Genomic DNA, 57,671 nt, shown 5'->3' with positions numbered 1-57,671 from the left:
GGCTTGCAACACCTTGCATATGACCAAATTTACGTGCAATTTTGATTGCACCTTCATTTGATTCTGCACCACTATTTGAGAAGAAAACTTCTTCCATACCCGCAACTTCAGCTAATTTTTGCGCAGCAGCCGTTTGCCAAGGCACTTCAAATAAGTTACTGGTATGAATGAGGGTCGCTGCCTGTTCAGCAATTGCAGCTGTAATTGCAGGATGTGAGTGACCTAAACCACAAACAGCGATCCCTGTCAGTGCGTCTAAGTATTCTGTGCCATCTGCGGTATACAGGTGAGCACCTTGACCTCGGACAAAGCTGATCGGTTGGCGGCCAAATACTGGCATCAAGTGCGATGGTTGATCAGTTTGTACTGGGGCAAGGGTAATGTTATTCATGACTAACTCTAATTTGTCAGGTGATTGAAATAATATAGAGGAGACGCCATATATATATGAGCATCAAGAGATCTATATAAGCAAAATATGACTCACTTGAAAAGCTGAAATGTAAATAAAACGTGAAATATTGCTTTAGTCATATTGTTTTACTCAGTTTTGGGTATAATGCGAAGCAGATTTATTGAGGATATATCAATGACTGAACAAGCACGCGATACAGAAGCGTTAATTCGTGACCAAATTGCTAAACACGCAGTTCTACTTTACATGAAAGGCACTCCACAGTTTCCACAGTGTGGTTTCTCTGCGCGTGCAGTAGAAGCGCTCAGTCAAATTGGTCGTCCGTTTGCTTATGTAAATATTCTTGAAAATCAAGATATTCGCGCAACTCTTCCACAAATTGCAAACTGGCCGACTTTCCCACAATTATGGATCAATGGTGAGTTGATCGGTGGTAGCGACATTATGCTTGATATGTTCCAAAAAGGTGAATTACAACCTTTAGTTGAACAATATAGCCCAGCTCCTGAAGCTTAATTGGATGTGTATTTGATGATTTTGATCATTGGATACAGATAAAAAATAGCGCCTTTAAGGCGCTTTTTTTATGACTTAATTATCTAAAAAGTCTGGGGTTATGCGTTTTTCCACCATTTCAAAGGCATTTAAAGTGCAATGAATGGTGGAAAAATCAACAAATGAATAAACTCATCGAAGATTTATGACGGATTGTCTTCAGTCGGACTTTCTTCAACACGTTGCTCGTTTTCAGCAGTCCCATTTTTAGCAGTACTGTCTTGAGCTTCAGACTTCTTTGCCTTTTTATCTTTGTCCTTTTTTGACTTCTTCTTTTTTTTCTTTTTCTTTGGCTCTTCTTCCTCAAATTCAGCACCATCTTCAATCGCTTGCCAGTATTCAAGTTGCTCCATGACAGCAGCATAGATTGAGCCTTTGCTATAACGACCTTTTTTATCAAGAGTACCTACTGGGCGCGCCATCAAAATTTCTAAAGCTTGGTCAATGGTATCAATGGCATGAATATGGAATTGACCTTGTTGCACAGCTTCAATCACATCTTTACGTAACATTAAGTGCTGCATATTTTGGCGTGGAATAATCACACCTTGCTTGCCTGTTAGCCCTTGTAATTTACATGCATCATAGAAGCCTTCAATCTTGGCATTTACACCACCAATCGGTTGAACTTGACCCAATTGGTTCATTGAGCCAGTGATTGCCCATGATTGATCGATCGGTAATTGGCTAATAGCGGAAATCAGTGCTGAAAGCTCTGCAACAGTTGCGCTGTCGCCATCTACTTGGCCATAGCTTTGCTCAAAGGCAAGGGCAGCAGAAAAATGTAAAATTTGTTCACGACCAAAGTGTGCCTTTAAGAAACTCGACATCAGCAGGACGCCTTTGGCATGTAAAGAACCACCGAGTTCTACACTACGCTCGATATCTAAAATATCGCCACCGCCTTGATAAACCGAAGCCGTTAAACGTGACGGTAAACCAAATTCAACATCAGCATATTGAATCACAGAGAGGGCGTTAATCTGCCCGAATCGATGACCTTTGGTTTCGATTAACTGTGTACCGCGAGTAAGATCTTGCCAATATAATTCACGTAAGTAGCCTAGACGGTATTTACGATGATCAAGAGCGGTGTTGATATGTGTTTCTGTCACCATTTTATCGCCAGCAAGTGCTGCATGATGATGTGCTTCACGAATCAAATCACCTAAGGTGAGGGCATGTAATGACAAAGAGCTTTGATCTTCAGCTTGACGACTTGAATCAGTTAACAGTGCTGCGAGAGCCGTACGGTCAAACGGCAGAAGTTTATCTGTTTGCACATAGTCAGCAATCAGCTGCATATATGCCTGCTCATTAATGTCATTACGTTGTAATGTATCGGTAAAATCGGCACGAATTTTAAAGACACTGCCCAGCTCAGGTTCGAGTTCTAAAATATCGTAATAAATATCAGGTTCAGCAAGCAGGATCACTTTGATATTTAAATCAATAGCTTCAGGCTCAATCGAAATACTGCCTGTCAATGTAAGTATATGTTCAAGTGAAGACAGCTTTAAATGTCCTGACTTTAATGCACGTTTTAGACCTTGCCATGCATAAGGCTGCTCTAAAAGTTGTTCTGCTTCCAAGATGAGGAATCCACCATTGGCCTTATGCAATGCACCAGGACGGATTAACGTAAAGTCTGTGGTGATGGTGCCATTTTGGGTCAGTTGTTCGACATGACCTAGCAAATTGTAATGGGTTGGGAAATCTTCAAAAATAACTGGCGCACCAGCATTTGGTTTGTGTGTGGCGATAATGTTAGCTTGGTAGCGAGATGGCACGCGGTTAAATAGGCCAGGTGTAAAGTCATCTTCTTCTTGCTCAAGCACAAACTCAACATTTTGAATGATGTCATCTGCATATTGCTTCAGATAATCTTCCAAGCCTTCAACCATGCTGAATTTATTTTGAATTACATCAATACGCGGCATGACGACTTGTTTAGCAATTTCACGGTTTAAAACCTGAACTTTATCGCGTGCGTCATCTTCAAGATCACCAAGATGTAGACCAAGGCGTTCAAGTTTTTTATCCATATAACGGACGTTTGACGCAATTTCAGCTCGTTGTTTACTGCTTAGTGCATTGATGTCTTCTTTGGACATTTCTTGGTATTTGTTATCGACCAAATGCACGGGAACGAAACAATGATCATCATCCTGAGAAATCAGTTTAAGATCGAGCTCTTCACCTTCTCGGGTTAATTCAACTAAAGCAAGATGTTGTTCATCACCAGCATGTTGGCGAATCATTTCAATGCGATTGTGATAGGTTTCTGCGGTGAAGCGACGTTCAAGCTGTTTTAATATAGTTTGCCAACTTTGATGTAATAACGCTTGGAATTTTGTCGCTTGACCAGAAGGAAGTTTTAGCGCAATCGGTTCACGCGGAAACTTAAAATTATTGACATAGACCCAGTCTGAAGGCGTTGGCATATTTTTAGCGTGTTGTTGTAATAAGCGCTTAATCATGGTGCGCTTACCTAAGCCTGCGGTACCTACAGCAAAAATGTTATAGCCTGAATAGGGTAATGCAATGCCAGCCTCGACCGAAGCTCGGGCACGATCTTGTCCTAAAAAGTCATTAAGTGGTTTGATCCGCTTGGTAGACGTTGGTATTTTTTTTAGCTCAGGTGTATGCGTCAGCTGAAGTGGCTGCAACTGGGTTTTAGTTAAAGTATTCTGTATTTCGGGTTGATCAAAAGCGCTCTTTAGTGTCGTTACTGTTTCTGCTAAGTTTTTTGTGTTGGCTTCATTAATGGTAGTTGATAAAGAAGAGTGAATTTGTTCAAGTCGCTGGGTCACTGTTGAATCCAAAAAACTAAAGAATAGAGATATGTAATTAAGGTATACAGGTTTAATGCCAAAGATCAAGCAACAGCATGCGAAATATCGATAAAATAAAACAATGATTTCATAAATGTTGTTGAAACCGATGTCATTAAGCGCTTGAATAGCATCATTCGATTTTGACAAAAATAACTGAGTCATGACAACACAAGCTTCAGGATGGAAATCTGCTTTTACTGCATTTTTAGACCGACGTGCGCTGATTATGCTTTTTCTTGGCTTTTCGGCCGGTATTCCAATTTTACTGATCTTTTCCAGTTTATCGCTTTGGTTAGGTGAAGCAGGAATTGATAAAAGTGCAGTGACTTTTTTTAGTTGGGCAGCGCTTGGTTATTCGTTTAAGTTTGTTTGGGCGCCATTAATTGATGAGTTACCTGTGCCATTTTTAACTAAACAACTTGGACGTCGCCGAGCATGGTTATTGATCGCTCAGGTTCTCATTATCTGTGCAATTTGTATCATGGCATTTTCAGATCCTGCTTTAGGACAAAGCTATATTTACCAAATGGCCGCTGGCGCTGTATTGCTAGGTTTTTCTGCCGCAACGCAAGATATTGTGATCGATGCGTATCGTATTGAGTTGGCAGAAACTGAAATGCAGACCGTTTTAGCTTCGACCTATAATGCAGGTTATCGTATCGGCATGATCGTGGCAGGTGCAGGGGCGTTATTTTTGGCGGCATATTTAGGCACGGCCAAAGGTAACTATATTTATGAAGCTTGGAAATATACTTATCTTGCAATGGCTGCTGTAATGGTTATCGGTATTATCACAACTTTATCGATACGTGAGCCGCAGGTTGACCGTGTACAAAAGCATTATAAACGAACCGACTATTATCGTTTAGTCGCTGTATTCTTTGCTGCGGTGGTTGCTTTTGTTTTGAGTTATATCTATTCCGGCGTTGCGGTTGAAAGTTTGAAAGAGCAGTGGCAAATTTCAGACTCATTTGCATTGTTCTGTTTAGAGGCTGTGCGCTTTATTGGTTCAGCGGTGGTTGCTTTTGGTATCGGTTCAGTTTTAGTGAAATCAGGTGCTGTAAATAAGCAGATGGCATTTGAAACTTGGGTTAATCCAGTTGCAGATTTCTTTAAGCGTTATGGTCTAAAACTGGCTTTAGTGTTGTTGTTACTTATTGGTTTTTACCGTATTTCCGATATTATCGCCGGCGTCATTTCTAATGTGTTTTATCAAGATTTAAACTTCACCAAAGAGCAGATTGCTGAAGCTGTAAAAGTCTATGGTGTGATTTTCAGCTTGGTTGGTGGCTTCCTTGGTGGTTTGCTAGCGCAGCGCATGAACATTATGAAATTAATGTTTGTCGGTGCGATATTAGCAAGTTCAACAAACTTGATTTTTATCGGCCTAGTCAAATCAGGTCAGCCATTGAGCGATGTCACTGTAAATGTAGCAGGGCAGCAATATACAGCGACGCCGGATGACACGGGAGCTTGGGCAGTTCAAATTCCAAAAGCAGTCTTGGCTGGAGATCAAAATATTAAAGTCACTGCGGATTATCAGTCGAAGAATCAACATCCAGTACAGGTGAGTTTGCCGTATCTGAATAATGCTTTTTCAAACTCAGCAATGATGTTGCTGCCAGTGACTTCAGATAACACGATTTCAGCTCAAGAGACTGCAAATAGTATCGTGGTCCGTGGACAATACTTGGCAGGCGAGTTAAAAGAAAATCAAAAAATTCAAATTATTTTGGATGCTAAACCATTCGACGCGAAGCTTGATAAAACTGGTGTTTTTAGTGCTGCAATTCCAGGTCAAGCGCTCGAAACAGCAAAGCAAAAAACATTAACGGCTCAACTACTAGAAAATGATGTAGTGAAAAAGAGTGTCGATTTAACATATCAAGTGAATACATCAGCCAATATGTCAGGTGTACTTGGTGTTGATATTCAAACGATTAACTTAGCAAGTGCTGAACAGAATGTGGACATCAAAGGAAAGGTCATTAAGCCTTATAGTTCGCTGTGGTTATATTTCGCGATTATTGTTGATAATTTGGCGTCAGGACTTGCAGGCGCGGCGTTTATCGCATTTTTATCGAGTTTAACCAGTGTTTCTTTCACAGCTGTTCAATATGCTATCTTCAGTTCATTAATGACCTTAACCCCTAAAATTTTAGGCGGTTATTCTGGTACGATTGTGACCAATATCGGTTATCCGAAATTTTTCTTGATGACGACTTTAATTGGTATTCCGATTTTAATTTTAGTAGTTTGGGTCGCTAAACTATTGAAAAAGCATGAACAGAAATCTAGTTTATAATTCAATTTGAATTAAAAAAGCCTATTCAGTTTGAATGGGCTTTTTTATTCTAAGCGTGTAAATAGCCTAAGCAAATCTATGATTTAGGGCGTGGATATTTGAAATGAGTGGGTATATGTGCTCTAGAGTTAAATTGAACTTTGCATGTTAAATCCCTATAGTATTCAGACATAATGATAGATTTAGGAAACTCGATTATGCGCATGCTGCATACCATGTTACGTGTAGGCAATTTAGAGCGTTCATTGGCGTTCTATACTGAAGTACTCGGTATGACTTTGCTTCGTAAGCGTGATTATGAAGAAGGTCGTTTTACTTTGGCATTTGTGGGCTATGGTGATGAAGAAAATCATACTGTACTTGAGTTAACGCATAACTGGGATACGGAGAGTTATGAATTGGGTAACGCTTATGGCCATATTGCTATTGCAGTAGATGATGCCTACAAGGCTTGTGAAGAAATTAAAGCACGTGGCGGAAACGTGGTACGTGAAGCAGGACCAATGAAAGGTGGTGTGACCGTCATTGCCTTTGTTGAAGATCCCGATGGCTATAAAATTGAGTTGATCCAACAAGACTCAAATGCACGAAATAATTAATGTGCAATCATTAATATAAAGTCATCTGTAATTCTGAATATTCTTATTTATAAATTTTTTTGCGTTGAGCTCACTATCAACGTTTAAAATAATGAATATATCGGAGAAAAGCTGGCTTTATTTATATGGCCCAGTAAGATGAAATTTACTCAATGGTAAATTTAGCTTATTGGGCATTTTTTTTGCCGATGAGCTTTAAAGGGAAATTTGTACAGGATGTTGTTATGCTGAAAATGTTGGCTTTGGATCGTTTTACCATTCTACTTTTTGTAATGGTCATACTTGCGACTTTTTTGCCTGTCAGTGGACAAGCTGCAGAAATCTTTGGCTATATAACCACGGCTGCAATTGCCATTTTATTTTTTCTCCATGGTGCAAAGTTATCTCGTGAGGCTGTTGTTGAAGGCATAATGCACTGGAAGTTGCATGCTTTAGTTTTTGCTTTTACCTTTGCATTATTTCCATTACTGGGTTTGATGGCGAAACCAATCCTTGTGCCGATGTTAGGGCAAGAGTTGTATTGGGGCTTTTTGTTTATGTGCTTTTTACCTTCGACAGTACAGTCTTCCATTGCATTTACTTCGGTAGCACAGGGTAATGTTGCTGGTGCAGTCTGTAGTGCATCATTTTCAAATATTATTGGTATGTTTATTACCCCAGTGATGGTGGCCTATTTTATTCTCGGCCAGTCACAACATAACTACGATCCGACAGCATCTATTATTCAAATTACGCTGTTATTACTCATTCCCTTCATTTTAGGGCAGCTCCTCCGTCCTTGGGTGTTTCCTTATATGAAGAAAATGCCAAAAATCGTGAAGGTATTTGATCAGGGCTCAATTTTGATGGTGGTCTATGGTGCATTCAGTAGTGCAGTGGTGGCAGGGTTATGGCATCAAGTGAGTGGTATGACTTTATTCCTATTGATTGTGGCGTGTTCTGTCTTGTTAACAATCATTATGTTATTGGCGCTATACGTACCGCGTTGGTTGGGCTTTAGCCGAGCTGATCAAAAGACGATTTTCTTTTGTGGCTCTAAAAAAACCTTGGCAAGTGGCGTGCCCATGGCACAAATTTTATTTATTGGGCAGCCGATGGGGATGATAGTTTTACCAATTATGATCTTTCACCAAATTCAGTTGATGGTCTGTGGTGTGATTGCCAACCTTTGGGCAAAACAAAGCCGTGGGCAAGAATAAGGGCGAGATGAATAGGTCCTTTTAAAATACCTTATATAGATGAAAAAAAAATCATGAAAATTAAACAAGGTGTCTTTATTTTATTCTTCGGTATGAACACAGTCGTTCATGCCCAAGAGGATTTATCCGTAAATAGTAACCGTGATGTCATTGAAAAAATGCCGCTCATCAGCCTGCAGCCCATGTTGGATTTTTGTCGTGATCGACAACCACAGATGAATACGGAATTAGATCAGGCTTATCAAGCTGCCAAGCTAAAATTAATTGCTGCGGTTCAGGCTGTCCGTTTTAATGGTGTAGAGCCATTAAAAGCAAAAGATGTTGATCAGCCCGTCGATGCACAATTTAAACAGCAGCTTCAAGGCATTTTAGAAGGCATGAGCAAATCATTACAGCCAGTAAATGCAGCGACGTTTTGTCCTGCATTTATTGAAAAATTAAACCATTTTGATCAAGCCCAATTTCAGCGTACAGTCGAATTACAATATCAAAAATACTTAGAACAAGCTCAACCTAAAGAGTAGAGCGATTCAGCCTTGAATATCTATTTATTAACAATGAAAAATCAGCTATAATTTGCCCCAACTTGTTGTGCTTAGCTCTGACGGTATCCGTCTCGGTGGGCCAAAAGAATGGTCTGTTATGGTGTTGGTCTGCTTTTTTAAGCCTTCCTTGTAGTGATGCAAGAGTGATCAATTGCGATGACAGCTAAACCTTCTTAAATCTTAGGAGTAATCGACGATGCGCGCCGATATTCACCCAAAATATGAAACTTTAGTTGCTACATGTTCATGTGGTAACGTAATTGAAACTCGTTCAGCTCTTGGTAAAGAAACTATTTACCTAGACGTATGTTCTGCTTGTCACCCATTCTACACTGGTAAACAGAAAAGCGTTGACACTGGCGGTCGTATCGACAAATTCAAACAACGTTTTGCTGGTATGTCACGTTCTATCAAACGTTAATATCCAAAACGAAAAAACGGGCTTTATGCCCGTTTTTTTTGTGCCGATAAAAAGATAAACCTTAAATCGGCAATGTTCAGAACCTTATTGGTCCTGAACATCGATGAGATGATCGAGTTTCTTTTGGAAATAATCACCTTGAATAAAACGAGCTTCTACATTCCAAGCATTGGCAAACAGTGTCATGTCATTTAATTCACGTAGCATGATTTCAACAGTTTTGATTTCATGATAAGTGGTAATTTTTTCTTGCAGCTCTTGGCATGACTTGTCGTTTGCAAGCATTTGGGTCAAGCTTGAATCTAATGTTAAGCAGTGAACATCCATTTGACGTAATAATGATTCACTAAACATCGAATGACCAAAATTACGTAAAGCCAGTTCGGCACCATTTTTACGAAGTTCAACAAATGCTTTTTGAGCGGCATCGATATTGAGCTGAATGTCTTCTTCTGCAAATTGTAAAATTAACGGATTTTTCAATTTACTACGAATAATCGTAATCAGTTTCGAAATAAACTCAGGGAAGGTGCGGTCGTTATATAGCACTTCTTTGTTCAGGTTAACGATTAATTTCGCTTCAGGGAACTGAGTGATGAAGTTGTGTAGTTGTTTACACGATTCAACCAAGATCCAACGATCCAATTTAATGGATAGCTCTGAGTCTTCAGCCAATTCACGTAGTTGGGCGATATCTTTCCATTTATTTTCAAAAATAAAGCCGCTGGTTACTTCATAAGTATAAAGATGTGAATCTTCTTTATCATACAGTTGCTGATATTTAAGATGAATTTCACCGCGTTCTAAGCAGTTGCGAAGGGCCTTGATAACAGGAGCTTCATCACTAACGACAATCGGCGCAATTTGTGCTTCTGGTGTACCAAAATCCAAACTTGGTATGTCAATTTCTAATGGAATAGTTAAATCGATTTCAGGTGCTTGTTGGTTGGTTGGTAGCGCAGTATTAAAGGCTTTCGCAATAAAGGTATCAAAATGTGCTTCATCACGAATATCGCTGTCTAAAACACTGTATCCTATGCGTAAATTTAATGGATAAGTTTCATTGTTTACACTGAGTAATTGAGGTTTGCTCAGGGTATTAAGACCAATCAATTTAGACTCAAGTTTGAGCTGATTATCCGCTTGGAATAAGGCAACGATTGCACCATTATCTAAACTAAATAATGGAGCATGAGTCTGATCTTTCAAGAAGTCTTTAATATTGGTGAAATAGCTCTTATAGGTATTCCAATCTTTTTGAAAAATCGCATCAGAACAAGAAGCCAATGTAAATAGAACCAATGCATTTACATTAGCAGGTTGCTGGCCAATGGTGCGGTTGAGTTGTTGAAATGCTTTTGGTTTTTGTGGGCTAGCTTCAACTGGAGCGTTGCTTACAGCATTGCTGCTTTGACTGCCAATTTCAATTGCGAGCTGTAAAGCATCTTCTTCAGCCGCGGCAATAAATTCGAGTTTTAGTGGGTTTTGCCCAGCCACTGCGATATTTTGTGAAACGAGATCAAAACGTCCTAAATCGAGCTGCCCTTGGCTAATTTTTTTAAAGCGTTGTTTAAAATCGTTGAGGTCAGTAGGTTGTAATAGATCGAGTAAAGGCAGACCAATTACATCATCTTCATTTTTTAGACCAAACAAAGTGAGATATTCAGCATTGGCTTGAATGTGAATGCCTTCTTGAATCACGGCAACCGCTTTACGACTATCTTCAACTAAAGACTGGGTTTGGATTTGAGCTGTTTCGAGCTCTTCCATTAAATGTTGCTGCGATTGTTGTAGGCGACTAAAGGATAAAGCACGGATTAAACCAAAATAGAAACTCTCAGGTTCAGCAATATCGACAATGTCATAAATCCCTTTTTTGACTAAACTTGCATATTGTTCTGCTTGATAGTCTTCGGGTTTAAGTAAAATAATCGGTAAATTTGGTTGGCTCGATAGTTGAACTAAACTTAAAGCTTGTTCATATTTTAAATCATAAGCACGTCCAAAAATGATCAAGTCCCAATTGAGATTCAGCTGTTTTTCGAAATTTTGTAAATCATCAAGTAATATGGCATGAACTTGATGTTCGCTGTCTGTCAATAAATCACGTATCTGGTTAAAACGTATTTGATTATCATCAATAATGAGTAATCGAGTTTCCGTACGTTTTAGTTTTTTGGATAGTAATGGATTTCTCACTTTAATGCTTCCCATAAGTCGTTATTTTTGATCTCATTGCTCTGTTTCGCAATATAGTCTTTAACGACATTTTCTTGCTCTTCATTCAATAATTCATATTCAAAGCGAATAAAGCTTTGCGTCACCAACTGCGCTTTGGTGAGATAGACTTTGATGTCTTCTTTGCCTAAGCGAAGGTGGATCGTTTGTTTCTCTCGGAAGAGATTTGCCCCAGGTAAAATTAAGGTCGTAGACACTTGATCAAGTTGTGTGGTCTGTACCAATAAAGCAGGTTGATGATTTGTTGTATTGCGGTCGGTACGAATATGGGCTGAACATGGATACAAATCTTGAGCCAGTACTTCGAGACCCAATTCCAAACTTTTTTCAGCCGATTGTTTGATCCAACGAACAACACCGCCACGCCATTGGCTTTGAGCATTTTCTTGGATCAAAATAAATTCGCCGGTTTTTAAATTAGCAGGGGTAGGGCCAGTCCATTTAATGCGATAACCATTCACACTAATATCTAATACGTCAGCGGTATGAATCTGTTTTGCTTCACGATCTAGCGCTTTCGCATTAGTCATGCCTGTTGGCATATTTGAATCATGCGAATTGACAAAAGAGGCTTCATTGTGGAATTGATAATTGCCTTCCAAATCTAAAGTTTCGTGGAAGTTTTTACCTTTAGAGAGATAGAAATGCGCCACCATTAAGCTAAAGCAAATATTAATTTGCGCAGAATATTCATAACGTTCATGACGACGTTCAGTGTTGTTGGTCAAAATATTATGAATATGGAAATATAGCGCTGGAGTTAAAAATAACTTTTCATTTTTAGATAAATAATTGGCATTTCTAGTTTGCGTTTCGGTCAAATGATCGAGCAAGTTTTGCGTTGAAATGTATACATTGGCTTGATAAGACCGATCTTGTTTTGAGTTATAAATCGGTGGGTGATCTTTTTTCGTGTCTACAACATAGCGTGAAAGCGTGGTTTCTTTCGGTAGGATTTGAACCAATTTTGCCCAGTCAAAGCTACATAAATACAAACCTTGGATTTCAGCAGGGCGAATCTGATGATTATTGAAAATATCTAATAAGATTAATTGTGCATAAGCTTGAGCAATATTTGCAATTTGATGTTGAGTACCCAGTAACTGATTGACATTACTTTGATAGAAATTGTGTTCAATGGCACATTCAATCAGTTGATGTGCCGCAATCCATTGACCTGCAGTCGGGGTGGCATACAACATATGTTGTTGATACAACAATAGTGTCAGTTGTTGCAGTGCATAGTAAATCGACGCAATTCGAGCGGTTTGTAAGCTTTTTTTATGGCCGAATGAAAAAATCGAAAACTTTTGTTGATTAAGCTGCTGATTACATCGTTTGGCAATATCAATATAGATTTTGGCAAAGTGGCTACGTAATAACATGGCCAATTCAATGATTTGGTCATTACGATCCGTGGTAATGAGGCTCTGATTGGTAAAGTGCTTTTCTAAACTGGTAAGCACACTTTCCAAAGTTGGATGAACAATCTGAACCAAATCAAAACGTAGCATTTCTTGGCACTTGAGCTCAGAAATTTCTAGCAACGCATTAAACAGTGCTTTAGATGAAGTACCTAATTGTAAAATTGAAATGCCATTTAACCACTCTTGTAGTCCTTTGGCATTGGTAGGACAAAAGCTCAGTTTATCCAGCTTTAATTCAGTCGGATGTTGAAACGTATCTGAAGTATGCGTGGTCATCTTTATTATTTAACTCAAAAAGTTGAAGCCCCAAAAAGCGGTGTCTTGTTTTTTTCGCCCGCTATTTCCCGTACAAGTTTAGGAACCAAATAACCAGGTAGGTTCTCTAAAACTTTTTTATAAATTAAATCAATATCCTGAGCTGGTGTATCAAAATGATGAGCACCTTTTACTTTATCCAGAACATGCAAATAATATGGCATTACACCTGCGTCGAATAAGCGGTAACTTAAATCGACTAATACTTCTGCAGAATCATTAACCCCTTTTAATAAGACTGCTTGGTTTAGCACGGTGATTCCTTGTTTGACAAGCTGTTGAAGCTGGCTGCACGTGAAGTCATCTAGCTCTGATGGATGATTTGAGTGTACCACTAGAATAATGCGTAGCCTACTGTTTTTTAAAATAGAAACCAGCTCTTCGTCGACACGGTTGGGGATTACGATAGGAACTCGTGAATGAATTCTCAAAAATTTAATTTGTGGCAAAGTCGATAAACGTTCAATCCACACTTGAAGTTTACGATTTGATAGTGTGAGCGGGTCTCCACCACTTAAAATCACTTCATTAATATCGGGTTGTTGTTCAATATATTGTTTAATGTTTGGCCAATCGTCATTTTTAGGCAGGTTTTCTTGGTATGGAAAATGACGGCGGAAACAATAACGGCAATGGACCGCGCAGGCACCGGTTAAAGTCAGTAAAAAACGAGACTTGTACTTATGTAATACCCCTGGCTGTTGGTTAGCCTGCTCTTCACCTAAAGGGTCGGTGACAAAACCGGCGTGTTCTTCAAGTTCCAAATGATGCGGTAGAACTTGGAGTAAAAGCGGATCAAGCGGATTACCTTTTTGCATTTTTTCGACAAAAGCGCGCGGCACACGTAGGCGAAACTCATCTGCTGCGAACTGAGCACCCGATAATAACTGATCATGCGAAAGTTCTAATACATCGAGTAATTCTTGAGGATTTGTTATCAAATCACTCAATTGTGTTTGCCAGTTTTGCTCTTGAAATAAATAGTTTATCATGCCGATTGTTTAAAAAATGCAGAAAGGTGAGAAGGGAATATTGCTGAAATTAATGCGTCGAACTTTGATGTTTAAGCTGAAAAAATTCCGATAAAGCTTAGAACGGATGAAGCCTACGAAACATTTATTAAGTTTCAGTAAACAGCAATTTTACCTGTTTGTGGGCATTGTATAAACAAAGTTCTTTAATGTCTGAGTGTAAGTTAAGCAGCTTGACCCCTTTTATGGGGATTTTTTCGTTGCGACATGGTGCATTGGTCATTTAGAATACGCAATATCACATTAATGTGCATGTGGCAGCCAATGTTACAGTCAGTACTTGCTAAATGACATGTTACAGCCCATAGCATCTATAGATTAAAGTTAGTAAGTTTGGAGTGAGCCAGTCATGGCCTATTATTCTACGAATGATTTCAAGTCAGGCCTTAAGGTCATGCTTGACGGTAACCCATGTTCAATCATGGAAAACGAATACGTAAAACCAGGTAAAGGCCAAGCTTTTAACCGAGTAAAATTACGTAACCTTAAAACTGGTAAAGTTTTAGAAAAAACTTTCAAATCTGGTGATTCACTAGAAGCTGCTGACATCCAAGAAGTTGAAATGAACTACTTGTATAACGACGGTGAAATGTGGAACTTCATGGACCCAGAATCTTTCGAACAAATCGCTGCTGATAAAGTTGCTATGGGCGACGCGGCTAAATGGTTGAAAGATGACTCAAATGAACTTTGCACAATCATGCTTTGGAACGGTGTTCCTTTAACTGTGAGCGCGCCAAACTTCGTTGTATTAAAAATCGTTGAAACTGATCCAGGTGTACGTGGTGATACTTCAGGCGGTGGCGGTAAACCGGCTAAGCTTGAAACTGGTGCAGTTGTACGTGTTCCATTATTCGTACAGCAAGAAGAAAGCGTTCGTGTAGACACTCGTACTGGTGACTATTTAGAACGTGCATAATGGTTTAAAAATAGACTATTATCGAAAGGGATGAAGTGATTCATCCCTTTTTTTATACCTATTGGTTTAAATTTTTATTCCAAAGTATTAGATGAAAAAACCTATAACAGGAGTAGAGTTTCAAGGGAAGAAACAGCAGTACCTCGAACAAGAAAAATCAAGCTGATTTATTTCAACATTTATGAGGGATTGAGATGGAAAACATTCAACCGAAGTCAGGAATGGCTTCGAAGATTATCTGGCTGTTTGTAGCCATTCTAGGTGCCGTTTCATTCGGCATACTAGCACTCAGTCGAGGCGAGCATGTCAATGCAGTTTGGCTGATCCTTGCAGCAATCTGTGTGTATAGCATTGCATATCGTTTTTATAGTTTATTTATTGCCAATAAAGTCTTTGAACTGAATGAGCGACGTTTAACGCCTGCTCATCGCTTAGCTGACGGTTTGGATTATGTGCCGACCAATAAAAGTGTTCTATTTGGTCACCACTTTGCCGCGATTGCAGGTGCAGGTCCTTTAGTCGGACCAATCCTTGCTGCGCAAATGGGTTATTTGCCGGGAACAATTTGGCTCTTGGTGGGTGTTGTTCTCGCCGGTGCGGTTCAAGACTTTTTAGTCTTATTCATCTCAACGCGTCGTGATGGTCGTTCACTCGGTGAAATGGCAAAACAAGAACTTGGCTCATTTGCCGGAATCATCGTGATGCTTGGCGCACTTGGTGTGATGATCATCATTCTTGCGGTACTTGCTTTGGTGGTTGTAAAAGCGTTGACCAATAGTCCGTGGGGTGTCTTCAGTATCGCTGCCACTGTACCGATTGCGATTTTCATGGGTATATATATGCGATTTATCCGTCCGGGTAAAATTGCAGAAGTGTCGATCATTGGTTTTGTACTGATGATGGCTGGGATTATCTATGGTGGCGACATTGCACAGCATCCGTACTGGGGGCCATTCTTTACACTTTCAGGTACTGAACTAACTTGGTGGTTGATTGGTTATGGTTTCGTGGCATCAGTATTACCTGTTTGGTTACTGCTTGCACCACGTGATTACCTATCGACCTTCTTAAAAATTGGTGTTATTGCAGGTTTAGCAATCGGGATTATGTTTGCTTTACCTGAAATGAAAATGCCAGCGGTAACGCATTTTATTGATGGTACAGGTCCTGTATTTGCTGGTTCAATGTTCCCATTCTTGTTTATTACCATTGCCTGTGGTGCGATTTCAGGTTTCCATGCGCTCGTTTCTTCAGGAACGACACCGAAGCTTGTGAATAATGAAAAAGATATTCGCATGATCGGTTATGGCGGCATGTTGATGGAGTCTTTTGTTGCGATTATGGCTTTGGTCTGTGCAACGATTCTTGAGCCTGGTGTGTATTTTGCGATTAATGCACCAGCAGCTGTGATTGGTACAACGGTTGAGTCCGCTGCAGAAGCAGTTCGTACATTAGGCTTCGTGGTAACACCTGAAGCATTGACCTTACTTGCACAAGAAGTGGGTGAAAATTCGATTCTGTCTCGTACAGGGGGTGCACCAACATTTGCGATTGGTATGGCACATATCATTACGGAAATTTTTAATAACCGTTCAATGATGGCGTTCTGGTATCACTTTGCGATTTTATTCGAAGCACTTTTCATTTTAACGGCAGTTGATGCGGGTACGCGAGCGTGTCGTTTCATGGTGCAAGATACTGTGGGTATCGTGATTCCTGCTGTTAAAAACTCACATAACTTCTTCGGAAATCTGTTAGGTACAGCGGTGGCTGTTGCAGGTTGGGGCTTCTTCGTTTACCAAGGCGTGGTTGATCCACTCGGCGGTATTAATAGTTTATGGCCGCTATTTGGTATTGGTAACCAAATTCTTGCTGCAATGGCATTGATCTTGGGTACAGTGATTTTATTCAAGATGAAAAAACAAAAGTATGTTTGGGTGACAATTATCCCAACATTATTCTTGTTTATTACTTCAATGACCGCTGGTTGGCAGAAGATTTTCCACGAAAATCCAAAGATTGGTTTCTTGGCTCAGGCAGATCGTTTTAATGCAGCCATTGCGAAAAATGAATTGTTGGCACCTGCGAAAACCATGGCTGAAATGCATACGGTTGCATTGTCGAATCAAATCAATGCCGGTCTTTGTGCATTCTTTATGATCGTGGCATTTGTGATGTTATTTGCAGCGATTGGTGTGGTGCGTCGTGCCTTGGCAAATCCAAATCCATCGGTGAATGAAGCCGAAGCGATTTACCGTGACCCAGCTGAAATTAATCCGTCAAATTCAGCACATTAATAGGGGAATATGAATGAACCTGAAGTTTGCAAAAAGTGGAAAAACGGTGATTTATAAAATCATTAAAATGACCATTATGTCGCAGAAGGATTTAATTCTGAACCCGAAAAATTGGTCACGTATTGCGACGTTGTGGCAACGTTTACAGCAAAGCTTCCGCCTGATGGTCGGTGTGCCAGATTACCAAAACTATTTGGAACACATGGCAAAACATCATCCTGATTTGGAAGCGATGGATGCAAAAACATTTTATCGTCACTGTGTAGATGCACGTTATCCATCAGCTGGTGGTGACATGAAGAAGTGTCCTTGCTAATGCAGTGACTCGAGCCAAAAATCTAAGAAAAAAGCGTTCTTCGGGACGCTTTTTTTATTGCTGATTTGTGATCAGTCGAAGCGAAAACAACCCTTTTGTATACTCAATAAATATCAAGCGTATGTATTAAAAGTAATGAACTGGGTATGGCTTGGAGATAAACACTGTATTTTTAAATAAAACCCTGTATGTTAGTCATTCATTTAACTTTTTTATTGGGGAATAAAAGGTGTTTTGGGGATCAGAGAAAAGCCAACAAAATAATACATCAACGCTTTTAAGTGAGCAGAGCCTTGCGCCTTTTTACCCGAAAATAAATATATTCCTCGAACAAATTAACCAAATTATTTTGGATAAAAATCAGCAAACCAAATTGGCTTTAGCTTGTCTATTGGCAGGCGGGCATGTGCTATTTGAAGACTTACCTGGTTTAGGAAAAACGACATTATCTAGCGCCTTGTCACATTTGGCGGGATTAAAGTTTCAACGGATTCAATTTACCAATGACATGCTGGCCAGCGATGTGATTGGGGTAAATATGTTTAATCAAAAAGAACATCATTTTGAGTTTAAATCTGGGCCGATTTTTACCCAAATTTTATTGGCAGATGAAATCAACCGTTGTAGTCCAAAGACCCAAAGTGCTTTATTGGAAGCGATGGAAGAGGGGTATGTGACGGTTGATGGTGTGCGATATGCTTTGCCTCAACCATTTTGGGTGATTGCGACACAAAACCCTTTATTTCAAAGTGGTACTTATGCCTTACCTGAGTCCCAGTTGGACCGATTTTTAATGCGTTTGTCTTTAGGTTATCCATCGCGTCAGGCAGAGAAATTATTACTCCAACAAACTTCACGCCATGATCTGATTGCGGCATTAGTACATATCTTTAATGAAGCAGAAATTTTACAACTACAAGGCTTTGTCGAGCAGATACATCTGAGTGATCGTTTGATGGATTACATTTTGGATCTTGCTGCTGAAACACGTAAAGGGAGACATGGTCTTTCTACGCGTGGTGTTTTAGCCTTAAAGAAAGCTGCGCAAGCCTATGCGCTGATTGAGCAGCGAAATTATGTGAATCCTGACGATGTGCAAGCGGTGTTTGCAGCTGTGGTATCTCATCGAATTGGGCTGTCAGATCTTGAAGCCTTTAAGCTTTTAGAACAAGTTTCGATTCAATAAAGGAGTTGAACCTTGGCTTCGATGTGGCAGCAATGGATTGAACGTCGATTTAAAATTGATCAGCATAAACAGCTGACCCAAAAAGACGTCTTGATCTTTATCTATCAGCAAGGCTACTTGTATTTGGTGTTAATTTTCATCACCTTTATTGCAGGTGTGAATTATGCCAATAATTTGATTCTAGGCTTTTGCTTTTTAATTAGTGCTGTACTGTGTATTAGTTTCTATATTACTTTTAAGCAGCTTCATGCGTTACAGATTCAAATAAATGTTGTTGATACACCGCAAGCAGGTGAATTACTTTCGGTCGATATTTACTTTAAACAAGATGCTGAACAGGCTAGATATTTGTGGATTAAAACGGAAAATCAGCTACATAAATTATTTTTCAATACGCAACAGCATTGCTTTCAATTAAATTTTACAACCAGCCAACGCGGTGTTTTTCAGATTCCACCTATACAAATTTATAGTGTTTATCCCTTTGGTTTGGTTTGGGCCTGGACGTATTTGTACGTACAGCAACCAGCGTGGGTTGCACCTCAAGCCAGTTGGCATTCCGTTGAAAATAAGCAACAACAGCAAAACTTTGAACCTGATCTTGATGAATTTCGCGAATTACGGAGTTTTCAGACGGGGGATTCACTTCATGCGGTGTCTTGGAAACAAGCAGCACGAGGACAAGGCTTATATGTGAAAGTCTTTGAACAATATGAAGATCTAAAGAAATTGGAGATTCATTATCACCATATGCCAACTCAAAGTCATGAAGAAAAACTTAGCCTTATGATGGGTTTGGTCGAGCAGGCTGAGCAAAATCACGATCAATATGCACTGTATTTACCTAATTCTGAGTTGTCCTCAGGCAATGGGCCACTGCATTTTTCCGAAGCTAAACGGTTATTGGCGCAGGCTTGATTTATGATTGAAAATACCATAAGCCGCTCCATACTACTCACTTTAGCTTTGGTGCTCATTGCGCAAATGCTTTATATACCAGTGGTGACATCATTAGTATTTTTAGTCATTTGGCTTATTTTATTACACAATACCCGCGCCAGTAAAAAACCATTTTCTAAAATTTTAACCTATGTGCTGACATTGATAGCTTTATTCAGCATTTACATAAGTCATAAAACCTTTATTGGTGTTGATGCAGGGGTTACAGTACTTAGTACATTTTTATTTGCTAAATCTTTAGAAACAAAAACACGTCGTGATGTAATTATTTTATTTAACTTTGCGATGTTTGTGATTGCCAGTAGTTTTTTGTTTAGCCAGTCTTTTGCCATGGCATTGGTCATTTTGTTGGCGTTGTTGAGCTGCTTTATTGGATTATACCGTTTACAGACCTTTGGTTTTAGCCAAAACTCAGTCGGTGAAGTACAAGCGATTAAACAAGATATTGGGCATGTGGGTAAATTTATTGCCTTAGCTGTTCCATTCTTTATTTTACTGTTTCTCTTTTTTCCACGCCTGCCGCCGCTATGGCATATTCCTATTCCTGAAAATAAAGCCACAACAGGAATCAGTGACAGCATGTCTCCCGGCGATATTGCTGAGTTATCACAGTCGAGTAGTTTGGCTTTTCGTATAATCGGTGATATTCAAGCCTTGCCACCTCGTACAGAGCTGTATTGGCGGGCGATGGCATTAGATGAATATGATGGTTCTAAATGGACCAGTCATTTTTTTAACCAGAACGTTATACAGCTGAATCCAGACGATTTAAAACCCAAGCGGACATTAAATTATCAATATTTGGCTGCCGACCCAACTGTGATGTGGATTATGTCGTTGGAGCAATCCGTTCCCAATGAAGCACGTTTTGCTTTAGGTCAAGATGGTCGAATTACACCCTACCGATTAACAGCACGTACACAGCCGATTCAACTAAAATGGTTAGGAAGTGCAGAGCCGCCACAAATAAAAAATGTATCTTTACTTGAAAAAATAAACACTCGCTATGTTGAACACTTGGATGTTCAATCACAACAATTGGCCCAAACTTTATGGCAGCGAAGTCATCAAAATCCTGAGCGTTATATTGCCGAAGTTTTGCAATGGTATAGACAAAATCGTTTTGCATATACCTTAAGCCCAGGTGTATTGGGGCAAAATCGGATAGATGATTTTTTATTTGGATCAAGACAGGGCTTTTGCGAACATTTTGCTTCGAGCTTTGCAATGTTGATGCGCTATGTGGGTGTTCCATCGCGTATTGTTGTGGGATATCAAGGTGGTCAATTAGCACCAGATGGAAAAAGTTGGGAAGTTCGTCAACTTGATGCACATGCGTGGACAGAGGTTTATGTCAATCAACATTGGCGTCGTATTGATCCGACGGCCATGATCGCACCGCAGCGTATCGATGGTGGGATGCAGGATTATATGGAACAAGATCGGACAATTTTTGGGAGCCAGCAGTCGACTTGGGCCTATCAACAATTTTCGATGTTGAAAAAAGTCCGTGTATGGAGTGATTATGCGAGTTACCAATGGCAAAGCAAGGTGGTGGGTTATAATGCTGAATCACAGCAACAATGGTTTAAAAAGCTCGGGGTAAATTCTGCTTATGCAGTTGTTTTAATTCTTATTTTGAGTATTGGTGGCATTGTAGCATTATATTTTATATGGATTTTGTGGAAAAAAAGAAAAAGTTTAAGCCCTCTTGAAAGAGAAATTACCAATTTCGCAAAGAATTTACCCTTGAGCCAGCAAAAATTGACTTCTGAAAGTTTTCGGCATTGGCTACAACGTTTGGCTGAAAATGTACCTGAACAGGAAAGGGCGGCATTTGAACAAGTTATAATGTTATTTGAGCAGGAAGTATATGTTGGTACTGCGCTAAGTTGTCAAGATATTCAATGTTTTAAGTTGTTGCTCAAAACTTGTACGCAAAGTTTAAAAAACTCAGAAAAGAGCTTGTCATAAAAAATAAAAATGAATATGATTCTACGCATTCTAGGTTTATAGCTCAGTTGGTTAGAGCGCTACGTTGACATCGTAGAGGTCACCAGTTCGAATCTGGTTAAACCTACCAAGATATCAAGGACTTATAAGTAAATCAGATGCTTATAGGTCTTTTTTTATGCCTGTTTCTTACTAAACTTATAACTTAAAATTGGGAAAAACCTCCAAAAACGCCAATTTCCCAAAGAAATGCGTCAAAAAAACGTCAAAATAACAATTTGTTGGATTAGTTTTTGAACTAGTGTTTAAATTAGAAAGATTGAATAATTTTAAATATTTAGAGAGTTATGACAAGATTAAGACAAATAGCCTCTGTAAAAGGGGAATTAGTTAAGAAATCAAGAGAAGCCGCTTTAGCCGCGGTACAAATATTCAATAATCCTAGTATGTCTTTTAAGGCAGAGTCTTACATAGTGTTAATGAATATTGCATGGACTTACTTATTACACGCATATTTCAGAGCCAATAAAATTGAATATCGTTATTTTGATAATGCTAGGGGCAGAAAAAGATTTCATAGAACCAATAAAGGCGCTTATAAATACTGGGAGTTGGAAAGATGCTTAAATTGTACCGAGAATCCAATCGATCAAGATACAGCAAATAACCTTAGGTTCTTAATTGGATTGAGACATGAAATTGAACATCAAATGACTAATAAAATTGATGATCTGCTTAGTGCTAGATTTCAGGCTTGTTGTTTAAATTATAATGAATATCTTAAAGACTTTTTTGGCAGAGAGTTGGGTATAGAAAACCATCTTTCATTTAGTTTGCAATTTTCATCAATTGATACAGAGCAAAAAGAAATGTTAATGGATCAAGATGGGCTACCAAAAAATATTGCTTCTTATATTATGGATTTCGATAAATCTTTAAATGATGATGAGTATGCGAATCCTAGATATGCATATAGGATACTTTTTATTCCTAAAACAGCGAATCGTCGTGGTCAGGCCGATAAGGTGATTGAATTCGTTAAATCAGATTCTCCATTAGCAGTTGGTCTTAATAAAGAGTATGCCGTTATTAAAGAAACAGAAAAGGCAAAGTTTCTACCCAGCCAAGTGGTCTGTAAGATGAAAGAAGAAGGTTTTGATAATTTCACAATGCATAGCCATACTCAGCTTGTTAAAAAATTTGATGCAAAAAACCCAGCAAATGGCTTTGGTACAATGGTTGCTGACAAGCACTGGCATTATTATGAGAAATGGATTCAATTAGTACGAACAGAGTTAAGTGCTAATCTATAATGCGACAAGTATGCGTCAAATTGATATTAAAATATTGATATAAATCAGTTAAATCTGACTTTGACATCGTAGAGGTCAGCAGTTCGAGTCTGCTCGTATTTATAAGTATATTCAAATTCTTACAATAAAGTAGACGTTTGTAAGCTTTTTACACATTAAATAAATATTAAAATTTATCGTTAGTTCTAATAGAAGGGGATACTGAGTTTAAGTATTTTTTTTTTTAGATAGCCTTAAATACTTATGATATATCTTATTAAATTAATTAAGCCAATTAACATGTCAGAGCACTATAAAATGAAAAAATAAAATTTAAAGTGATTTTTATATATATTATAAAATTGTTAATTATTTTAATTCAAAAGATTGGAATAGATATTGCAAAGCCCAAATCAATTATTCAGACTTTGCGAATTAAATTGAATCTGATCAATGATAATTAATAACCATTACTTTACGGTTTTGATTTTCTGTGTTCTCAATAGAAATATCCGCAGTCTTGGATGTTTGTTTGTTCAATGCAGAATTCGCACTAGAATCTTGTTGAATCTTCAGTTTTATAATTGCTTTATTCAAATCTAAACAAGCCTGTTCTGTCGACTGCTGTGCACAGGTAAATTCTGAAATTGTTCCGTTAAAATTGATTTGCTCAGCATGGCAAAGCGGCCCAACGCCACAAAATACAATTGAACCAATTAAAGTTATATATTTATTTAACTTCATCTCTTTTCCCCATTATTGAGATGTTTAGTTAAATAAATACACGTCTATATTGTTAATAACAAGAAAAATTCATTCAATGCATAAAAAAAACTTATAAAGAGTGATTTGCATCAAATTAATCATATTCAATTGTGACGGTTGCCATACCTCGAACTGTTCCAGGTGAAACAGTTGGCTCAGTTTGATAATAGCGCGCCTTCATTGGCACATTATATTGCAGCGTTTGATTAGAACTTAGTGTACCAAGCGCTAGTTTATCGCCTTTGGCAATGACCTTGTTTTGATTTTGATAATTCCAAAGTATTTGTGTACCGACACCGCGTGCACGGGTATTTGCAGGTGCATCATTATTAATGACTTGATTATTGGTATTTGCCGCAGCATTGTAATCAAAGCTTAAACTGATTTTATTGCTTTCTTCATATCCTGTTGGGTTTTTACCGCCATTGCACAGAATATTTAAATCAAATGCTTGTTCACCTTGAGTAGAACCTACACCTTTAAAGTCTGCTTTATTAACAGTAGGTAATTGGACCACTTTATTTATGTTGCCTTGGATTTCACATGAAGAAGAGGCAATGGTAATCGCATTACCATAAACTGTACTGGTCAGTAGTGGCTTGTTCGCATAGCCATTTACATAATAGCTGCTGTATTGACCAGGGACTAATGTGCCAGAACCTGTTGTAGGTGCAGTTTTTACAATTTCGACCACAAAATAGCCATTCGCTAAGTTGTAAGTAGTATTTCTAGACAAAGCGCGTGAATACGGATAGTAGCCTGAAAATCCTGAAGCACCTTCAGCTTCACGATAGAGCCGAATGCCAATGCCGGGAATATTAGTATTGTAAATAGAGTTGCCAGATGGACTGAGTGTAAAGCCCTGACTTAACACAGCATTGATTGTAGATGCAGTACCGCTATCACATCGGATGGTAGATCCATTTGAAGATATTGGAAAAGTGGCTTTTCTTAATATTGTACCCACCGCATCACTTGGACGAACAACAACTCGGCCGACAGACATACTGACATCTTGCGATCTGAATCCAGATTGTGGTGTACACGCAGCAAAAGCTTCAGACAGACCAGCCGTTCCAGCGAGCAGCAATAGGGTATTAACAATTTTCATTTTCATTGGCATACACCTTCAGTCGTGATCATGGTGAGATTTTTATCTTCTGCTTGTTTTGTCACATCGTATTGAATGCGGCATTGCTCAGTATCTTCATCGCCCCATTTGATGGTGACAGTATCCGCTGTTTGGTTGGTACGCAAATAAACCATGCTACCTTGTGCAACCATGCCGACATTTTCACCTTGAGAGCTATATGCTTCAGCTGCAAATGGTAGGGTTTTACCTTCTGAGGTTAAACCATGAATATAAATAGCTTTACCGGATTTTGTTGCAAAGCTAACTTGTGAAATTGCACCAGCATACGGCGCGATACGTTGGCTGGTTTCTTCTAATTCTACATTGGTCGACATATTTTGTGGATCAAGCGTAATGTCATTTAAACGGTATGGTGTTACATATGGAATAACTGCATAGCCTGATTTATTGATACTTAATCCTGTTGCGTTATTTACTTTAGCACCTGCTGCTTCAGGTGCGTAAACCAAGACCATGGTTTGCCCTTGGTCTGGGCCAAACAGTACACCTTTAGAATGTGCAACTACATTACCGCGTGCAGAAAGCATTGCTTGCTGATACTGATCAGAAACACTGTATGAACCACCCACAGTAGCAAAGTTAGTGCGGTACTGAGCGTTGACGTTCATGCTCGGATTACTACCATAAGTATCTGAAACAGAAGTACCGTAATTGAATCTGTCACCGACCGTACCGCTCATGCCAATAGTTGTGCTGTCTTGTGTGGTAATTGAGTTGAAATTGACTGAATTTTTCTTAAATGTCCAAGGCAAGGACAGCGTCAACATATACTCTGTATCATTGGTGGTGCGCTTAGTTGCTGTATCTTCGACCACACGTTTAATCGCAGATAAGCCATAAGTTAAACTGCTATAAGTATTGCTGTAGCCAATTTGGTATTGGCGAGTTGTTTCCTGACGGTTCCAATAGTCTACCCAAGAGCCAGTGGCATAAACGTTGCCCCATTTGTCTGGCAAGCCTTGGTTTAAAGTAATTTGAAATTCACTTCGCTGCTTACCAACATGACTTGAACTGATACTTTTATCGTCCAAATCTTGGATCATTAAAGCATCGCGCAGTTTATAAAAGTTTTCAGTCGAGTAGCGGTAAGCGGCTAAAGTTAAGTTGGTATTCGTTGGCGTAATAAGTTTACTGTAACTTAAACGGTAACTTTGCCCACTTTCGCTATCACGTTTTTTGAAATCAGCTTGAGAATGGGTCACGTCCAGTGATATTGCACCAACAGGTGTAGCGAAGGCACTGCCCAAGGTCAGAGCAGTATAGTTTTCTGCACTTTGTACACCAGTAAAAGCCGTAATGTAGTTGTGTAAACCCCGCTGATATTTTGCCTGCACAATCCAAGGATCAAGATCAATGTCTTTATCACGGAATTGACCAGCAGTGATCGAATAACGGCTCATGCCCGGGCGCAGCATTTGTACAACAGATGCATAAGGAACCTTAAAACGCTGAATTTCACCGCTAGCTTCCAAGATAGCAACTTCAAGTTCACCGCCAAAACCTGTAGGGTAGAGGTCATTAATTTCAAAGTTGCCCGGCGCTACAGTTGTTTGGTAAATCAGCTGACCTTGCTGGCGTACTTCCACTTTTGCATTGGTTTTTGCATTGCCTCGAATACGCGGTGCATAGCCAATCATGCTGTTTGGCAGCATACGGTCATCACTGGAGATATCTACACCGCGATAACCGAATGAATCGAAAATTTCGCCATCGGTATAGCTGTCACCTAAAGTCAGTACGGCTCTATATTTAGGAAATGCGCGCTGTACATAAGTGCTGACAGCATCATAACTGCTTTGGCTTTCGGATGGATTTTCATTGTTACTTTGGTCGCCATCCTGCCATTGCCATTGTCCGTTATGTCGAAATTGCCAACCTGCAAGATTGGCGCCTGCATTTATAGAGGTAAACGCATTTGTGCGTTCTTGACGGCCTTGCATGCGGTCAAATGTTTTGTAAGCGCTGGCATTGTATGAAAGAAAAGCAGCATTGATTCCACGATCCCATACACTTGGATCTACATAACCTTGCGCATTTTTTTGCATGGCAATTTGTGGAATTGAAATATCAATACGCAGGCGAGAACTGTCATATTCATAATAGGCATCATCAATCCATTGCTCAATTTTTTGACATGGCGCTACATTCGGAAGTGCATCAGCTGTTTTTTTTAAAGCATCAGGCTTTACGCCATATTGAATCAGGCTATTTTCAGAGAAACAGGTAAAGGCATTTTCTTTATTATCTAAGGCTTTAAATACGATACGATGCTTGCCAAACCAGTTTCCATTGACATAGACATCAAGATTATATTCGCCAGGCAAAATTGGATTGCCAAATTTAAAACGCTCAACATCGATTTTTTTTGCGTCGCCAATTAAAAAAGCTGAGTCAAACTCTGCTTCTTCAGCAACAGTTGGCTTTACTTCGGTTTCAGCTGCATGAACAAGAGCAGGCATGCTGAGTGTAATAACGCCGCGAGCAATATAATAGCTGATGTGACGTTTAACCCATTTTAGACTTTGTTGTTTTTTTTGCATGAAACTGTCCGCCTATTCATTGGAAATAGGTGCTTTTAAATGAATTTACTTTTGTTTATTTGAAGCTATTGCACTTTAATTGGTAATTCCACACGTCCACCGTAGTCATTAATACTGGTGAAAACCATTTTTGAAGTATTCGCTGTTTTTAGTGCTACATGGTCTTCAGAAAAAGGTTTAAGCATCAAGCCTTCATTAATTAAGTCAATACGTTTACCTGCATTGTCTTGATTAATTGAGGTCAGCGTAATATGAAATGGTGTCGGATTTTTCACATTTAGCTGATTACCTTGTACAGACCATTGAAGCTTAGATGGCGCAGTGCTTACATCATCTTTTAGCTCACTCGGACGGTAAAAGAACTTGATACGTGAACGGATTGCCAGTTGTAAAAAGTTTTCTGGTACATCATTTACATTTTTTGCAGTCGGTTTTGGTGGAATATCTAAAATATTCAACCAATATAAAGTTTCTTGGGTTTTACTTAAGCTGCCTGCTTTAGGTAAGGCAGAAATACGTAAAGTTTGCCCTTTTTGACTATCTACCCGTGAAATAGGTGGAGTAATCATAAAAGGAGCTTGTGATTGGTCAGGGGTACTTGAAGCATTTCCTTCATCAATCCAAGCCTGTACTAGCGACGGTTTGTTGCCATTGTTACTCACTTGCAAAGTAATTTCACGCGCATCTGAAGGGTAAATGACACGTGTGCCGTGAATAATAATTTCGGCATTTGCAGCAGTAAAAGGGAACAGCCCAGCTAAAAGTGCAGTTTTGAAAAGGGAAGGCTTAAAGCGCATAACTTATTCTCACAAAGGGTATTTAATGAGTGAGCTGATGCAGCGAACTGCATCGGCTCTCAGTTGCAATAACGATTATTGGTAAATAATGGTGTATTGAACAGAAGTTGTTACTTTACCAGCAGTAGAAGCGTCAGTTGCGTAGTATTCTGCATAGTAGTTCAAGTCAGCAGAACCTTGGTCAGCAACGTCAACCCATTGTGAGTTTGTTTGCGCGCCATTAGCACCAGCTGCAAGAACTGGAACGAATAGATTGTTTGAACCTAAAAGTTGTACTTGAACGTTTTTCGCGCCAGCAGCATCTTGGTTGTTTAAGCGGCCTGAAGCAAAATCAACAGTTGCACCTGGTTCAAAATAAGTAGCAACTTTACCTTCTGAACAGTTTGCTAAGTTGATTGTGAACGGAGTACGGCCAGCAACATCACCTGCTTTAGCAAGAGTTTGCTTAGACACAGTAGGTAAAGTTACAGTGAAATCTTTACCTTGAGGGGTAACGATGTCACAAGTTTTATCTGTAACTAAACCATTGATAGTGATAGTGCCATCAGCAGCATTTGCAGCGCTGATACCTAGAATTGTTGTAGCAGCAATTAGAACGATCTTTTTCATTTTACTTTTCCCGAAAAAATAGGCTTTGTTTGTCATTGGTGGTGTACCGCTTTGGTAACAGAAGATTAACCGCTGATTTTAAAAATGTAAACCACGTCACATTAAATTTAAATTATGTGTTTTTATTGTTGAATTAAACTACAGTTGTATAGTTAGTTAATTTATAATTTATTATTATTTAAAATAAATGCTTATGAAGCCTTTTAATAAAAATTAAGAGTTTAATTAAGTGAAAAGTAATTTAAATATTTTTGTAAATTTACAGAGTGAATGGTCAAATCAACAAATTGATGACAGATTTATTAAAGTTTTAATTAATTAAAGTGTTATCGAGAATATGGTTGAATCAAATCTACTTATATGAAAGGTATTAACCGCGATCGTTTCCAATCGTAATTTAGCCTAATATAGACTCATAGGGGGAGAGTCGTAAATTCATCATGAGATGGAATTGGATGTAAATGCATCTATGTGCAAATACATCAATTTGGATATTGATTGTTTAAGTGATTAAGCCAAACTTCTTTGGCTCATATTTCTGCGTTTATGACTATATAGCAGTGCTTTATACAATGTATGCTATAGCGGATTATTTGAAACAAAAAAGCCGCATTCTATGCGGCTCTTAATTGAACAAATAAATTATGCATCTTCAGTTTCTAAAATTTCGAAGTCATGGGTAATTTCTACACCACCATCCATCAGCATTTTGCTCGCAGAACAGTATTTTTCAGCAGAAAGTTCAACCGCTTTTGCAACTTGCTTTTCCTTCACGCCATGACCAGTGACTACAAAGTGCAAATGAATTTTAGTGAATACAGCAGGAATAGTGTCGGCACGTTCTGCATTTAATTCACAACGAACATCAGTAATGTCTTGGCGTGCTTTCTTTAAAATCGTCACAATATCGAAAGATGCACAACCACCAAGTCCTGTTAAAATCAGTTCCATTGGGCGCGGACCACGGTTTTCACCGCCATATTCTTGTGATCCATCCATCATAACAGTGTGACCACTTTGAGTTTTTGCTTCAAAAGCAACATTCTCTAGCCAATGAACACTAGTTTGCATTGCAAGTCCCTAAAAAAAGCTATAAATTTACGCAGTACCTGTACACTAACATAAATTGAGTTGATAAGGAATTTCAACTCTTACGTGTGACAAGTTCACTTTAGGTCTTGTGCGATCTATAAATTATCCATATTCGGAAACTGTTAGCATGACTTCAAACTTTTCACAACTTAGCACAGATGCGCTATCTCCGGGGCAGTTACCTGAGTCGGTGAAGGCATTATTAAAACGTGCATATATTAATCGTTACCCAAAACGTACAACAATCATTGATGCGGGCTCAGAATCTAAATCTTTGTATTTAATTCTTAAGGGTTCAGTATCTATCATTTTACGCGAAGATGATGAGCGTGAAATTGTGGTTGCGTACTTAAATGCGGGTGACTTTTTTGGGGAAATGGGTCTATTCGAAGCAAATGCACAGCGTACTGCAGAAGTGCGTACGCGAGATGTATGTGAAATTGCTGAGATTACCTATGAAAACTTTCATGAATTAAGTAAACAATACCCAGACTTAAGTTATGCGGTATTTGCACAGCTTGTACGCCGTCTTAAAAATACGACGCGTAAAGTAACTGACCTTGCGTTTATTGACGTATCAGGTCGAATTGCACGTTGCTTAATTGATTTATCTTCACAACCAGAGGCAATGATTTTGCCGAATGGTCGTCAGATTCGTATTACTCGTCAAGAGATTGGTCGTATCGTGGGTTGTTCCCGTGAAATGGTTGGTCGTGTTCTAAAAACACTTGAAGAGCAAGGTATGATCGAAACTGATGGTAAAGCGATTCTAATTTTTGATGCATCGCTTGAAGAGAAAAGCCAATTGGCTTCTGACGATTTCGACGACGAAGAATAATCAGTCTTCCGAATCTAAAAAAAGCAAACTCAGGGGTTTGCTTTTTTTATGTCCATTCATTTCTCACTATTATAGCGGAAGCAACCTTTCTCACATTTTTTGACAAATAAACAGAAAATTATGATTTAAACAAAGCCGATATCTTATGTAAGCTACTTCGTGACTTATATATTGATATTTAAAATAAAGAGGGAATTTGCGGCATGCAATTTAAACCATTGGCACATACAGGCATATTAGTTCCAGAAATTTGTTTAGGCACCATGACGTTTGGTGAACAAAACACCCAAGCAGAAGCTTTCGAGCAACTGGATTATGCTTTAGAGCGTGGTCTTAACTTTTGGGATACTGCAGAAATGTATCCTGTCCCGCCGAAACCTGAAACCCAAGGTTTGACTGAAACTATTATAGGTAACTGGATTGCAGCTCGCGGTGGCCGCGATAAAATAATCTTAGCTTCAAAAATTGCAGGACCGTCACAAGGCGGTAGTCATATTCGTGACGGGCAAACTAAATTTATTGCTTCGGAAATTGAGTCTGCACTAGATCAATCTCTTCTGCGCTTACAAACAGATTATCTTGACTTATACCAGTTGCATTGGCCGCAACGTCCAACCAACTTTTTCGGTAAATTGGGTTATGGCAATGCCGAAGCAAACAGTACGCAAACTATTACCAATTTAGAAGAAACATTAGTTGCTTTAAGTCATGAGGTGAAAAAAGGTCGAATTCGCTCAATTGGACTATCTAATGAAACGCCATGGGGAACGTTGAAATTCCTACAACTTGCAGAAAAGCATGGTTTAGAAAAAATTGTCAGTGTGCAAAATCCATATAGTTTGTTGAATCGTACTTATGAAATCGGTTTATCTGAAATTGCACATTACGAAGGCGTGGGCTTATTGGCATATTCACCTTTAGCATTTGGTTATCTAACAGGTAAATTCCGTCATGGTGCACGTCCTGCCAATGCTCGAGTGACACTATTTTCACGCTTTAGCCGCTATTCAAATGCGGAGAGTGAATGGGCAACAGAACAATATGCACAATTGGCTGAACAGCATGGTTTAACGTTGACACAGTTAGCACTTGCATTTATTAAGCAGCAATTTTTTGTCACCAGTACAATCATTGGTGCGACAAATCTAGATCAGTTGAAAGAAAATATTGATGCGTTTGATGTGAATCTATCAGAAGACATTTTAAAAGGGATTGAAGATATTCATCGCCAGCAGCCAAATCCTGCGCCTTAAGCTGAACTTTTCAGTGGATTATGTAAAAGCCTGCATGTAAATGTGGGCTTTTTTGACATTTACGTGATTTAAGCTAGCGGAAAATTATTGAATTTTATTGTCAGAAAGTCAGTTGAGTTGACAAGAAAATTGCCTAAAAATACATATGTATTTAAACAACATAATAAAGTACTAAATTCTTCAATAAATGACTTGAAAAGTATTCTATTTATACCAATATTATAATTGAGATTTATCTTTATCTTAAATTTAACTCATTGAAAAATATTTAAAAAATGTATTTGAAATTTTAAATATGACTCCCATATATGCTTCAAGTACAGAATTTGTTGTGAGGAATAACAAGAATGCGATTCGAAAAATTCACAAACCGTTTGCAGCAAGCATTATCCGATGCCCAATCTTTAGCAATGGGGAAAGACCATACAGCCATTGAAGGAATCCATATTCTTTCGACATTGCTTGAAGAGCCGTCGAACCAAAACTTGTTACAACAGGCAGGTGCTAATCTTCCTGAGTTAAAAACCAAGCTTCAGCAAGCCCTACAGGATACTGCCACCATTGCTACGCCTACAGGGGACATCAACCTAAATCCTGAAGCAGTCAAGGCGCTGAATTTAGCCGACAGTTTCGCTCAAAAAGCGGGTGATGAGTTTCTATCTACAGATTGGGTGATTCTTGGCTTAGCTGAAACGGGTAAAACCAAAACCTTATTAAATAGTGTAGGCGTAACGACAGATAAATTACGTAGTGCAATTGAACAAATACGAGGCGGTGAACAAGTCATGAGTAATAACCACGAAGATCAACGTGATTCACTCAACAAATATACCTTAGACCTCAATGCACGTGCATTAGAAGGCAAGTTAGATCCAGTTATTGGTCGTGATGAAGAGATTCGCCGTACCATTCAGGTTTTATCACGTCGTAGTAAAAACAACCCCGTACTGATTGGTGAGCCGGGTGTTGGTAAAACTGCAATCGTTGAGGGCTTAGCACAGCGTATCGTCAATGGCGAAGTTCCTGAAAGTCTGAAAGGTAAACGTGTACTTTCACTCGACCTTGGTTCATTGCTTGCAGGTGCAAAATATCGCGGTGAATTTGAAGAACGTCTTAAAGCAGTTCTAAAAGATTTAGCCAAATATGATGGCGAGATTATTCTTTTCATTGACGAATTACATACGCTTGTTGGCGCAGGTAAAGGCGATGGTGCAATGGATGCTGGTAACATGCTTAAACCTGCATTAGCGCGTGGTGAGCTACGCTGTGTAGGTGCAACCACTTTAGATGAGTACCGCCAATATATCGAGAAAGATGCGGCTCTAGAGCGTCGTTTCCAAAAAGTGATCGTTGATGAACCGAGTGTGGAAGATACCATTGCGATTTTACGTGGTCTAAAAGACAAATATGCAACCCATCATGGTGTGCAAATTTTAGATTCTGCGATTATTGCTGCGGCAAAAATGTCGCATCGTTACATCACAGACCGTCAATTGCCAGACAAAGCCATTGATTTGATTGATGAAGCTGCATCACGTATCAAAATGGAAATTGACTCAAAACCAGAGCCACTTGACCGTTTAGACCGCCGTTTAATTCAGTTAAAAATGCAACTTGAAGCGGTGAAAAAAGATGCGGATTCGGTATCTAAGGCTGAAGTTGAGCACTTAGAGAAACAAATTGCTGAAGTTCAAAAAGAATATAGTGATTTGGAAGAAGTGTGGATTGCAGAAAAACGTCTGGTTGACGGAACGAATCAAGCTCAAATCGAGTTAGATAAAGCACGTACTGCCTTTGAAAAAGCACAACGTGAAGGTGATTTAGCAGAAGCTAGCCGTTTGCAATATGGTGTTATTCCTGAGTTGCAAAAACGCTTGAATGAAGAAGAAGTTGCCGAGGTGAATGAAGAACCGAAACTGATTCGTACCAAAGTCACTGAAAATGAAATCGCTGAAGTGGTAAGTGCGGCTACAGGTATTCCTGTTGCGAAAATGCTACAAGGTGAACGTGAAAAACTCTTACACATGGAGGAGTTCTTACATAATCGTGTAGTTGGTCAAGATGAAGCTGTCGTAGCAGTGTCGAATGCGGTGCGTCGTTCTCGTGCAGGATTATCCGATCCAAACCGCCCAAGTGGTTCATTCTTATTCCTTGGGCCTACAGGTGTAGGTAAAACTGAGTTAACCAAAGCTTTAGGTAATTTCTTATTTGACAGTGATGATGCGATTATTCGTATCGACATGTCAGAGTTTATGGAAAAGCATTCGGTGAGCCGTTTAGTAGGTGCGCCTCCGGGCTATGTGGGTTATGAAGAAGGTGGTGTGTTAACCGAGGCTGTTCGTCGTAAACCTTATAGTGTAGTGTTGTTTGATGAGGTTGAAAAAGCACATCCAGATGTCTTTAACATCTTACTTCAAGTGTTGGATGATGGTCGATTAACAGACTCACAAGGCCGTGTGATTGATTTCAAAAACACCGTGATCGTGATGACCTCGAACTTAGGTTCAACCGATGTTCGTGAATTAGGTGAAAACCCGTCGAAAGACGAAGTTCGCGCTGTGGTTATGGCTGCGGTATCTGAACATTTCCGACCTGAATTTGTGAACCGTATTGATGAGTTGGTGGTTTTCCACTCTTTACAAAAAGCGCAAATTCGTGGCATTGCGGATATTCAGTTGGATCGCTTACGTTCACGTTTGGCTGATAAAGATATGAGTTTGGCGGTTGAAGATAGTGCCTTTGAATTACTTATCGATGCTGGTTTTGACCCTGTGTATGGCGCACGTCCTCTGAAACGTGCTATCCAACAACAAGTTGAAAATACATTGGCACAGAAAATCTTATCAGGTGCTTTCCAACCGGGCGATACGATTGTCGTTCAAGCGGAAGGAGATCACCTAACTTTTGAAAAGTTAAAACTCAACTAAAAAGCACAAATCTGCTACATCCAGTTGTAAAAACAGAAACCCGGTTTAGGCCGGGTTTTTTAATTTTACGCTTGTCGTAATTTTCGTTTAAATACGTAAAGTTCATTGCATTTCATCATTTTCACCCACTAAGATGACGTCCGCACACATCCAACGAGATGACTGTGTTCTGTAAAACAAAAACAATATCGCTCGTTCATTATGAATGAATGGCAACAGGAAATTATGATTATGATGGAATTTAAACTGCTTAGGCAGATCAAAAAAGAACCTTATAGTTTATATAAACGTACAGATGATATCACTGTTCAAGAACTCAAACGCATGTATGGTATTTACCAAAAATATTATGCCAATACCCGTTATGAAATTTTTGAACGCGACTTCTTAGAAAAAACCGGTGTTTTTTTCATTATTGAACCGAAAAATAATCAAATTGTCGGATTCTCGACGGTTATGGAGCGTGACTTTATTGTTGATGGTAAAGCCCGACATGCTTTTTTCAGTGGTGATACCATTATTGAGAAAGAGTATTGGGGGAATCGTGCATTAACCCGAGCAATGTTCCGTTATATTATTAGTTTTAAATTTCGTCATCCAAGAACACCTGTATATTGGATTTTAATCTCGAAAGGCTTTAAAACTTATCTGCTCTTAGCTAATAACTACTACAGCTACTATCCACACTATGGTGAGAAAAATGCTCATCTCAAAGACTTTGTCGAATCGTACTGTAAAGAATATTTCTCAGAATACTATAACCATGAAACAGGTCTGCTGAATTTTGGCGAAGACTACCAGCCACTCAAAGCAGATGTTGCGCCAATCACCCATGAGATGCGCGAAAACAATACCAAGATTGCTTTCTTTGAAGACAAGAACCCAACGTGGGTCGATGGAACTGAACTTCCGTGCATTGGTGAATTGCGTTGGAGCGATTTATACCGTTATGTAAATCGATTCTTAACCAAGACCACCAGTGTGAGTAAACATGACAGTAAGTTACGTTATAAGTCACGTACATTGCATATCGCGACAGGTTCTGACTCGAAGGTGGCCTAATGGGATTGCTTCTCACCACAGCACATCAAGTCTTGAATATTGCCTGCCGTAAAGCATCTCAACGCTATACACAGCAGGCAAATCAGCTGGAAAATGTGCAACGTAAAAAATTAAGCCATTTTTTAAAGCAGCACATTTCGCAAAATCTAAGCTATGAGCAATTTTCTAAAAAATATCCGCTTTCGCGTTATAGCAATTGGAAAAGCCAAATTGAACAATCCAGACAAAGTGGCAAAAATTGTTTGGGGCCTGAAAAAATTGTCCGTTTTCAACCGACCAGTGGGTCGAGTGAAGCAATTAAATTCATTCCCTATACTCAGGCTTTTTTAGATGAATTGGATGAAGCTATTGGGTTATGGCTCACCAATTTATACCGAACTCATCCACAACTTAAAAATTCAACGCATTATTGGTCGGTTTCATGGTTGCCTGAAAGCCAGCGAAAGCTTTTAGAAAATAGTAATTTGAATGATGACAGTGCGCTGCTTAATCTGTCGAAGCGAGTGTTGAGTAAAATTACCCAGTCGGTACCGACTGAAATTGCGATGGCGAATTCAGCCGAAGATGCCATGTTTGCAACCGCGGCGTATCTCGTTGCAGATAAGCATTTAGGCATGATTTCGGTATGGAGTCCTACATTTGCTTTGCAATTGTTGGATATCATTCATGAACATCAAGCTGAAATTGTGCAGGTCTTAAAAACTGGACAATGGCAACGTGAGGGTTTGAGTTTTCTGCAAGTTCCTAAATCTTGTCAACAATGCTATCGCTTACAAGACCTGGATTTGACCCAAGCAACGGCGTGGAAAAAACTGTGGCCTAAACTCAGTCTGGTTTCGAGTTGGGATACTGCGAGCGCAGAGCAGTGGGCAGTACAACTCCAGCAACGAATTGCAGGTGTGGCATTTGAAGGTAAAGGTTTATGGGCAACTGAAGGCGTGGTGACGATTCCATTTGCAAACCGTTTTACCTTAAGTTATCAGTCACATTTTTATGAATTTATTTTGCAAGACAGCCAAAAAGTGGTGCCATCGTGGCAACTGAAAGTAGGTGATATTGTTAGTCCTGTGATCACGACAGGTTCAGGATTAATTCGTTATGTGATTGATGATGAATTAGAAGTCACAGACTTTTATCAGCAAGTGCCATGCTTCAAGTTTTTAGGTCGTAAAATGACGGTTGATTTGGTTGGAGAAAAGCTCGACCACAATGCTGCAGTTAAAGTCCTTGCAGAGTTTAAACAAGCGGATTATTTGCCGATTAGTATCTTGGGTATTGAACAATGTTCGGTTAAAAAACCACACTATATTTTACTCAGTGAAGGTAATGTAGATAAACAACCATCCGCTCAAGCACTAGACCGTTTGCTTAAACATAATTTTCATTATGAATTGGCACGCGATCTAGGGCAGTTGGATGAACCTGAAGTGGTACATGTACAAGATGCTTGGGACTACTACAAAACACTAGCCATGAACAATGGCATGATTGAAGGGAATATTAAGCCTGAACCGCTTAAGAAAATGAAAACAAAAATAATTGAGTATTGAGATGGATATCGATGTGTTAGATGCACCGTTCGATGAAACGGTGCTATATCATTCAAAGAATGAGACTAAGTTTGCGGTTCGAAAGGCGACTGTCGAAGATGATGAGCAACTAATGAAAATTAGTGCTGAGACTGTGCCAAGTAATGGCATTACCTTATCTTATGAACGTCACCCGAGTTATTTGGCTGCTAGCCATGCACAGTATAATCGACCAGATTTAAAAGTGGTTGTCCCTGTGGATGATCCATCTATTGTGATTGCGATGATGAATTTGGGATGGCGTTATTGTTATATCAATGGTCAGCCTGACCTAATCCGTTATGTTGCCGATTTAAGAATGAATCCAGCGTATCGTGGTGCTAAAGTCATGCGCTTATTAATGGACTATGTCCACGATGAAATCCCCCAAGATACGATTTTTGAAAGTGTGGTTTTAAACGCCAATACTGTCGCTGCTAGTATTTTACATCATGAAAGATCAGGTTTTCCGTTGCCATATTTTTATGACGAAATCCGAACCTTTACCGTTTCACAGGCAGTGAAACCAAAAACTTTCAATCAATATCAATTTAAAACGCTGACTGCTGAATGTGTAGATGACGCGAATGATTTCATTTTAAAAATGAAAGACCAATATAATTTTTTACCTAGCTATGATTTTAATGCATTGGTTGATGGTCAAAATCCATTTTGGGCAGGCTTAAATCTGGACGATTTTTATTTGATTTATGATCAGCACAATCAGTTGGTTGGACTCTATGGATTATGGAATCAAAAGAGTTTTAAACAAACCCGCGTAATCGACTATTCGCGTTCATTAAAGTTGATGAAGCCTTTTTATAATGCCTACGCCAGTGTGCGTGGTGCATTATCACTGCCAAAAATTCAGGGAACTTTCGATTATTTAATGCTGCATAGTCCACTATGTCATCCTGAACATCTAGATGTATTTGCAAGTTTAGTTTTTCATGCCAAGCAACAGACCAAGCGACGTGGCAAAGAAACCTATTGCATCACTCTGGCAGAGAAGGACCCACGTATAGGATGGATGAAAAATACCACCTCTCACGTGTTAAAAGCCAAGCACTATTTTCATAGTTTTAAAGGCAATCCATATGCAGCTTTTGATCGTAAACGTATAAGTTATTTTGAAGCTGGGCGCATATAGTTGAAGTGATAGCCATCAAAAAATCAATTAAAACTGCCAAATCAATCATTTAAAATCATTCTAATTGTGTACTTATGTAACTGAGTTCTTCAGTATACTGCGCAAAGAATAATCAGAATGAGAAAGACATGTCAAAATTGATGTGGGGAATTGGCAGTTTCGCGGTGCTTTCAGCAGCTGTGGTAGGAGGAAATTTATATGCAGATAAATCTCTTGCCCAATTTTATACACAGAATAATTGGTCAGCAGCTGTACAAGATGTTGATGTGAAGTACAGCAATTATCAAATGGGCTTGATGGGCGGAACGGTCGATTGGGTATTAACTCTGAAAACAGACCCGTGTAAACCCAAAGAAGTGATCGTATTGAAGGGTACCGATCAGATTCAACGTGGGTTGAAAGGTTATAATATCAACTCGAACTTTAAGATTGTTCAACAACAAAGTACGTCCGAATATGCCAAGCTTTTTGGTACGGACTTAACGGCAAAAACGTTGGTCAATTGGATTGGTCAAAGTAAAACAGATCTACAGATTCCTGCATTTAAAACGACTGCACAAGGTGCAACGGTACAAGCTGATGCCAGCCAATTGCAAATTCGGATTAGTAGTTTACCGGGGCAGGCCACTAAGGTCTCTGAGCTTTCAATCCATTTACCTGTGGTTCGGTTGAGTGAAGGTCCAATGCAAACCATGGTGCAAAATTTTTCGATGAAGACCAATCAAGGTCTAAATCAGAAAAATCTTGAAAATGGCTTTGTTGAAATTCAAGCGGGTTCTATCAAGCGTTTAGATCAAAAGTTGTCAGGCGGCATGCGTGGTATGCAATTGCGTTGGGAGACCGAACTAAATAAACATGATGTGGACTTTGAAGGCTACTTAAAAGCTGATGAGATGGATTTCCCAGGTTCACCGGTCACTAAAGATTTCGCACTGAATTTGGCATTGCATAAAGTTAATCTAGATAAAGTTCGTGCATTTAGTGAACTTTTGCATCAGGTGGAAAATTCATGTGATGCAGTGGGTGAATCAAGTGAAGAAATGATTCAAGCTTTCTTAGCTATCGCAAGCCAAGGTTTTGATTTTGAGTCTAAAGATAACTCGATCAGTATTGGTGGAGGTAAAGCCTCTGCAAATGTCGTGGGGAAAGTCATGCCGGGTCACCATGCCTCAATGGAGTCTTTTATTAAAATGGTGCCGAGCTTACTGGATTTTCAAGCAGACTTAAGTTTTGATAAAAATATGATGACTGCAATCATGAATAACTTTTTGCAATTACAGGGCAAAAGTTTGTCAGGACAGGAAGCTGAAGCCATGTTTGCTGGTTTTGAAACATCAGGGCAAGGCAAGCGCGATGGCAATAACATGGTCATGAGTATGCAATATAAGTTTGGTCAAAAGCTTTTTGGTCAAGCTATACAAAAGAAATAAGCAACCAGCAGTGAGTAGTTAAGTTTAAAAAATATAAAACCGTCATAGATTGGCGGTTTTTATTGTGAGCTACGGAATCATGATTTTCACTTTATCGGAACACAGCGGCCTAGCCATTGTTGAACAGTTGAAAAGTTGCTAGCGTCAATGGGCAACTAGCCAATCAAAACAACAATAGGAAAGACACGATGTCACACGATTATTTTTTTAGACGGAAACTTGTTCATTCATCCATGCCTAAATGTTCTTGGGTAAAACACAGTCTTGTTAGTAGCATTTTTTTAATCGCTGTTCAGTCTATAGCTTTTGCGGGTAATTCAATTTCAGATCAACGTTTGTCGAATGAAACGCAAGGTAAAAAAAAGTTTAGTGAAGAAACCTTAGATATTATTGAGAGTGAGGCAGCTAAACCCAAAGAAGAGCAGCAGAAAAATTCAAATCATAAATCTAATCGTAATAATAAGATCATTCAATAGACGCAGCTTGAAGGCTCAACCATGAGTGATTATTTGCTTCAAAAGAAAAGGGCAGCGGATCAGGTCGGGTTAATACAATCTCCAGAAGTGGCACCGATTAACCGTATTGTGCTGCAAGAGCGCCACGAAAATATTCGAGTAACGTATCCAGATGGCGTTGTGGTTGAAATGAAGCACTGACGTGCTTCATTTCATAGATCAGGACTTTCTAAAGTCAAACCTTAGATTTGTGGATGAGTGATTTTCCATGCACGGTGAATTTTGGTATTACGTTTAAAGTCTAGGCCAATGGTTTCATTGCTGATTTCTTCAACGTCAAACATTGCCATGATCACATCGTCCATCTCAAAACCACGGTAGTTGTTTGAGAAGTAAAGCGTACCGTCAGTGGTTAAACGGTTCATGGCACGTTTAAGCAAAGACATATGGTCGCGTTGGACATCAAACGTACCATAGAACTTTTTAGAGTTTGAGAAGGTTGGTGGGTCAATAAAGATCAGGTCATATTGCTCGTGACCTTCTTTTAACCATTCAAAACAATCGCTAGAGAAGAACTGATGTTGTTCATCTGCATGATCTACAGTCAAACCATTTAGTACAAAGTTCTCTTTAGACCAATTTAGGTAGGTATTTGACAAATCGACACTGGTCGTACTTGCTGCACCGCCAAGCGCTGCATGTAAGCTCGCTGTAGAGGTATAGCTATATAAGTTCAGGAAGTGTTTACCTTTGGCTTCTTTGGCAATCCGTAGACGCATTTGACGATGGTCAAGGAACAAACCTGTATCGAGGTAGTCTGTTAGGTTCACCAAAATCTTAGCTTTGCCTTCTTGAACGATAAAACGTTTAGACGCAGTACTTTGTTTGGTGTACTGATTTTTACCTTCTTGGCGCGCACGTGTTTTAATGAAAATCGCATCACGACCTAAGCCTGTCACTGCACGAATCGCTTGAAGTGCTAAGTTAAAGCGTTTTTTGGCTTTTTCAGGGTCAATTTTTTTCGGTGGTGCATATTCTTGTACGTGTAAACGATCACCATACAAATCTACCGCGACATTAAAGTCAGGCAAATCGGCATCATATAAACGTAGGCAGAAAATATTTTCTTTGACTGCCCATTTTTTAAGATTCTGCATGTTTTTTTGCAGACGGTTAGTAAAGTCTTCTGCACCTTCAATTTTTTCAAATTGTTGCGGTTCCCAATGCTCTAGGAAAGGCTTTTGAACTGCCGCAGGTTTGACTGTACCAAAACGGACGTAAATTGGTAGCTTACCATTCATCAAACGCAAAATTTGTGGATCATTAAAGGCAAGGACATCGGCCTGTTCAACTTGTGCTGCAATAATTGCAGCAGGCTGATTTGGGAAGTTCTTTTGTAATAATGCCGATAGACCTAAATATAGTGCGCGGTTAGAGGCTTTATCACCTAAACGCTCGCCGTATGGAGGATTAGTGACAACAAAGCATTTCTTACCTGTTGCTTGGAAATCTGGCCAGTCTGCAAGTGTACGTTCTTCAATTTTAATTTGATCAAGTACAGATTCGAAACCTGCAGCAATAATATTTTGTTTGGTCGCTTTTACCGCTTCCCAGTCTGCATCAAATGCATAGAATTGTGGGAGAGGGTTTTCAAGTGCAGCTTTATGACGCTCAGCCGCTTCGCCTTTAATTGACATCCAAAGTTCATGGTCATGACCATTCCAACCATTAAAACCAAAACGACGAACAAGGCCTGGCGCGCGGTCAGTCAAAATCATTAATGATTCAATGATAAATGTCCCTGAACCACACATTGGGTCCAAAATAATATCGGGTTGATGCTGTTTAAGTTTTGCTTTCTGTAAGATGGCAGCCGCTAGATTTTCTTTAATCGGCGCATCTGTCATGTAGCGACGGTAGCCGCGTTTATGCAGAGAATCACCTGATAAATCTAAGCAATAAGTATGTTCAGTTTTGCCAGCTAATACATACAACGTAATTTCAGGTTGCTTAATGTCAATGCTTGGACGTTTGCCCACAGCTTCCATAAAGGAATCGACCACACCATCTTTGACACGTAAAGTTGCGAACTGAGAATTGACTTTGATGTCACGTTCAATATGTAAACGAACGGCAAATGTACTTTGTGGTGCAAAAATAAGTGACCAGTCAAAGTTTATTGCACCTTCGTAGAGCTCTTCCGCTACATCACGTGCATCATGCGTGAACTCTAATTCATGTGTATGAATGGGGGTGAGTACACGTGAAGCCAAACGTGACCACATGCAAATACGGTATGCATCTTCAAGTGTGCCTTTGAATACAAGACGACCCGGGAACTGTTCAATATTTTGAACACCTAAACCTTCAATTTCCTCGCGGAGTAAGGTTTCCAGTCCATCTGCACAGGTAACCCAATATGTAGAAAGACGCGGTTTCGAATTCATGTAAATTTCCAAAGGCAAAAAAGCAATCGCATATTTTAACGTATTTTCGTGGATTTGGGCGGACGATATTGCGCTGAAACGGGAGAAATATCGGTAGATTTGAATGACTTTACCAAATTTATTCTGCGTACATTGTGAGAAATATCACTTAATGGTACAAAAATTGCTATAACCCTGATCAAAATTCGATCTTTATAATATTGATATCATTAGGGGTATTTATGACAGGGCTGGCAATCAATAGTCAATCAAACGTATTTTCAATCGCAACCTTAATCTATGCGCGTTTACGTCGTGTGTCAGGTCGGGTTATTGACGCATTATATGTAGTTGAGAATGTCGAATATGCACGCTTTGTTTCTAACTTGGCTTTGGAAACGGCTGATCCTGAATTATCTCGTTTAGTTGCACGTTTATATAGTGAGTTGAATTTGCATGAAGTTGCAGTTACAGCACCAGAAGAACCAATAGTTAGCTCAGTTCAATCTGAAACAGCAGAAATTTTAATGAGCGAACCGACTGCGGAAGATATCTATAAAGCACAGGTTGCACATCGTTATATCGGCGCATTGCGTTAATTCAATCCTGCTGTGAGCAGTAGGCATATATTTCCTGCTGCACACCGCCTGAAGTATCAACCATCTTTCCATGTTTCAAGAGCTGTTGAACTGTGCAGAAGGCGGTTGTTCATAGCTGAACTTTATCTGTTTGAAAGTATTCAATTCAATCAAAAATAAGGACGGATGGAAGTCCTGTTTGAAGGCTTTTTGAAAGGGGAAAGGTGAAGTTTAATTTAAACCGTTTAATTTATCTAATTGAAATGATAGATAGGAATTTGAAAATTCATTTTGAATAACATCATGCGTTTGCATTGAACGTTGAAAACTTCAACTGCCATTTGCCAAGATTCTCTGTATAATGCGTTAACTTAACGATAAGGAATCTCTCATGCACTTGGCGGCATTGCATACACCGAGCCAGATTCAACTCAACCAAGATGGTAACTTAAAACATTTCCTCACCATCGAAGGCCTTTCTAAAGAAACTCTCACAAAAATATTGGACACTGCGCAGTCCTTTTTTAATGACCAAAATCAGCTGATTACCAACAACCTTTTAGAAGGCCGTACGGTAATGAACCTGTTTTTTGAAAACTCAACACGTACCCGTACCACTTTTGAAGCGGCAGCAAAACGTCTGTCTGCAAACGTATTGAACATTGATATTGCACGTTCAAGTACATCAAAAGGCGAGACACTGCGTGATACCTTGTGGAATTTAGAAGCGATGGCGACCGACATTTTTGTGGTTCGTCATTCATCGTCAGGCGCGCCGCACTTTATTGCCAAAGATGTTTGTCCGCATGTGGCAATCATCAATGCAGGCGATGGCCGACATGCACATCCAACCCAAGCCATGTTGGATATGTTGACGATTCGCCGTGAAACCAAAAAGAATTTTGAAGACATTTCCATTGCCATCATTGGCGATATTAAGCATTCGCGTGTTGCCCGTTCAGATGTCGCTGCATTACAAACATTGGGCTGTAAAGATATTCGTGTCATTGCGCCTAATACTTTGCTGCCTTACGGTTTTGATGATTATGGCGAAGGCATTCGTCTGTTCAACAACATGGAAGCCGGCATTCAAGACTGCGACGTGATTATTACTTTACGTATTCAAAATGAACGTATTGATTCTCCTGCGCTGTCATCTCAAGCCGAATTCTACAAAATGTACGGTTTGAATAAAGAGCGCTTGGCTTTGGCAAAACCTGACTGCATCGTGATGCATCCGGGACCGATGAACCGCGGTGTTGAAATTGACTCGAGTATTGCCGATGGTGCTCAGTCGGTGATTTTACATCAGGTGACCAATGGTATTGCGGTACGTATGGCGGTACTGGCTTTGGCAATGCAAGGTCAGTTGCAAGAAAAAGGTTTAATTGAAGCGATTGCGGTTTAAGGGATAGTCATGAGTATTGTTAAAGTTGAAAATGTACGTGTCTTAGATCCAATCAATCAAACTGACAGCGTACAGACAGTTTATATTGAAAATGGCCGATTGGTTGCCGAAAGCAATGCCGCTGAAACCATTGATGGTCAAGGCAAATGGCTGATGCCAAGTATGGTTGACCTTTGCGCGCGTTTACGAGAGCCGGGTCAGCAGCAGCACGGCACTTTAAAGTCAGAAGGTAAGGCTGCGCGTGCGAATGGTATTTTGCATGTGTTTACCCCGCCTGACTCTAAACCGATTGTGCAAGACAATGGTGCATTGATTCATGGCCTGGTGGAAAAAGCCATGCTGGACGGCGGTATTTATCTGCAGGTGATTGGCGCGCAAACTCAAGGCTTGTTAGGCAAGCAGCCTGCGAATATGGCGGGTTTGAAAAAAGGTGGCTGTACTGCGGTATCGAATGCCAATGCGCCATTTATGGACGATGATGTGGTGATTCGTACCTTGGAATATGCTGCGGGTCTCAACATGACCGTTGTATTCTATGCCGAAGAACCGCAGATTGCCAAAGATGGCTGTGTGCATGAAGGCTTTGTCGCATCTCGTCAAGGTTTACCGATGATCCCTGCATTAGCGGAAACCGTAGCCATTGCAAAATATTTACTGATGATTGAAGCCACTAAAGTGCGTGCGCATTTTGGTCTGTTGTCATCAGGCGCATCTGTTGAATTGATTAAACATGCTAAAGCGAAAGGCTTACCGGTGACTTGCGATGTAGCCATGCACCAATTGCATTTAACTGATCAGTTGATCGACGGCTTTAATTCACTTGCGCATGTGCGTCCGCCGCTGCGTTCTGAGCAAGATAGAGACTTGCTCAGACAAGCGGTAAAAGACGGTGTGATTGACGCGATCTGTACGCATCATGAGCCATTAAGCAGCTCTGCGAAAATGGCGCCATTTGCTGAAACACAGCCCGGTTTTACCGCATTTGATACTTATGTGCCTTTTGGTATTCAACTGATTCAAGAAGGCCTATTAAGCCCACTGGAATGGGTTGAAAAAGTCACACTCGCACCTGCTAAAGTAGCCAATATGCAACAACGTTGGGAAGATGAAGCGGGTTGGGTGCTTGTTGATCCTGAACTTGAGTGGACCATCAATAAAGACACGATTGTGTCAAATGGTAAGAACACACCATTAATTCAGCACACCGTTAAAGGTAAAGTGCTTCAAGCTTTTTATGCTGTTTAAGCTAGAGCCCAGCATTAAAATCAGTTGAGTCCTAATATTTTAATCAGACATCAAAAAAGTCAGCTTCGGCTGGCTTTTTTTATGAGGATTGAAATTAATAGATTGAAAATAAAAAAGAAATTAACGCGCTGACAAGTCTGAACAAATTATTACATTTGATCAAAAAATAAACATATAAACTAAAGTACACATGAAAATAATGACAACTGCATGGAGTACAAATATGAATATAGATTTATTAGCGCTGATTAAGCAGCACGTCTCCTCGATTGTGCTGGACGGTGATACACAACACTTAAATGAAAAAAAATCAGCCATTAGCCAGTTTATTCCATTCCTGTTAAATATTTTTCGATCCAAACCTGAATTTATTGATGCCTTTCAAAAACAGTTAAACCCTCGTATTAGTGATATATTTTCAGCAAATCCCACATTAAAAGATCAATTTTTGCAACATCTCGGTGGCGGTACGGCCACAACGTCAGAAATAGAGCAAACCTTAAACCACTCTATAGCTCCAACTTTAGGGGCACTTGAAAATGAAGCGGGTTCATCTGATCCCGTCGCAATCACGCATTTACTTGATAATCATGCAGATAGCATTTTGGCGGCACTACCACAATGGGCAGTGCCTTTACTCGCAGGTTTAGGGGTAAACACTGCAGCTGGCCGTACATTACACCAAGCACCTGTTGTTGAACCAACACCTGTTATCGTTGAAGAAAAACGCTCGAATTGGTTATTGCCAATTATTGCGCTGCTTATATTATTGGGTCTGATCGCATTTTGGTTTAAGTCTTGTACTAATAAAGAAGAACCAACCACCTCTGCAACAACGGTTGCACAGCCTGCTGCATCTCAGCCAGCACATTTGCAATTTAGCACCGGTACAGATGGGCAGTTAACCAACTGTCAAATTCAAACTGGTGATTCAAATTATCTTGAAATTTTGCAGCAACAAGTCAAACAGATCTTTAACTTTAATACGGGTTGTGGTGCTTCATCTGATGCCAGTTACCATACTCAATTTATTGATCAAGATACCATTCCAACGGTTCTGCAAAAACTTAAAGGTGTGCCAAATACCACTTTAACCTGGACAGAAAATCAGTTATCGATTTTGTCGCAAAATCCTGTGGATGCTCAAAGCCTTGCCAATCAAATTAAGCCTTTAGCAAAAAATATGACGGTATTGGTTCAAGAAGGCGTGAGCGAACAAACTGCAGTAGATAACAGTATTACTGATGCACAAAAAGCATTAGCGAGTATTAACCCTGAACAAGTTCGTGCTCTAGATGTTGCGACTGCGCTGAACTTACAAATTATTAATTTTGCGACAGGTTCATCTGATATTCCTGACGTGAATAAATCGATTTTGGATCAGGCGGCAGCGTTAATGCAGCGCGCTACACAGGTACATCTGACTGTACAAGGTCATACCGATGCTGTGGGTAATGCAGAAGCGAATAAAGCTTTATCGCAAGAGCGTGCGCAATCTGTGGTGGATTATTTGGTGTCGAAAGGCGTTGATCCCGCACAGCTTCAAGCGGTGGGCTATGGTCAAGAAAAACCCGTAGCGGATAACAGCACCAAAGAAGGTCAATTCAAAAACCGTCGTATTGAGTTTGAAGTTTTAAATACCGAGAATGGCAAAGTACGAGATGTTACGAATGAAGGCGTCACTGAAAAGGCCAATTAAAACCGTACTAAATGAGATGATATATAAAAAATCCCTGCACATGCGGGGATTTTTTTCGTCAAAGCGCTGTAATTTTGAGTAAAATACGCCCGAAGAATAAAATCATAATGGTACTTATACAATGAAAAAAATAGTCATCACGAGCCTCATGTTGTCTGCGGCATTAATATCCGGCTGTGATAATTTTAAAAATAAAAAAGATACAGAAGCCAAAACGGAAGCGCCTGCTTTGGAAGATTGGAGTTGTACTGCACAAGCCAATATTGACCAATTGCAAGATCATTTAAAAAAAGAATATCTCAAAGAATTAAACAAAGAAATACGTCAGTCAGATTATGAAGCCGATCAGCAACTCATGGATCTGATTGTAAAAAATCTAAAATTTAACATTCAAAATGTCACGACTTTAACTGAAGATCCTAATAAAGCCAAAACATTGGAATGTAGCAGTCAATTGTTGGTGGTTTTCCCGAAAGGATTACAAAAGCGTGCTGAAAACGCCTTTGCTGAACGACCATGTGATGAAGGCTGTGAAGAACGTGGTCATTATACTTTGAATGATTCACTCGAAGATGGTGAGTCAGGCTTAAGCATGGACAATGATCAGCTTAAAGGGAACTTTAGCTATAGCATCACTAAAACGGACAAAGATGGTTTAAGTTTAAGTGTCCCAAGTCAAAATGACGTAATTGATAGCGTTGTAACAGTGACACGTCATGCGGTGCTATATGCGGCATATAGTGCTCAAAATAAGCGAGACGAAGAATCCTATCAGCAAGGGATGGAGAGTCAATCTCAACAAATGAGCCTTGCACAAAAGGCAATGGATATTCGAAAAAAAGAGCTAGATCAGGATAATGCCAAAGTGGTGGATCGTCTCAATCAGACTTGGGATCGTTTTAGTGATGAACAAAAGGCGCAGTTACAGCAAGATCAAGCAGACTGGTTTGAAAAGCGTGATATCGACTGTAAAGTGCTTGCACAAAAAAGTGTTTATTCATTAAATGAAAGTGAAAAAGAGACTTATCAAAAGCATTCGCAATACTGGGATGATGCGATGAATACGCAAAATCAAGAGTTGCAATATACCAAATGTTTTAATCAGAAAACTACAGAACGAATTGTGTATTTAAATAACGTGTTTAATTGATCTAAAAGAAGAAAAGCCCTCAATGAAGGGCTTTTTTTGAATATTAGTTTATTGCTTGATGATCAAAACAGGAATTGGGCACTGCGTTAAAATATTTTGTGCCACGCTGCCTAGCATGGCTTTTTTCAAACCTGTGCGTCCATGTGAACCCATGATGATTAAATCTGCAGAGATTTCATCAGCCACTTGTAAAATCCCTTCAGTTGGCGATACACCATGAATCAAACGAGTTTTAACTTCGATACCATCACGTACAAAGGTTTGTTTGATATCTTCTAAACGCAGCTGAGCACTTTTTTCAGCCTGCATAAAATATTCAGTGATTGCAGGTGCAACAGCATAGAAATCGACACCAACGAATGGATCAACAGCAACAACACTAACAATGGTCACTTGTGCATTTTGACTTTTAGCCAAGCTGAGCGCATGTTCAACAGCAGAATATGAAACTGGAGATTCATCCACAGGGACTAAAATTTGTTGATATTGACTCATATCTGCTTCCTTAATATTTTAAATGTTATCAATCTAATCTTGCTCTATTCACGAAATTGTATGAATTAGACAAAAGGGTAAGCCTATGGGTGAAGGGTGTGCTGAATACAAAAAAGCCCACATGATGTGGGCTTGGTCATCTTAAGCTTTTACAACCAACACAGGTAATTCAGTATTACTGAGTACATCTTGTGCGAAGCTGCCGAGTAGCATTTTCTTAAAGCCTTTACGACCATGTGAACCCATCACAATCAAATCGGCTTTGACTTCATTGGCTGCTTCTACCACACCTTCAGCAGAAACTTGGCCTTTAATGATTTTACTTTGTGCTTCTACACCCACTTCAGTTGTAATTTGCACAGCTTCTTTCAAAGCAGATTCAGCATTTGCATAAGCTTGTACGAAATATTCTTTCATGATTGATGAAGAATAATAGAAGTCTGCATCGGTAAATGGGTCTTCAGCAACAAGGCTGATTAAAGTGAGTTGGCTGTTAAACGCCTTGGCAATAATTGCAGCTTTTTTAACTGCAGAAAACGAGATTTCTGAACCATCGACAGGTACTAAAATGTTTTGATATGACATGGAACAATCTCCTGTAATTTTGCTTTTAAACCCTATAGATTATTGATAACACATTGTCGTGCATGGTTCAATTTATTAATCTAAAAAATATTGTAAATTCATAAAATTACATAAATTAATGTCGATAAGTCGTCAAATAAATCTGAGCGGAAAACTCGGACTTTGCTCAAAAAATATTAAAATAAAATCGACTAATTTTCTCGGATTTTGAGCCTAAATGATCAATTTGAACTTTATAAAAATAAGCCTAAACTATATACAGTTTTAAATCTAAGATTTATAACAAAATTGATGCGATTGGATAGTTTGATATGTCATATAAAGTAGGGTTGGTTGTACTCAGCATGTGTTCAGTGTTGCATTTGTCTGGTTGTCAAAACACGCAAAGCAGTACCAAAGTGATTGCAGGCGCATTTAACTTATCGACACAAGTTCAAAAGACCTTCATCAACCTACATGCACCTGACAATGTTATTGTGCAGTCAAATATTCAATATCTACAAAATCCAAATTTAAACTTGGATATCTATCAACCTGAAACAAGTATGGCGATTGCACCAAGACCAACGATTGTTTGGATCCACGGGGGCGGTTGGGTCTCTGGCTCAAAAGAACATGCAGGTGGATATTTTAAACGACTCGCAGCCCAAGGCTATAATGTAGTTTCTGTTCAATATCAGTTTGCACCTGAAGCCATTTATCCTGCACAGCTCAACCAAATTGACGCTGCATTGATGTTTTTAAATCTACATGCAGCACAATATGGCATTGATTCGCAAAATATGTATTTGGCAGGGGATTCTGCAGGTGCAAATATGGCCAGTCATTATGCCGCCTTGGTTACGAATCCAGATTTTGCGAAAGCGTCAAAGATTCAACCTGTATTAAAGCCTTCACAGCTTAAAGGGCTGATTTTACATTGTGGTATTTATGATTTAAACAGCTTTGTAAATACTGCACCCGCAGAGATTGGACTGATCGAGTGGGGCGTCTATAACTTAGTTCAGGCGTATACCGGAGACAAAAAAGATGATGCCGAGTTTTTAACGCGTATTTCAACGGCCTCAAATATTAATTCAAAATATCCGCCTGTATTTATCAGCGGTGGCAATAAAGATTTTTTAACCAAAACGCAATCTGAGCCTTTTGTAGAAAAATTGCTGGCAAATAATGTATCTGTGACAGCGGTTTTTTATCCAGATTCGAAAGAATTTTTGGTACATGAATATCAATTTATGATGAGTAAAAAGGCCAGTCAGCAGACCTTTGATCGCACTTTAGAATTTTTGCAACAACACACACAGACCGTCAAAAATTAAAAACAGACTTAAAAGGCTTGCAGAATAATCTCTAACTAAATAACATACCTACCAGTTGGTATGTTTATTTTGGAATGATTAATGAATTCGGTCACTTTAGCTTATGGCTTACTGTCATTGGCGATTATCTCAGAAGTAATTGGTTCGACATTTTTGGTGAAGTCAGAAGGGTTTACCAAACTTGCGCCTTCATTGGCTGTCGCAGTTTTATTCTGTTTGGCATTTTATTTATTGTCTCAGGTGATTAAAGTCATACCACTTGGTATTGCTTATGCCATTTGGGCGGGTGTTGGTATTGTTTTAACTGCACTAATTGGCTACTTTATCTTTCGTCAAAGTTTAGACCTCCCAGCCATGTTAGGGATAGGCCTGATTGTTTCAGGTGTGGTCGTGATCAACCTGTTTTCAACTTCAGCTGGACATTAATATGGATAATCCGCATCAGCGCAAGAAAGAGCCTCAACTGATACGCCAAAGTATTTTGCAGCACGCAATCCTTCTTGCTGCTGATAAAGGTGTCAACGGGGTGTCGATTCAAGCCGTTGCGGATTTAGTTGGGGTTACAAAAGGTGGTGTATTTCATCATTTTTCAAATAAGCAAAAGCTCTTAGAGTCCATGATTGTGATGCTTTTGGCTCAATTAGACGAGATCGTTGACCGATTAATTGACGAAGACCCTGAGCCATACGGTCGTTTTACCCGAGCCTATATTGAAATTACTTTAGAAAAACAAATCATGGGTTTGCAACAGTCTTGGTCCGCGATTTCGATGACCATGCTGACAGATAAAACTTTTAATGAATATTGGATCGAATGGATGAACTCACGTTTAGAGCGTCATCATCAGACAGATTCGGATATAGAGCTGAAAATTGTTCGTTATGCAGCCGATGGTATTTGGCTCACCGCTTTTACAGAAGTGGAAGATGAAAGTGAAACCCAATTATTAAAACAAGAACTGATCGCCCGAACGTATCGAGCGAAATAGATTAAATAACTGATTTTACATACGTAAAAGTAATTACGCATTTTTAAAATGATTTTTAAGTCTATTCGACAGAGTCTTACATCTAGGGATTGAATAAAGGGATTAGTCTTCGGCTGGAGGTACTCTTGAAAACGTTGTTTCTCATTCGGCAAAATGAGAAGCGTGCTTCGTAAGGAAACCATCTTGCGGAGCATTGCTCCTCACCGCAAAACTTGTTCACTAGTGTCTAATTATTCAAAGTACCGCAAAAACATTTTTGATTAGAAATAGTCCTATCTCAAACACATGCGGATGACGTTACCGCGTATCATTCTTTATTTGAAGCAAATTATTTAACTGAGGGCTTAATTTCTTTTATATTTGAAAATAGCATGCACGACTAAACCAAAGACCAAACCCCAAAATGCAGAGCCAATACCAAAAAACTGTACGCCCGATGCACTAAACAAGAAGGTGAGTAGAGCGGCGTCACGTTCACTCGCTTCTTGGAAAGCAATGACGATGTTGTGTCCAATGGTGCCTAGTAGGGCAATGCCTGCTAAAGCGGTAATAAACACCAATGGGAAAGCGGTTAAGAAACTCACCAAAGTGGCTGCAAACAGGCCCATCAAAATATAAAAGAAGCCACAGGTCATACCTGCGATATAGCGCTTTTTCTCATCGGGGTGGGCTTGGTCATCTAGACTGATGGCAGCACTAATCGCAGCAATATTGACACTAAAACATCCAAATGGCGCGAGTAGCGTTTGGGCTGTACCAGTCCAACCAATCAGTTGATTGACGTGGGGTTGATAACCATAACTTTTAATCATGGCTAAACCTGGTAAATACTGAGAGGCCATATTGATTACAAAGAGTGGTAGCGCTAAACCCAGTATTGCTGAGATCGAAAATTCAGGTGTAACCCAAACAGGCTGTGCGAGTTCTAAATTAAGCGCCGGTAATTGAAAGCCAAGTAATAATGGGCAAAGCATGATGCCAATGATCACCGTAATGACAATGCTATAACGTGGTAACAGTCGTTTACTGAGGACATAAACCGCGAGTAAACCAAGAACGAATGCCCATTCATTTTGTAAACTGACAAATAGCTCAATACCAAATTTTAGAAGTACGCCCGCCAACATTGCACTGGTTAGACTTTGCGGTATATAGCGCAGTATTTTTTCAAAAATGCCTAAAAATCCGAGTACTGCTGTCAATAGGCCACAGACCAAGAAAGCACCTAGGGCGGCATTCATGCTGTAACCATTTGCGGTCGCTAAAATCAGTGCCAGTCCTGCAGTGGACCATGAAGTCGCAACGGGATATTTAAATTTCCAAGACATAATCAGCCCGCTTAAGCCGATACCCAAACCTAGAGCCCAAAACCAAGAGGTGATTTCTGCAGTGTTGGCACCGAGCAGTTGTGCAGATTGGATCACCAAAACAGCCGAGACACTGATCCCGACTAAGAACGTAATAAAACCTGCAAAAGCAGCTGGAATGGAAAAGTCTTGGAGTAGTTTTTGCATAATGATCGAGCTATGACTATTGTTGGCGCAGATTTAAGATGACATTTTTCAGGATGATACACTCAAGTCCTGTACAGTAAAAGTGCTTAACAAGATGTTAGGGAAATACTTTATTTATTCACAAATGACACTTTAATCAAAGGCACTTTAATAGTACGAACCGAAAACATAGATTGTGGATGTTTCATCCATTCAAAAGTTTAAAGGCATATAGATTTTTAAGTAAAAAAACAGAAATACTTTGCCCATGTCGGTTACATGGTAGATGTCGCAAGCTTTAGACCAAATCCACAAAATAGAAGACCAACTGCTGCGACAGAGCATGCCGTAAATTTATAGCGATGGCTAAAATAGGTAGCCAGTTTTGCACCCGAAAAGATCAAAATCGTTAAATAGCTCATACTGATAATTTGCAGCACGATCGCGAGTGCGGTGAATGTTATCGCTGGATATGGATATGCAGGATCAACGAATTGCACAAAGAACGATAAGTAAAAAAGAATGGCTTTAGGGTTTAAAATACTGATGGTTAATGCAGTCTTAAACGGTTTCAATTCATTCAAACTCAGTTGTTTGGTGTCGAGTTGTTCTGGTGTTTGAACGGCATTCCATGTTTGGTAGGCAGCTTTGAAAAGTTTGATACCTAAATAACTTAAATACAGCGCACCCACAATTTTTAATAATAAAAATAACCAAGGGAAGGCATGAAGTAAGGATGCAGCCCCCAGAGCGGTGAGTAAGATTAAGATCAAATCGCCAGTATAGACACCAAAAGCGCCTAAATAGCCGACCTTAATGCCATAGCGAGAAGCAACAGACATGACATAAAGTGAATTTGGCCCGGGTAAAATCACAATTAATATCGTACCAATAATAAAGGTCGTTAAGTCTGTGATTCCAAACACTGAAGACACTCAAATAAAAAACCGAAGCTGTAGTATACAACTTCGGTTCTAGATGAAACTGAAAATTTCTAATTTATGCTTTTATTTCAGCATCTAAGCCAAAAGTTTGACGCAGTAAGCTACTCAGCTGCTCACGGGCTTTAATAAAACCATCAATACCGCCTTGTAATAGTTGGAAAGACATTAAGTCTTTTTCAACTTCAGCTTTGAAAGTTTGCTTGTCGAGCACTTGTACATCGTGTTGACAGTGTGCATGCGCATGATGATTAGACAATTGCACTTCCACGGTACGCTGATCTTTTTCCAGTTCTGCCAATAAATTCGGTGAAACCGTCAATAAATCACAACCTGCTAAACCAAGCACTTGATCAATACTACGGAAGCTAGCACCCATAATTTCAGTTTTGATGTCATGTTGTTTGTAGTAGTGGTAAATCTGCTTCACTGATAACACGCCCGGATCTTTCTCAATCGGGTAGCTATCCACATTTTCAGCTTTTTTGTACCAATCTAAAATACGACCAACAAATGGCGAAATCAGCGTGACTTGAGCATCTGCACAGGCTTGAGCTTGATGCAAACCAAACAACAGAGTCAGATTACAGTGAATGCCTTCAGCTTCAAGGGCTTTAGCGGCTTGAATGCCTTCCCACGTTGAGGCAATTTTAATTAAGATACGGTTTTGATCGATACCATACTGTGCATATAAAGCCAATAACTCTTTAGCTTTTGCAATGGTGGCATCAGTATCATAGGACAAGGCTGCATCGACTTCTGTAGAGACTCGTCCTTCGATCAATTTTAAAATTTCTACACCAAATTTGACCGTAAGAATATCGATGGTGCGCTCAACCAGCTCATCATTTTGATAACCTTCTTTACGCGCTTGTTCAAAAGCACTTTCAATCAGTTCTTTATTTTCAGGTTGATTTGCCGCTGCTGTAATTAAAGATGGATTTGTGGTCGCATCCAATGGACGGAATGTATTAATCGCAGCTAAATCACTGCTGTCAGCAACAATCGTTGTTAGGCTTTTTAATTGGTTTAACGCATTTTGAGTCATTTGAAATCTAGTTCTTAATGTTCTTGGTGTACATACTTTTATAACACAATCTGTTTAGAACCCAACCAAAAAACGCCTAATTAGGCAGTCTAAATCGTAGTTTTTCGTGAATTTCGGATGTGATTAATCAAAAAATGAGCAGCCGAGCCGAGAGGTTTTTCACGGTTCCAGACCAAGTCGACGAAATATTCAAATTTGGGTGTGAAATCTTGAAAGCTTAAGATTTTGAGTTGATCTTTGAGCGTCGGATTTTCATTAAACATCTCGAGGGGAAGCACACCCCAGCCCAAACCTTGAATAATCATCGAACAAGCAGAGTGGTGGTTATCTGTACGCCAATTGTGTTTGGAAAATAACAACTCTGGTTTGATGCTTTTATCACGACTTGCAACCACGATTTGCCGACTTTGCAAAATTTGCTCAAAACTGACTTGCTTAAATTTCGACAGGGCATGTTTTGTCGCAGCAACAGGAACCAATGCTTCACGCTTCAATTCGACAAATTGTTCATAACTCTCAAGCTGTTCACGTTCAAACATTAGAGCAAGCTGCGCTTGACCCTGTAATAACATCTTTTGGGCATCTTCTTGAGGCGCAGAAAAAATATTGATTTGCAAAGATGGAAAATGAGTTTCTAGCAAAGAGATATAGTTGGTCCACTGCGTATGTAGTAGCTCTGATACCACCACGATATTCAGTGAAGACTCTAAACCATGACTCAGCGCAATTGCATGCTGTTTCCACTGATTAATTTCTATCAATAATTGTTCAGTTTTTTCATACAGGTTTAGCGCTTGAGCGGTGGGCACAGGTTCACGACCAACGCGCTCAAACAGTTTAAGGTTGAGATCAATTTCGAAATTTGCAATGGACATACTGACCGCCGAAGGTACTTTGCCGAGTTGTCTGGCAGCTGCGGAAAATGATCCTGTTTCCATGACTGTTTTAAAAATCATCAGTTGTTCTTGATTAATATTCATGTGCATACAGAAAAAAAGGAATACAACCTTTCAATAATATTGAAAGAACCTAACTCGATTAATCAATAATATAAAAATAAAATAAGTTTTTTACAAATAATAGAGTGTTTCAAAATGACGATTTCCAAGAGAAGGATTATTCATGCGCTAAGCTATGAGATCATCCTATTGGTGATCATTGCTATTGCTTTAAGTTTTATTTTTAAAGTTCCGATGGAGGTGACAGGTACGCTCGGTATTGCAATGGCGGTCACTTCTGTGATTTGGAACATGATTTTTAATCATTATTTTGAAAAATTTGAAGCAAAAAGAAAGTTAAAAAGAACCTTTGGTGTACGTGTTTTACATGCAATTGGATTTGAGGGCGGTTTAATGCTTGCAACCATCCCAATGGTGGCTTATGCCATGCATATGACCTTATGGCAGGCGATTTTGCTCGATTTTAGTATGACCATGTGTATTTTAGTCTACACATTTATTTTCCAATGGTGCTATGACCAGATCGAAGCGTACCTAGGTTACCAACCACAATATCGTTAAATTTCAATAAGAAAATCACATTGGCCTGTATTGATAAGTACAGGCCTTTTTTGCATTAAAATAGTGCAAAAGTTTACAAATAACAATATATAGGCTTTGTTGCACAAACCTATCTGTAAAGGCTTTTTCAGCGATATAATTTTCAAATGAAGAAGCCTACACACAAAATCTATCGCACAACCAATTGGCCCGCATATAACCGAGCACTCATGAGTCGCGGAAATATTGCCATTTGGTTTGATCCTGCTACGCAATGGTATGCTCCATCAAAAGGCAAACAAGGGCGAAATCAAACCTACTCCGACGCAGCTATCCAATGCTGCTTAA

Annotated in this window: 50 protein-coding genes and 1 tRNA gene (1 of these 51 running past the window's edge); 33 read left to right on the top strand and 18 right to left on the bottom strand. The window is 39.4% G+C overall.

The features are described from left to right. Positions 1-391, bottom strand: the 5' portion of a protein-coding gene (locus B1201_RS00250) for an aspartate aminotransferase family protein (protein ID WP_078191835.1). It extends 821 nt beyond the left edge of the window; 391 of the gene's 1,212 nt are visible here — the first part of the coding sequence; the start codon lies at positions 389-391; its stop codon lies beyond the left edge, outside the window. A gap of 198 nt (positions 392-589) precedes the next feature. On the opposite strand from B1201_RS00250, the gene grxD reads away from it, so the two are divergent. Then, a complete protein-coding gene (grxD, locus tag B1201_RS00245; protein ID WP_067762767.1) occupies positions 590-931 on the top strand; it encodes a Grx4 family monothiol glutaredoxin in 342 nt (113 codons plus the stop codon). Positions 932-1,113: 182 nt separating this feature from the next. On the opposite strand, the gene B1201_RS00240 is transcribed toward grxD, so the two are convergent. Beyond that, positions 1,114-3,783, bottom strand: a complete 2,670-nt coding sequence (locus tag B1201_RS00240) for a Lon protease family protein (protein WP_078192381.1) — start codon at positions 3,781-3,783, stop codon at positions 1,114-1,116. Between the two features lie 184 nt (positions 3,784-3,967). Here B1201_RS00240 and B1201_RS00235 point away from each other — a divergent pair, with 184 nt between their 5' ends. The 5 genes from B1201_RS00235 to rpmE all read left to right on the top strand — a co-directional run bounded on the left by B1201_RS00235 (position 3,968) and on the right by rpmE (position 8,876). Beyond that, positions 3,968-6,112, top strand: coding sequence for an AmpG family muropeptide MFS transporter (locus B1201_RS00235; RefSeq protein ID WP_078191834.1), 2,145 nt, complete (start codon positions 3,968-3,970; stop codon positions 6,110-6,112). Between the two features lie 197 nt (positions 6,113-6,309). Then, entirely contained in the window at positions 6,310-6,711 is a 402-nt protein-coding gene (gloA, locus tag B1201_RS00230) for a lactoylglutathione lyase (RefSeq protein WP_078191833.1), read from the top strand. 224 nt (positions 6,712-6,935) lie between these two features. Then, the gene (locus tag B1201_RS00225; RefSeq protein WP_078190167.1) at positions 6,936-7,910 is read left to right on the top strand and encodes a bile acid:sodium symporter family protein; all 975 of its coding nucleotides are present in this window, start codon (positions 6,936-6,938) and stop codon (positions 7,908-7,910) included. Positions 7,911-7,963: 53 nt separating this feature from the next. Continuing rightward, a complete protein-coding gene (locus B1201_RS00220; protein ID WP_078191832.1) occupies positions 7,964-8,434 on the top strand; it encodes a hypothetical protein in 471 nt (156 codons plus the stop codon). Between the two features lie 217 nt (positions 8,435-8,651). Next, a complete protein-coding gene (rpmE, locus tag B1201_RS00215) occupies positions 8,652-8,876 on the top strand; it encodes a 50S ribosomal protein L31 (protein WP_078190165.1) in 225 nt (74 codons plus the stop codon). A gap of 84 nt (positions 8,877-8,960) precedes the next feature. Here the strand turns inward: rpmE and B1201_RS00210 are convergent, their stop codons facing one another. Genes B1201_RS00210 through epmB form a run of 3 tightly spaced genes read right to left on the bottom strand, consistent with a single transcriptional unit; the run spans position 8,961 to position 13,848 of the window. Beyond that, positions 8,961-11,090, bottom strand: a complete 2,130-nt coding sequence (locus tag B1201_RS00210) for an EAL domain-containing protein (protein ID WP_078191831.1) — start codon at positions 11,088-11,090, stop codon at positions 8,961-8,963. Beyond that, positions 11,072-12,817, bottom strand: a complete 1,746-nt coding sequence (locus tag B1201_RS00205; protein WP_078192380.1) for a GTPase — start codon at positions 12,815-12,817, stop codon at positions 11,072-11,074. The genes B1201_RS00210 and B1201_RS00205 overlap by 19 nt, the downstream gene beginning before the upstream one ends. A 14-nt stretch (positions 12,818-12,831) precedes the next feature. After that, positions 12,832-13,848, bottom strand: a complete 1,017-nt coding sequence (gene epmB / locus B1201_RS00200) for an EF-P beta-lysylation protein EpmB (RefSeq protein ID WP_078191830.1) — start codon at positions 13,846-13,848, stop codon at positions 12,832-12,834. Positions 13,849-14,236: 388 nt separating this feature from the next. Between epmB and efp the strand changes: the two genes are divergently transcribed. From efp to B1201_RS00160, 8 genes are all read left to right on the top strand, one after another. Beyond that, positions 14,237-14,806, top strand: coding sequence for an elongation factor P (gene efp, locus B1201_RS00195; protein ID WP_067762759.1), 570 nt, complete (start codon positions 14,237-14,239; stop codon positions 14,804-14,806). Positions 14,807-15,000: 194 nt separating this feature from the next. Further along, on the top strand, positions 15,001-17,103 hold the full coding sequence (locus B1201_RS00190) for a carbon starvation CstA family protein (RefSeq protein WP_078191829.1): 2,103 nt from the start codon (positions 15,001-15,003) through the stop codon (positions 17,101-17,103). 13 nt (positions 17,104-17,116) lie between these two features. Then, positions 17,117-17,419 carry a YbdD/YjiX family protein gene (locus tag B1201_RS00185; RefSeq protein ID WP_078190160.1) on the top strand — a complete coding sequence of 101 codons (303 nt, stop codon included), beginning with the start codon at positions 17,117-17,119 and terminating at the stop codon, positions 17,417-17,419. Positions 17,420-17,648: 229 nt separating this feature from the next. Beyond that, positions 17,649-18,605: an AAA family ATPase gene (locus tag B1201_RS00180; protein WP_078191828.1), complete on the top strand. Its 957-nt coding sequence runs from the start codon at positions 17,649-17,651 to the stop codon at positions 18,603-18,605. A 12-nt stretch (positions 18,606-18,617) separates the two neighbouring features. Next, positions 18,618-19,523: a DUF58 domain-containing protein gene (locus B1201_RS00175; RefSeq protein ID WP_143221640.1), complete on the top strand. Its 906-nt coding sequence runs from the start codon at positions 18,618-18,620 to the stop codon at positions 19,521-19,523. A gap of 3 nt (positions 19,524-19,526) precedes the next feature. Beyond that, positions 19,527-21,539: a transglutaminaseTgpA domain-containing protein gene (locus tag B1201_RS00170; RefSeq protein WP_078191826.1), complete on the top strand. Its 2,013-nt coding sequence runs from the start codon at positions 19,527-19,529 to the stop codon at positions 21,537-21,539. Between the two features lie 32 nt (positions 21,540-21,571). Further along, positions 21,572-21,648, top strand: a tRNA-Val gene (locus B1201_RS00165). Between the two features lie 217 nt (positions 21,649-21,865). After that, on the top strand, positions 21,866-22,831 hold the full coding sequence (locus B1201_RS00160; RefSeq protein WP_078191825.1) for a DUF3644 domain-containing protein: 966 nt from the start codon (positions 21,866-21,868) through the stop codon (positions 22,829-22,831). Between the two features lie 429 nt (positions 22,832-23,260). Here B1201_RS00160 and B1201_RS00155 read toward each other — a convergent pair whose 3' ends face one another. From B1201_RS00155 to B1201_RS00130, 6 genes are all read right to left on the bottom strand, one after another. Further along, positions 23,261-23,554: a hypothetical protein gene (locus B1201_RS00155; RefSeq protein ID WP_078191824.1), complete on the bottom strand. Its 294-nt coding sequence runs from the start codon at positions 23,552-23,554 to the stop codon at positions 23,261-23,263. A 115-nt stretch (positions 23,555-23,669) separates the two neighbouring features. Beyond that, a complete protein-coding gene (locus B1201_RS00150; RefSeq protein WP_078191823.1) occupies positions 23,670-24,692 on the bottom strand; it encodes a fimbrial protein in 1,023 nt (340 codons plus the stop codon). After that, on the bottom strand, positions 24,689-27,268 hold the full coding sequence (locus B1201_RS00145; protein ID WP_078191822.1) for a fimbria/pilus outer membrane usher protein: 2,580 nt from the start codon (positions 27,266-27,268) through the stop codon (positions 24,689-24,691). Before B1201_RS00145 ends, B1201_RS00150 begins: the two co-directional genes overlap by 4 nt. Before the next feature lie 65 nt (positions 27,269-27,333). Continuing rightward, complete coding sequence (locus B1201_RS00140; RefSeq protein WP_078191821.1) at positions 27,334-28,065, bottom strand: molecular chaperone; 732 nt, start codon at positions 28,063-28,065, stop codon at positions 27,334-27,336. A 75-nt stretch (positions 28,066-28,140) separates the two neighbouring features. Next, positions 28,141-28,674, bottom strand: coding sequence for a fimbrial protein (locus B1201_RS00135; RefSeq protein WP_078189196.1), 534 nt, complete (start codon positions 28,672-28,674; stop codon positions 28,141-28,143). 642 nt (positions 28,675-29,316) lie between these two features. Then, entirely contained in the window at positions 29,317-29,745 is a 429-nt protein-coding gene (locus B1201_RS00130) for an OsmC family protein (RefSeq protein WP_078191820.1), read from the bottom strand. 148 nt (positions 29,746-29,893) lie between these two features. Here B1201_RS00130 and crp point away from each other — a divergent pair, with 148 nt between their 5' ends. From crp to B1201_RS16875, 9 genes are all read left to right on the top strand, one after another. Beyond that, complete coding sequence (gene crp / locus B1201_RS00125) at positions 29,894-30,604, top strand: cAMP-activated global transcriptional regulator CRP (protein ID WP_078191819.1); 711 nt, start codon at positions 29,894-29,896, stop codon at positions 30,602-30,604. Positions 30,605-30,807: 203 nt separating this feature from the next. Then, positions 30,808-31,857 carry an NADP(H)-dependent aldo-keto reductase gene (locus tag B1201_RS00120; RefSeq protein ID WP_078191818.1) on the top strand — a complete coding sequence of 350 codons (1,050 nt, stop codon included), beginning with the start codon at positions 30,808-30,810 and terminating at the stop codon, positions 31,855-31,857. 347 nt (positions 31,858-32,204) lie between these two features. Then, positions 32,205-34,784, top strand: a complete 2,580-nt coding sequence (gene clpB / locus B1201_RS00115; RefSeq protein WP_078191817.1) for an ATP-dependent chaperone ClpB — start codon at positions 32,205-32,207, stop codon at positions 34,782-34,784. 225 nt (positions 34,785-35,009) lie between these two features. Next, complete coding sequence (locus B1201_RS00110; RefSeq protein ID WP_306441826.1) at positions 35,010-35,846, top strand: hypothetical protein; 837 nt, start codon at positions 35,010-35,012, stop codon at positions 35,844-35,846. Continuing rightward, positions 35,846-37,396, top strand: coding sequence for a GH3 family domain-containing protein (locus B1201_RS00105; RefSeq protein WP_078191816.1), 1,551 nt, complete (start codon positions 35,846-35,848; stop codon positions 37,394-37,396). Before B1201_RS00110 ends, B1201_RS00105 begins: the two co-directional genes overlap by 1 nt. 1 nt (position 37,397) lies before the next feature. Further along, positions 37,398-38,564: a GNAT family N-acetyltransferase gene (locus tag B1201_RS00100; protein ID WP_078191815.1), complete on the top strand. Its 1,167-nt coding sequence runs from the start codon at positions 37,398-37,400 to the stop codon at positions 38,562-38,564. Positions 38,565-38,692: 128 nt separating this feature from the next. Then, the gene (locus tag B1201_RS00095; RefSeq protein WP_078191814.1) at positions 38,693-39,994 is read left to right on the top strand and encodes a DUF945 family protein; all 1,302 of its coding nucleotides are present in this window, start codon (positions 38,693-38,695) and stop codon (positions 39,992-39,994) included. Between the two features lie 188 nt (positions 39,995-40,182). Then, positions 40,183-40,470 carry a hypothetical protein gene (locus B1201_RS00090; protein ID WP_143221639.1) on the top strand — a complete coding sequence of 96 codons (288 nt, stop codon included), beginning with the start codon at positions 40,183-40,185 and terminating at the stop codon, positions 40,468-40,470. A 21-nt stretch (positions 40,471-40,491) separates the two neighbouring features. Beyond that, positions 40,492-40,650: a hypothetical protein gene (locus tag B1201_RS16875; protein WP_162689727.1), complete on the top strand. Its 159-nt coding sequence runs from the start codon at positions 40,492-40,494 to the stop codon at positions 40,648-40,650. A 41-nt stretch (positions 40,651-40,691) separates the two neighbouring features. Here the strand turns inward: B1201_RS16875 and rlmKL are convergent, their stop codons facing one another. Then, on the bottom strand, positions 40,692-42,896 hold the full coding sequence (rlmKL, locus tag B1201_RS00085) for a bifunctional 23S rRNA (guanine(2069)-N(7))-methyltransferase RlmK/23S rRNA (guanine(2445)-N(2))-methyltransferase RlmL (RefSeq protein WP_078191812.1): 2,205 nt from the start codon (positions 42,894-42,896) through the stop codon (positions 40,692-40,694). Between the two features lie 221 nt (positions 42,897-43,117). Between rlmKL and B1201_RS00080 the strand changes: the two genes are divergently transcribed. The 5 genes from B1201_RS00080 to B1201_RS00060 all read left to right on the top strand — a co-directional run bounded on the left by B1201_RS00080 (position 43,118) and on the right by B1201_RS00060 (position 48,955). Continuing rightward, on the top strand, positions 43,118-43,474 hold the full coding sequence (locus B1201_RS00080) for a hypothetical protein (RefSeq protein WP_078191811.1): 357 nt from the start codon (positions 43,118-43,120) through the stop codon (positions 43,472-43,474). A 370-nt stretch (positions 43,475-43,844) separates the two neighbouring features. Further along, a complete protein-coding gene (locus B1201_RS00075) occupies positions 43,845-44,861 on the top strand; it encodes an aspartate carbamoyltransferase catalytic subunit (protein WP_078188620.1) in 1,017 nt (338 codons plus the stop codon). Between the two features lie 9 nt (positions 44,862-44,870). Next, positions 44,871-46,106 carry a dihydroorotase gene (locus B1201_RS00070; protein ID WP_078191810.1) on the top strand — a complete coding sequence of 412 codons (1,236 nt, stop codon included), beginning with the start codon at positions 44,871-44,873 and terminating at the stop codon, positions 46,104-46,106. Positions 46,107-46,329: 223 nt separating this feature from the next. Continuing rightward, positions 46,330-47,805, top strand: a complete 1,476-nt coding sequence (locus B1201_RS00065) for an OmpA family protein (protein WP_078191809.1) — start codon at positions 46,330-46,332, stop codon at positions 47,803-47,805. A gap of 121 nt (positions 47,806-47,926) precedes the next feature. Continuing rightward, positions 47,927-48,955, top strand: a complete 1,029-nt coding sequence (locus B1201_RS00060) for a hypothetical protein (protein ID WP_078191808.1) — start codon at positions 47,927-47,929, stop codon at positions 48,953-48,955. A 48-nt stretch (positions 48,956-49,003) separates the two neighbouring features. Here the strand turns inward: B1201_RS00060 and B1201_RS00055 are convergent, their stop codons facing one another. Further along, positions 49,004-49,450, bottom strand: coding sequence for a universal stress protein (locus B1201_RS00055; protein ID WP_078191807.1), 447 nt, complete (start codon positions 49,448-49,450; stop codon positions 49,004-49,006). Between the two features lie 141 nt (positions 49,451-49,591). Next, positions 49,592-50,035 carry a universal stress protein gene (locus B1201_RS00050; protein WP_078191806.1) on the bottom strand — a complete coding sequence of 148 codons (444 nt, stop codon included), beginning with the start codon at positions 50,033-50,035 and terminating at the stop codon, positions 49,592-49,594. Between the two features lie 311 nt (positions 50,036-50,346). Between B1201_RS00050 and B1201_RS00045 the strand changes: the two genes are divergently transcribed. The 3 genes from B1201_RS00045 (at position 50,347) to B1201_RS00035 (ending at position 52,342) form a co-directional block, all read left to right on the top strand. Then, a complete protein-coding gene (locus tag B1201_RS00045; RefSeq protein ID WP_078191805.1) occupies positions 50,347-51,354 on the top strand; it encodes an alpha/beta hydrolase in 1,008 nt (335 codons plus the stop codon). 81 nt (positions 51,355-51,435) lie between these two features. Next, positions 51,436-51,780, top strand: coding sequence for an SMR family transporter (locus B1201_RS00040; RefSeq protein ID WP_078188613.1), 345 nt, complete (start codon positions 51,436-51,438; stop codon positions 51,778-51,780). 1 nt (position 51,781) lies between these two features. Next, a complete protein-coding gene (locus B1201_RS00035) occupies positions 51,782-52,342 on the top strand; it encodes a TetR/AcrR family transcriptional regulator (RefSeq protein WP_078191804.1) in 561 nt (186 codons plus the stop codon). Between the two features lie 344 nt (positions 52,343-52,686). Here the strand turns inward: B1201_RS00035 and B1201_RS00030 are convergent, their stop codons facing one another. From B1201_RS00030 to B1201_RS00015, 4 genes are all read right to left on the bottom strand, one after another. Further along, positions 52,687-53,856: a benzoate/H(+) symporter BenE family transporter gene (locus B1201_RS00030; protein ID WP_078191803.1), complete on the bottom strand. Its 1,170-nt coding sequence runs from the start codon at positions 53,854-53,856 to the stop codon at positions 52,687-52,689. 254 nt (positions 53,857-54,110) lie between these two features. Next, positions 54,111-54,761, bottom strand: a complete 651-nt coding sequence (leuE, locus tag B1201_RS00025) for a leucine efflux protein LeuE (protein WP_078191802.1) — start codon at positions 54,759-54,761, stop codon at positions 54,111-54,113. Positions 54,762-54,834: 73 nt separating this feature from the next. Further along, positions 54,835-55,824 carry a transaldolase gene (tal, locus tag B1201_RS00020; RefSeq protein ID WP_078191801.1) on the bottom strand — a complete coding sequence of 330 codons (990 nt, stop codon included), beginning with the start codon at positions 55,822-55,824 and terminating at the stop codon, positions 54,835-54,837. Positions 55,825-55,913: 89 nt separating this feature from the next. Beyond that, a complete protein-coding gene (locus B1201_RS00015) occupies positions 55,914-56,804 on the bottom strand; it encodes a LysR family transcriptional regulator (protein WP_078191800.1) in 891 nt (296 codons plus the stop codon). Positions 56,805-56,918: 114 nt separating this feature from the next. Here B1201_RS00015 and aceI point away from each other — a divergent pair, with 114 nt between their 5' ends. Then, entirely contained in the window at positions 56,919-57,344 is a 426-nt protein-coding gene (gene aceI, locus B1201_RS00010; protein ID WP_078191799.1) for a chlorhexidine efflux PACE transporter AceI, read from the top strand. 146 nt (positions 57,345-57,490) lie between these two features. Further along, the coding region (locus B1201_RS00005) for a transposase (RefSeq protein WP_031978843.1) at positions 57,491-57,671 on the top strand (181 nt) is incomplete at its 3' end.

The sequence above is a fragment of the Acinetobacter sp. ANC 5600 genome (genome assembly GCF_002018395.1).
Lineage (GTDB): Bacteria > Pseudomonadota > Gammaproteobacteria > Pseudomonadales > Moraxellaceae > Acinetobacter > Acinetobacter amyesii.
This window is presented reverse-complemented; position numbering and strand designations above follow the sequence as displayed.

Bases quoted from the DNA above. Each gene is read 5' to 3' on its own strand.
- B1201_RS00080 (WP_078191811.1), top strand. From the start codon at position 43,118: ATGACAGGGCTGGCAATCAATAGTCAATCAAACGTATTTTCAATCGCA.
- B1201_RS00155 (WP_078191824.1), bottom strand. From the start codon at position 23,554: ATGAAGTTAAATAAATATATAACTTTAATTGGTTCAATTGTATTTTGT.
- B1201_RS00150 (WP_078191823.1), bottom strand. From the start codon at position 24,692: ATGAAAATGAAAATTGTTAATACCCTATTGCTGCTCGCTGGAACGGCT.
- B1201_RS00040 (WP_078188613.1), top strand. From the start codon at position 51,436: ATGAATTCGGTCACTTTAGCTTATGGCTTACTGTCATTGGCGATTATC.
- B1201_RS00135 (WP_078189196.1), bottom strand. From the start codon at position 28,674: ATGAAAAAGATCGTTCTAATTGCTGCTACAACAATTCTAGGTATCAGC.
- B1201_RS00190 (WP_078191829.1), top strand. From the start codon at position 15,001: ATGGAAAACATTCAACCGAAGTCAGGAATGGCTTCGAAGATTATCTGG.
- B1201_RS00235 (WP_078191834.1), top strand. From the start codon at position 3,968: ATGACAACACAAGCTTCAGGATGGAAATCTGCTTTTACTGCATTTTTA.
- rlmKL (WP_078191812.1), bottom strand. From the start codon at position 42,896: ATGAATTCGAAACCGCGTCTTTCTACATATTGGGTTACCTGTGCAGAT.
- B1201_RS00045 (WP_078191805.1), top strand. From the start codon at position 50,347: ATGTCATATAAAGTAGGGTTGGTTGTACTCAGCATGTGTTCAGTGTTG.
- B1201_RS00070 (WP_078191810.1), top strand. From the start codon at position 44,871: ATGAGTATTGTTAAAGTTGAAAATGTACGTGTCTTAGATCCAATCAAT.
- B1201_RS00160 (WP_078191825.1), top strand. From the start codon at position 21,866: ATGACAAGATTAAGACAAATAGCCTCTGTAAAAGGGGAATTAGTTAAG.
- crp (WP_078191819.1), top strand. From the start codon at position 29,894: ATGACTTCAAACTTTTCACAACTTAGCACAGATGCGCTATCTCCGGGG.
- B1201_RS00095 (WP_078191814.1), top strand. From the start codon at position 38,693: ATGTCAAAATTGATGTGGGGAATTGGCAGTTTCGCGGTGCTTTCAGCA.
- aceI (WP_078191799.1), top strand. From the start codon at position 56,919: ATGACGATTTCCAAGAGAAGGATTATTCATGCGCTAAGCTATGAGATC.
- B1201_RS16875 (WP_162689727.1), top strand. From the start codon at position 40,492: ATGAGTGATTATTTGCTTCAAAAGAAAAGGGCAGCGGATCAGGTCGGG.
- efp (WP_067762759.1), top strand. From the start codon at position 14,237: ATGGCCTATTATTCTACGAATGATTTCAAGTCAGGCCTTAAGGTCATG.
- B1201_RS00105 (WP_078191816.1), top strand. From the start codon at position 35,846: ATGGGATTGCTTCTCACCACAGCACATCAAGTCTTGAATATTGCCTGC.
- B1201_RS00055 (WP_078191807.1), bottom strand. From the start codon at position 49,450: ATGAGTCAATATCAACAAATTTTAGTCCCTGTGGATGAATCTCCAGTT.
- tal (WP_078191801.1), bottom strand. From the start codon at position 55,824: ATGACTCAAAATGCGTTAAACCAATTAAAAAGCCTAACAACGATTGTT.
- B1201_RS00050 (WP_078191806.1), bottom strand. From the start codon at position 50,035: ATGTCATATCAAAACATTTTAGTACCTGTCGATGGTTCAGAAATCTCG.
- B1201_RS00065 (WP_078191809.1), top strand. From the start codon at position 46,330: ATGAATATAGATTTATTAGCGCTGATTAAGCAGCACGTCTCCTCGATT.
- clpB (WP_078191817.1), top strand. From the start codon at position 32,205: ATGCGATTCGAAAAATTCACAAACCGTTTGCAGCAAGCATTATCCGAT.
- B1201_RS00130 (WP_078191820.1), bottom strand. From the start codon at position 29,745: ATGCAAACTAGTGTTCATTGGCTAGAGAATGTTGCTTTTGAAGCAAAA.
- B1201_RS00185 (WP_078190160.1), top strand. From the start codon at position 17,117: ATGAACCTGAAGTTTGCAAAAAGTGGAAAAACGGTGATTTATAAAATC.
- B1201_RS00225 (WP_078190167.1), top strand. From the start codon at position 6,936: ATGCTGAAAATGTTGGCTTTGGATCGTTTTACCATTCTACTTTTTGTA.
- B1201_RS00220 (WP_078191832.1), top strand. From the start codon at position 7,964: ATGAAAATTAAACAAGGTGTCTTTATTTTATTCTTCGGTATGAACACA.
- B1201_RS00110 (WP_306441826.1), top strand. From the start codon at position 35,010: ATGATTATGATGGAATTTAAACTGCTTAGGCAGATCAAAAAAGAACCT.
- B1201_RS00015 (WP_078191800.1), bottom strand. From the start codon at position 56,804: ATGAATATTAATCAAGAACAACTGATGATTTTTAAAACAGTCATGGAA.
- B1201_RS00075 (WP_078188620.1), top strand. From the start codon at position 43,845: ATGCACTTGGCGGCATTGCATACACCGAGCCAGATTCAACTCAACCAA.
- rpmE (WP_078190165.1), top strand. From the start codon at position 8,652: ATGCGCGCCGATATTCACCCAAAATATGAAACTTTAGTTGCTACATGT.
- B1201_RS00145 (WP_078191822.1), bottom strand. From the start codon at position 27,268: ATGCAAAAAAAACAACAAAGTCTAAAATGGGTTAAACGTCACATCAGC.
- B1201_RS00090 (WP_143221639.1), top strand. From the start codon at position 40,183: ATGTCACACGATTATTTTTTTAGACGGAAACTTGTTCATTCATCCATG.
- B1201_RS00035 (WP_078191804.1), top strand. From the start codon at position 51,782: ATGGATAATCCGCATCAGCGCAAGAAAGAGCCTCAACTGATACGCCAA.
- gloA (WP_078191833.1), top strand. From the start codon at position 6,310: ATGCGCATGCTGCATACCATGTTACGTGTAGGCAATTTAGAGCGTTCA.
- B1201_RS00060 (WP_078191808.1), top strand. From the start codon at position 47,927: ATGAAAAAAATAGTCATCACGAGCCTCATGTTGTCTGCGGCATTAATA.
- epmB (WP_078191830.1), bottom strand. From the start codon at position 13,848: ATGATAAACTATTTATTTCAAGAGCAAAACTGGCAAACACAATTGAGT.
- B1201_RS00140 (WP_078191821.1), bottom strand. From the start codon at position 28,065: ATGCGCTTTAAGCCTTCCCTTTTCAAAACTGCACTTTTAGCTGGGCTG.
- B1201_RS00170 (WP_078191826.1), top strand. From the start codon at position 19,527: ATGATTGAAAATACCATAAGCCGCTCCATACTACTCACTTTAGCTTTG.
- B1201_RS00210 (WP_078191831.1), bottom strand. From the start codon at position 11,090: ATGGGAAGCATTAAAGTGAGAAATCCATTACTATCCAAAAAACTAAAA.
- B1201_RS00100 (WP_078191815.1), top strand. From the start codon at position 37,398: ATGGATATCGATGTGTTAGATGCACCGTTCGATGAAACGGTGCTATAT.
- B1201_RS00120 (WP_078191818.1), top strand. From the start codon at position 30,808: ATGCAATTTAAACCATTGGCACATACAGGCATATTAGTTCCAGAAATT.
- grxD (WP_067762767.1), top strand. From the start codon at position 590: ATGACTGAACAAGCACGCGATACAGAAGCGTTAATTCGTGACCAAATT.
- B1201_RS00030 (WP_078191803.1), bottom strand. From the start codon at position 53,856: ATGCAAAAACTACTCCAAGACTTTTCCATTCCAGCTGCTTTTGCAGGT.
- B1201_RS00205 (WP_078192380.1), bottom strand. From the start codon at position 12,817: ATGACCACGCATACTTCAGATACGTTTCAACATCCGACTGAATTAAAG.